The sequence below is a fragment of the Pseudomonas sp. JL2 genome (genome assembly GCF_031570495.1).
GTDB classification, from domain to species: domain Bacteria; phylum Pseudomonadota; class Gammaproteobacteria; order Pseudomonadales; family Pseudomonadaceae; genus Aquipseudomonas; species Aquipseudomonas rhizophila.
Genome location: NZ_JAKUDH010000009.1, coordinates 113460 through 170021, shown reverse-complemented (window position 1 = coordinate 170021; position 56562 = coordinate 113460). Strand labels below are relative to the sequence as shown.

55 protein-coding genes and 2 pseudogenes (2 of these 57 running past the window's edge) are annotated in these 56562 nt (G+C 59.9%); 32 read left to right on the top strand and 25 right to left on the bottom strand.

The annotated features are described in order from the left end of the window. Together MKS85_RS14400 and MKS85_RS14395 are read right to left on the bottom strand one after the other, a co-directional pair. Window positions 1-935, bottom strand: partial view of an ATP-binding protein gene (locus MKS85_RS14400; RefSeq protein ID WP_310662993.1) — the 5' portion only. Its footprint begins 364 nt before the window's first position; only the first 935 of its 1299 coding nucleotides appear in the window; it begins with the start codon at window positions 933-935; its stop codon lies beyond the left edge, outside the window. A 4-nt stretch (window positions 936-939) separates the two neighbouring features. Continuing rightward, window positions 940-1640: pseudogene (locus tag MKS85_RS14395) on the bottom strand (response regulator). A 390-nt stretch (window positions 1641-2030) separates the two neighbouring features. Here MKS85_RS14395 and MKS85_RS14390 point away from each other — a divergent pair. Then, window positions 2031-2492, top strand: a complete 462-nt coding sequence (locus MKS85_RS14390) for a hypothetical protein (RefSeq protein WP_310662992.1) — start codon at window positions 2031-2033, stop codon at window positions 2490-2492. A gap of 85 nt (window positions 2493-2577) precedes the next feature. Here MKS85_RS14390 and MKS85_RS14385 read toward each other — a convergent pair whose 3' ends face one another. From MKS85_RS14385 to MKS85_RS14365, 5 genes are all read right to left on the bottom strand, one after another. After that, entirely contained in the window at window positions 2578-4794 is a 2217-nt protein-coding gene (locus MKS85_RS14385; protein ID WP_310662991.1) for an autotransporter outer membrane beta-barrel domain-containing protein, read from the bottom strand. Between the two features lie 370 nt (window positions 4795-5164). Beyond that, on the bottom strand, window positions 5165-7180 hold the full coding sequence (locus MKS85_RS14380) for a hypothetical protein (protein ID WP_310662990.1): 2016 nt from the start codon (window positions 7178-7180) through the stop codon (window positions 5165-5167). A 118-nt stretch (window positions 7181-7298) separates the two neighbouring features. After that, entirely contained in the window at window positions 7299-8114 is an 816-nt protein-coding gene (locus MKS85_RS14375) for a hypothetical protein (protein WP_310662989.1), read from the bottom strand. A 208-nt stretch (window positions 8115-8322) separates the two neighbouring features. Continuing rightward, on the bottom strand, window positions 8323-9510 hold the full coding sequence (locus tag MKS85_RS14370) for an aminotransferase class I/II-fold pyridoxal phosphate-dependent enzyme (protein WP_310662988.1): 1188 nt from the start codon (window positions 9508-9510) through the stop codon (window positions 8323-8325). Window positions 9511-9655: 145 nt separating this feature from the next. Beyond that, window positions 9656-10792, bottom strand: coding sequence for a glycerate kinase (locus MKS85_RS14365; protein ID WP_310662987.1), 1137 nt, complete (start codon window positions 10790-10792; stop codon window positions 9656-9658). Between the two features lie 338 nt (window positions 10793-11130). Here MKS85_RS14365 and MKS85_RS14360 point away from each other — a divergent pair, with 338 nt between their 5' ends. Next, on the top strand, window positions 11131-12144 hold the full coding sequence (locus MKS85_RS14360; protein ID WP_076385320.1) for an aldo/keto reductase: 1014 nt from the start codon (window positions 11131-11133) through the stop codon (window positions 12142-12144). Between the two features lie 182 nt (window positions 12145-12326). Beyond that, on the top strand, window positions 12327-13211 hold the full coding sequence (rarD, locus tag MKS85_RS14355; protein ID WP_139050620.1) for an EamA family transporter RarD: 885 nt from the start codon (window positions 12327-12329) through the stop codon (window positions 13209-13211). Window positions 13212-13384: 173 nt separating this feature from the next. On the opposite strand, the gene hppD is transcribed toward rarD, so the two are convergent. Further along, a complete protein-coding gene (gene hppD / locus MKS85_RS14350) occupies window positions 13385-14461 on the bottom strand; it encodes a 4-hydroxyphenylpyruvate dioxygenase (protein WP_047227629.1) in 1077 nt (358 codons plus the stop codon). A 249-nt stretch (window positions 14462-14710) separates the two neighbouring features. Then, window positions 14711-15655 (bottom strand): DMT family transporter, encoded by a 945-nt coding sequence (locus tag MKS85_RS14345; protein WP_310662986.1) that lies wholly within the window; start codon window positions 15653-15655, stop codon window positions 14711-14713. Between the two features lie 188 nt (window positions 15656-15843). Here MKS85_RS14345 and MKS85_RS14340 point away from each other — a divergent pair, with 188 nt between their 5' ends. The 3 genes from MKS85_RS14340 to MKS85_RS14330 all read left to right on the top strand — a co-directional run bounded on the left by MKS85_RS14340 (window position 15844) and on the right by MKS85_RS14330 (window position 18901). Next, window positions 15844-16710 carry a LysR family transcriptional regulator gene (locus tag MKS85_RS14340; protein ID WP_076385324.1) on the top strand — a complete coding sequence of 289 codons (867 nt, stop codon included), beginning with the start codon at window positions 15844-15846 and terminating at the stop codon, window positions 16708-16710. 58 nt (window positions 16711-16768) lie between these two features. Further along, a complete protein-coding gene (locus MKS85_RS14335; protein WP_310662985.1) occupies window positions 16769-18349 on the top strand; it encodes an EAL domain-containing protein in 1581 nt (526 codons plus the stop codon). A gap of 186 nt (window positions 18350-18535) precedes the next feature. Further along, window positions 18536-18901, top strand: coding sequence for a histone-like nucleoid-structuring protein, MvaT/MvaU family (locus MKS85_RS14330; protein WP_188252367.1), 366 nt, complete (start codon window positions 18536-18538; stop codon window positions 18899-18901). A gap of 91 nt (window positions 18902-18992) precedes the next feature. Here MKS85_RS14330 and MKS85_RS14325 read toward each other — a convergent pair whose 3' ends face one another. Beyond that, a complete protein-coding gene (locus MKS85_RS14325; protein WP_047227633.1) occupies window positions 18993-19529 on the bottom strand; it encodes a DUF4946 domain-containing protein in 537 nt (178 codons plus the stop codon). A 191-nt stretch (window positions 19530-19720) separates the two neighbouring features. Here MKS85_RS14325 and gloA point away from each other — a divergent pair, with 191 nt between their 5' ends. Then, complete coding sequence (gene gloA / locus MKS85_RS14320; RefSeq protein ID WP_047227634.1) at window positions 19721-20242, top strand: lactoylglutathione lyase; 522 nt, start codon at window positions 19721-19723, stop codon at window positions 20240-20242. Between the two features lie 209 nt (window positions 20243-20451). Here gloA and ahpF read toward each other — a convergent pair whose 3' ends face one another. The 4 genes from ahpF to galU form a co-directional block, all read right to left on the bottom strand. Beyond that, entirely contained in the window at window positions 20452-22014 is a 1563-nt protein-coding gene (gene ahpF, locus MKS85_RS14315) for an alkyl hydroperoxide reductase subunit F (RefSeq protein ID WP_076385334.1), read from the bottom strand. A 124-nt stretch (window positions 22015-22138) separates the two neighbouring features. After that, window positions 22139-22702 carry an alkyl hydroperoxide reductase subunit C gene (ahpC, locus tag MKS85_RS14310; RefSeq protein WP_047227636.1) on the bottom strand — a complete coding sequence of 188 codons (564 nt, stop codon included), beginning with the start codon at window positions 22700-22702 and terminating at the stop codon, window positions 22139-22141. 177 nt (window positions 22703-22879) lie between these two features. Beyond that, window positions 22880-24238 carry a glutathione-disulfide reductase gene (gene gorA, locus MKS85_RS14305; protein WP_139050580.1) on the bottom strand — a complete coding sequence of 453 codons (1359 nt, stop codon included), beginning with the start codon at window positions 24236-24238 and terminating at the stop codon, window positions 22880-22882. A gap of 305 nt (window positions 24239-24543) precedes the next feature. Further along, window positions 24544-25383, bottom strand: a complete 840-nt coding sequence (gene galU / locus MKS85_RS14300) for a UTP--glucose-1-phosphate uridylyltransferase GalU (RefSeq protein WP_047227638.1) — start codon at window positions 25381-25383, stop codon at window positions 24544-24546. 233 nt (window positions 25384-25616) lie between these two features. Here galU and MKS85_RS14295 point away from each other — a divergent pair, with 233 nt between their 5' ends. Beyond that, window positions 25617-25832: a hypothetical protein gene (locus tag MKS85_RS14295; protein ID WP_047227639.1), complete on the top strand. Its 216-nt coding sequence runs from the start codon at window positions 25617-25619 to the stop codon at window positions 25830-25832. Window positions 25833-25948: 116 nt separating this feature from the next. After that, window positions 25949-26230 (top strand): hypothetical protein, encoded by a 282-nt coding sequence (locus MKS85_RS14290; protein WP_047227640.1) that lies wholly within the window; start codon window positions 25949-25951, stop codon window positions 26228-26230. Window positions 26231-26246: 16 nt separating this feature from the next. Here the strand turns inward: MKS85_RS14290 and MKS85_RS14285 are convergent, their stop codons facing one another. Next, window positions 26247-26477, bottom strand: coding sequence for a hypothetical protein (locus MKS85_RS14285; RefSeq protein ID WP_047227641.1), 231 nt, complete (start codon window positions 26475-26477; stop codon window positions 26247-26249). Between the two features lie 109 nt (window positions 26478-26586). Continuing rightward, window positions 26587-26937 carry a hypothetical protein gene (locus tag MKS85_RS14280; protein ID WP_139050581.1) on the bottom strand — a complete coding sequence of 117 codons (351 nt, stop codon included), beginning with the start codon at window positions 26935-26937 and terminating at the stop codon, window positions 26587-26589. A 199-nt stretch (window positions 26938-27136) separates the two neighbouring features. Between MKS85_RS14280 and MKS85_RS14275 the strand changes: the two genes are divergently transcribed. Continuing rightward, window positions 27137-27439, top strand: a complete 303-nt coding sequence (locus tag MKS85_RS14275) for a DUF1883 domain-containing protein (RefSeq protein ID WP_003182962.1) — start codon at window positions 27137-27139, stop codon at window positions 27437-27439. A 27-nt stretch (window positions 27440-27466) separates the two neighbouring features. Further along, a complete protein-coding gene (locus tag MKS85_RS14270) occupies window positions 27467-27637 on the top strand; it encodes a hypothetical protein (protein WP_171061392.1) in 171 nt (56 codons plus the stop codon). Window positions 27638-27838: 201 nt separating this feature from the next. Here the strand turns inward: MKS85_RS14270 and MKS85_RS14265 are convergent, their stop codons facing one another. Both MKS85_RS14265 and MKS85_RS14260 read right to left on the bottom strand, forming a co-directional pair. Beyond that, window positions 27839-29092: a hypothetical protein gene (locus MKS85_RS14265; RefSeq protein WP_139050582.1), complete on the bottom strand. Its 1254-nt coding sequence runs from the start codon at window positions 29090-29092 to the stop codon at window positions 27839-27841. Window positions 29093-29234: 142 nt separating this feature from the next. Next, the gene (locus tag MKS85_RS14260) at window positions 29235-30677 is read right to left on the bottom strand and encodes a hypothetical protein (RefSeq protein ID WP_139050583.1); all 1443 of its coding nucleotides are present in this window, start codon (window positions 30675-30677) and stop codon (window positions 29235-29237) included. Between the two features lie 236 nt (window positions 30678-30913). On the opposite strand from MKS85_RS14260, the gene MKS85_RS14255 reads away from it, so the two are divergent. From MKS85_RS14255 to ada, 3 genes are all read left to right on the top strand, one after another. After that, window positions 30914-31642, top strand: a complete 729-nt coding sequence (locus MKS85_RS14255; RefSeq protein WP_139050584.1) for a 2OG-Fe(II) oxygenase — start codon at window positions 30914-30916, stop codon at window positions 31640-31642. Next, complete coding sequence (gene alkB, locus MKS85_RS14250) at window positions 31629-32309, top strand: DNA oxidative demethylase AlkB (protein WP_409078012.1); 681 nt, start codon at window positions 31629-31631, stop codon at window positions 32307-32309. Before MKS85_RS14255 ends, alkB begins: the two co-directional genes overlap by 14 nt. Before the next feature lie 88 nt (window positions 32310-32397). Next, window positions 32398-33471, top strand: a complete 1074-nt coding sequence (gene ada / locus MKS85_RS14245; RefSeq protein ID WP_047227644.1) for a bifunctional DNA-binding transcriptional regulator/O6-methylguanine-DNA methyltransferase Ada — start codon at window positions 32398-32400, stop codon at window positions 33469-33471. Here the strand turns inward: ada and MKS85_RS14240 are convergent. Next, window positions 33435-33923: a GyrI-like domain-containing protein gene (locus MKS85_RS14240; protein ID WP_047227645.1), complete on the bottom strand. Its 489-nt coding sequence runs from the start codon at window positions 33921-33923 to the stop codon at window positions 33435-33437. The two genes, ada and MKS85_RS14240, sit on opposite strands and share 37 nt — an antisense overlap. Window positions 33924-34071: 148 nt before the next feature. Here MKS85_RS14240 and MKS85_RS14235 point away from each other — a divergent pair, with 148 nt between their 5' ends. The 7 genes from MKS85_RS14235 (at window position 34072) to MKS85_RS14205 (ending at window position 40158) form a co-directional block, all read left to right on the top strand. Continuing rightward, complete coding sequence (locus MKS85_RS14235) at window positions 34072-35139, top strand: nitronate monooxygenase (RefSeq protein WP_310662984.1); 1068 nt, start codon at window positions 34072-34074, stop codon at window positions 35137-35139. A 227-nt stretch (window positions 35140-35366) separates the two neighbouring features. Then, window positions 35367-36119: a molybdate ABC transporter substrate-binding protein gene (gene modA / locus MKS85_RS14230; RefSeq protein WP_160892853.1), complete on the top strand. Its 753-nt coding sequence runs from the start codon at window positions 35367-35369 to the stop codon at window positions 36117-36119. Then, window positions 36120-36800, top strand: a complete 681-nt coding sequence (modB, locus tag MKS85_RS14225) for a molybdate ABC transporter permease subunit (RefSeq protein WP_047227648.1) — start codon at window positions 36120-36122, stop codon at window positions 36798-36800. Between the two features lie 3 nt (window positions 36801-36803). Continuing rightward, complete coding sequence (modC, locus tag MKS85_RS14220; protein WP_173407082.1) at window positions 36804-37883, top strand: molybdenum ABC transporter ATP-binding protein; 1080 nt, start codon at window positions 36804-36806, stop codon at window positions 37881-37883. 232 nt (window positions 37884-38115) lie between these two features. Then, window positions 38116-39153 carry a DNA topoisomerase IB gene (locus MKS85_RS14215; RefSeq protein WP_139050587.1) on the top strand — a complete coding sequence of 346 codons (1038 nt, stop codon included), beginning with the start codon at window positions 38116-38118 and terminating at the stop codon, window positions 39151-39153. Window positions 39154-39286: 133 nt separating this feature from the next. Then, window positions 39287-39853, top strand: coding sequence for an ATP-dependent Clp protease proteolytic subunit (locus tag MKS85_RS14210; protein WP_310662983.1), 567 nt, complete (start codon window positions 39287-39289; stop codon window positions 39851-39853). A gap of 125 nt (window positions 39854-39978) precedes the next feature. Then, window positions 39979-40158 carry a general stress protein gene (locus MKS85_RS14205; protein ID WP_047227652.1) on the top strand — a complete coding sequence of 60 codons (180 nt, stop codon included), beginning with the start codon at window positions 39979-39981 and terminating at the stop codon, window positions 40156-40158. 70 nt (window positions 40159-40228) lie between these two features. Here the strand turns inward: MKS85_RS14205 and MKS85_RS14200 are convergent, their stop codons facing one another. Beyond that, the gene (locus tag MKS85_RS14200) at window positions 40229-40762 is read right to left on the bottom strand and encodes a DUF3087 family protein (RefSeq protein ID WP_160892857.1); all 534 of its coding nucleotides are present in this window, start codon (window positions 40760-40762) and stop codon (window positions 40229-40231) included. A gap of 217 nt (window positions 40763-40979) precedes the next feature. Between MKS85_RS14200 and ppnN the strand changes: the two genes are divergently transcribed. Beyond that, window positions 40980-42353: a nucleotide 5'-monophosphate nucleosidase PpnN gene (ppnN, locus tag MKS85_RS14195; protein ID WP_047227654.1), complete on the top strand. Its 1374-nt coding sequence runs from the start codon at window positions 40980-40982 to the stop codon at window positions 42351-42353. Between the two features lie 133 nt (window positions 42354-42486). Here ppnN and MKS85_RS14190 read toward each other — a convergent pair whose 3' ends face one another. Beyond that, on the bottom strand, window positions 42487-43155 hold the full coding sequence (locus MKS85_RS14190; RefSeq protein WP_310662982.1) for an HAD-IA family hydrolase: 669 nt from the start codon (window positions 43153-43155) through the stop codon (window positions 42487-42489). Window positions 43156-43339: 184 nt separating this feature from the next. Next, a complete protein-coding gene (locus MKS85_RS14185) occupies window positions 43340-44686 on the bottom strand; it encodes an MATE family efflux transporter (protein ID WP_047227656.1) in 1347 nt (448 codons plus the stop codon). Window positions 44687-44987: 301 nt separating this feature from the next. On the opposite strand from MKS85_RS14185, the gene MKS85_RS14180 reads away from it, so the two are divergent. The 9 genes from MKS85_RS14180 to MKS85_RS14140 are packed head-to-tail and all read left to right on the top strand — an operon-like array spanning window position 44988 to window position 53693. Next, the gene (locus tag MKS85_RS14180; RefSeq protein ID WP_310662981.1) at window positions 44988-46202 is read left to right on the top strand and encodes a methyl-accepting chemotaxis protein; all 1215 of its coding nucleotides are present in this window, start codon (window positions 44988-44990) and stop codon (window positions 46200-46202) included. 11 nt (window positions 46203-46213) lie between these two features. Beyond that, entirely contained in the window at window positions 46214-46582 is a 369-nt protein-coding gene (locus tag MKS85_RS14175) for a response regulator (RefSeq protein WP_047227658.1), read from the top strand. 15 nt (window positions 46583-46597) lie between these two features. Beyond that, the gene (locus MKS85_RS14170) at window positions 46598-46882 is read left to right on the top strand and encodes a lipid asymmetry maintenance protein MlaB (protein WP_047227659.1); all 285 of its coding nucleotides are present in this window, start codon (window positions 46598-46600) and stop codon (window positions 46880-46882) included. A gap of 39 nt (window positions 46883-46921) precedes the next feature. Beyond that, the gene (locus tag MKS85_RS14165; protein WP_076386701.1) at window positions 46922-49021 is read left to right on the top strand and encodes a chemotaxis protein CheA; all 2100 of its coding nucleotides are present in this window, start codon (window positions 46922-46924) and stop codon (window positions 49019-49021) included. 33 nt (window positions 49022-49054) lie between these two features. Next, window positions 49055-50713, top strand: a complete 1659-nt coding sequence (locus MKS85_RS14160) for a methyl-accepting chemotaxis protein (protein WP_310662980.1) — start codon at window positions 49055-49057, stop codon at window positions 50711-50713. A gap of 40 nt (window positions 50714-50753) precedes the next feature. Continuing rightward, on the top strand, window positions 50754-51290 hold the full coding sequence (locus tag MKS85_RS14155; RefSeq protein ID WP_310662979.1) for a chemotaxis protein CheW: 537 nt from the start codon (window positions 50754-50756) through the stop codon (window positions 51288-51290). Next, window positions 51287-52123: a CheR family methyltransferase gene (locus MKS85_RS14150; protein ID WP_310662978.1), complete on the top strand. Its 837-nt coding sequence runs from the start codon at window positions 51287-51289 to the stop codon at window positions 52121-52123. The genes MKS85_RS14155 and MKS85_RS14150 overlap by 4 nt, the downstream gene beginning before the upstream one ends. Continuing rightward, complete coding sequence (cheD, locus tag MKS85_RS14145) at window positions 52120-52617, top strand: chemoreceptor glutamine deamidase CheD (protein ID WP_047227663.1); 498 nt, start codon at window positions 52120-52122, stop codon at window positions 52615-52617. The genes MKS85_RS14150 and cheD overlap by 4 nt, the downstream gene beginning before the upstream one ends. 2 nt (window positions 52618-52619) lie before the next feature. Next, a complete protein-coding gene (locus tag MKS85_RS14140) occupies window positions 52620-53693 on the top strand; it encodes a chemotaxis response regulator protein-glutamate methylesterase (protein WP_160892863.1) in 1074 nt (357 codons plus the stop codon). 515 nt (window positions 53694-54208) lie between these two features. Here MKS85_RS14140 and MKS85_RS14135 read toward each other — a convergent pair. Then, the gene (locus MKS85_RS14135) at window positions 54209-54697 is read right to left on the bottom strand and encodes an RES family NAD+ phosphorylase (protein ID WP_139050596.1); all 489 of its coding nucleotides are present in this window, start codon (window positions 54695-54697) and stop codon (window positions 54209-54211) included. Further along, window positions 54694-55203 carry an antitoxin Xre/MbcA/ParS toxin-binding domain-containing protein gene (locus MKS85_RS14130; RefSeq protein WP_310662977.1) on the bottom strand — a complete coding sequence of 170 codons (510 nt, stop codon included), beginning with the start codon at window positions 55201-55203 and terminating at the stop codon, window positions 54694-54696. Before MKS85_RS14130 ends, MKS85_RS14135 begins: the two co-directional genes overlap by 4 nt. Window positions 55204-55558: 355 nt before the next feature. Here MKS85_RS14130 and MKS85_RS14125 point away from each other — a divergent pair. Beyond that, window positions 55559-55702, top strand: a pseudogene (locus tag MKS85_RS14125) (HIT family protein); the annotation flags it as partial. Window positions 55703-55763: 61 nt separating this feature from the next. Here MKS85_RS14125 and MKS85_RS14120 read toward each other — a convergent pair. After that, on the bottom strand, window positions 55764-56562 hold the 3' portion of the coding sequence (locus tag MKS85_RS14120) for a LysR family transcriptional regulator (protein WP_188252378.1). It continues 125 nt past the right edge of the window; the window shows 799 of its 924 coding nt (coding positions 126-924); the start codon falls outside the window, past its right edge; its stop codon occupies window positions 55764-55766.

Sequence of the window (56562 nt, the reverse complement as noted above, 5' to 3'; positions counted from 1 at the left end):
ACATCGATCACCACATCCGGCGCCGCCAGGTCCTCGTCGACACTGCCCAGGATACTGTCGATGAACTCGTCCAGCGCCACCTCCACGCGTTCGGGCAGAAGCTCGGGGTTCTGCAGACGGCTGTAAGACAGCAACTCCAGCACCAACTCATCCAGCTCGCGGATGTGCGCCACCAACCCTTGCAGCCGTTCGCGACTGGCCGGCGGCAGGTCATCGGACAGCGCCAGGGCCAGGCCGAAATCGAGGCGGGTCAATGGCGTGCGCAATTCATGGGACACCGCATTGAGCAGATCGCGCTGCTGGTTGAGCAAGCGCTCGATGTCGCCGGCCATTGTGTCGAACACGTGGGCCAGGCTGCCGATGTTCGAGCTGGAGCCAATCTGCGTACGTTCGCTCAAATGGCCTTTGCCGAAGCGTTCAGCCGTGCGCTTGAGCCGTTCCAGATCGCGCCAATGGGGCCGCAACCAAAGCAGCAGGCACGCCAGCATCGTGGCACCGATCAACACGTTGATGCTCCAGTACAGCCAACTGACCTCGGTCGGGTCCGGGGGCACAATCATCTTGACCGCCGTGCGCTCATCCAGCGGCGCGGCCGCCAAGGTTCGCCAGGCCCATTCGCCCAGGCGCACCACGTTCTCGCCGCGCTTTAGACGCGCCTGCTCGTCGGCGCTGAACCCCTCATCATCAATGGCCGCCAGTTCGATGCGCAGCGGCTCGAACTCCTTGTCCATCTGTGCCGCCAGTGCCGGCCACTGTTCGCTGGGCACGTTATGGAACTGCCTGACCATCAAGGTTTGCAGGCCACGGGAGTAATCGAGGTTGTAGTTCAGGAAGCGCTCATGAAACAGCCGGACCACCAACTCCGGCATCAGATAGATCGCGGCGCTGTAGGACACGATGGTGACCAGGTAAAGGCGAATCAGCAGCTTCCACATCGACTCAGCATTCCCACTCGGAACGGCTGAACAGATAACCCTTGCCCCACACGGTCTTGATCTTGCGGGCTTCGCCGGCGTTGTCGTCGAACTTGCGCCGCAGCTTGGAGATCGCCACGTCCACCGAGCGGTCGGTGCCGTTGAACTCGATGCCGCGCAGACGCTGCAGGATCTGGTCGCGGCTCAGCACCTCGCCGCAATGCCGGCCAGTACCACCAGCAGGTTGTATTCGCCGCTGGACAGCTCCACCGTTTGCCCGCGCCAGGTCACAGCGCGTTCGGACAGGTCGATGCACAGGTTGCCCATGAGAATGCGATCGTTGACCGTCTGCGGCTCGGTAAGGCTGCTGCGGCGCAACAAGGTCCGAACGCGTGCCAGCAGGACCCGAGGTTCACAGGGTTTGCTGACGTAGTCATCGGCGCCCATTTCCAGGCCCAACACCTGATCATGGCTGTCGTCCCGGGCGGTGAGCATCAGAATCGGCAAGGTCGCCGAATCGGCCCGCAACAAGCGGCAGACCTGCAAGCCGTCCAGCCCCGGCAGCATCAGATCGAGGATCACCAGGTCCGGCGGATCGACCCGCGCCCGTTCCCGCACATGATCGCCACGGCTGAGCACACTGACCCTGTAGCCGTTGCGTTCCAGGTAACTGGCGATCAGTTCGCAGAGGGCGGTGTCGTCTTCCACCAGGAGGATGTTGGGCATGGGTGTTTCCAGAAAAGTGCTGTGGCGCCTGGTTGGGCCTCATCGCGAGCAAGCTCGCTCCCACAAGGGTCTTCGGTACAACACAAAACCACTGTGGGAGCGAGCTTGCTCGCGATGGCGATGTCACAGGCGCAGAGAATCTCAAGCTGCCAAGGATATACGCCCTCACCCACCTACGAGCAAACCCCTTACACAATTTCACACAGCCGCTACAAAGCTTTACCGGTGCAGCCCGTCATCCCTGCACTTTCATAAGCCAGCGTCGCTGTAAACTGTCAAACCTGACAGTTTACAGCGGGCCAGTATCGCGCTCAGATGGCAGGACCCATAGTCAGATAATGCTCTGCACTGTCGGTACAGCCTTGCGATATTCCAATGGAGACCATGACCATGAGCACAGCACAAAAACTGTCAGTCAATACGGTTCGACAATCCCTCTTCAGCAATGAATTCGCAGCATCCATTGATCAACGTCCCCCGGTACCGTTCAGAGCGTCCTTTTCCCGCGTGAGCTACCCCCTGTTTGGTGACTGCCTGACCATAACGGCGACGCTTCGAGATGCAGTCGACAACCACATCAAGACCATCAGGATCATTTTCATCGAAGATCCTGTCGATAACACTCCACAACGTGCCAAGGACGTGAGGGTCTTCTACGGTGATACCGCGGAGAGCCCGCCGTCAGAGTATTCGACATCTGAACCTTTGACGTCCCTGAATTTTGATTCGCAAAACCTTTCCATCAGCGGCACCATAGATGCACGTGTAGACGACGGATTGGTAAATCCGAAAGCCCATGACCTGATGATGAATTTCAGGCTGGTTGCAGAGCCTGGGTCCCGACGCACTTGAGCCCGATAAGCGCCGCAATAAAAAAGCTCCGGACTTTCGATCCGGAGCTTTTTTATTGAACGACCAAGCGCGAATCGGCGCATTGTCAGAAGTTGAAACTAAGACCCGCGCTGACGTTGTAATCCTGCTTGACGGTCTTGCTTTGGCTTGAGCCGGCCTCGGCGAAAACCTGAAGTCCGTGGGGCAGTGCCCAATTGATTCCACCCGCCAGCTCCAGGCTGGTGGCGGAGCTATCGTTGTTGAACGAACTGTCGTTGACGCCCACCTGGTTGCGCTTGATAAGCTCCTGGCCAACGGCAACGCGCACCCGCGGCTGCAACTTGTGGCCGTTGCCCAGATCGATCTCGCTGCCCAGGTAAGCACCACCCTTGACGACCAGCGACCGGGTCAGCTCGCTATCGACTTCAAGGCCATTGTCCAGCTTGTAATGTTCACCGGATACCACCGCAGCGGCGACCTGAGCAAAAGGTCCCCAGAAGAACCCGCTGCCCAATTGGTCTTGCAGACCCACCTCCAGCGAACCGCTCAAACCGTAGGCGTCATAAGACCCCTTGGTTTTCACGCCATCACTCATGCGCACGTCCAGGCTGTTGTCGAATCGATTGATCTTGGTGACCGCGTCAACATAGAAGCCCGATTGAGGATCGAATTTCGTCAAATAGGCCCCGACGGAATAGCTGTCCACCGAACCCGAACTGCCATGCTTGAGATCCAGGTTCGAGCGGCTGTACCCCACCATGCCGCCGACCAGCCAATCGCTGTCGCCCAGCGCTGCATCGGCACCGATCACCAGCCCCTGCTGGGTCTGGCTGTAGCCACCGGCGTAGGCATTCTGCACGCTGTAGCGGTTATTGTAGGTACGGGTCCAGAGGCCGGGCTTGGCACCGGTCAACCGGCGATCCCCCATACGCGAATTCAGCAACGTGCTTTCCGCATAAATAATGGTGGGCGCGGTATTGGCGATCGCCAGCACCGAACGGGTACTGGTGCTCGGCCCGTCGTCAGGGCGCAGATACCAGCCATTGCCTTCCTGGACCAGTTGGTAAGTCAGGGCGCCGACATCGACAGCCCCATTGTTCAGCGCCAACTGTCCGTTACCTGCACCGAATTCAGCAATGTGTATCAAATCACCGGCCGCCCTGTTCCCAGTGGCACTGACTGACACGACATGCTCACCCGACGCGCTTTCGGCATTGAGAAAATCCGTTTCACCGGTGACAAAATCGGTGTACATGTTGAAAGAACCGTTACCTGAGAGCTCGCGGACATTCAGCGTGTAGAACGTTGGCCCCGGCGCAAAATCCACCCGGCCACCGTCCAGCGACAGATTGTTCACGTTATTGCTGCCGGTCAGGGTCCAGGTCGCTTGCCCTCTGATTGCAAGGTCGGCTGTACCCTCCACGCCGCCGGTAAATTGGGAGCTGTTATCGAGCACCACGTCAGTGGTGTGCCCGGCATCGCCTTTGATGGTGCCGATGAAGGCACTCTGATTATCGAGACTGACTCGCGCTACGTTTTGCAGATCACCGGTCAGCGAGGCCTGGTTGTTCAGTGAAGCGTTCACATTGCTGCCGGCCTCGACCACCACATTGCCCTGCAACAGGCTATTGTCGACGCTGAAGTCGACGTTCGTACCGTCCGTCACTTCCAGGATCGTGCCGTTGCCACCGATAAGCGTCGAACCGTTCGATACTTCAACCACGAACGCTCCCAACGGGATGGCACCCACATTCGCCAAAATCGCCGAGCCCGTCTTGCCTTCGACGCTGGAGTTGTTCAGCACCAGTTTGCTGATCTGTTCGTCGGTACCGTCCAACTCGAACGTCACGCCATTCAGCCCGCCGATGATTTTGGACTGGTTATTGAGCGCCACCTGCCCTCCTGCGATCCGTACACCGAAGCTGGAACTGTCGGTGCCTTCAATGGTGCTGTTATTCAAGTTCAGGGTGCTATAGGAGGTGGCCACCGCGCCCCCCAAAACGCCGCTCACGGTGCTGTTCAACAAAGCCACGTTGGAGCCTGTCGACGTGTCGATATCGCGTACCGCCGCAAGCCCGTAATCGAGCCCGGATATCGTGCTGCCGCTGACGTTGGCGTCACTGTTGGTCAGCGAAACCGTAATGGCCCCGCTTGCCCCCGTTACCGTGGCACCGGTCAGGTTCAAGGTCGCCCCATCCGTTGCACTGATCTGCTGGGTCGTACCGGTGTTGACGTTCAAGGTGCCGGCCTGGACGTCGATGTCCAACGTATCGGCGCCATTGACGTTGAGGGTGGCATCCGCTGCGATGCGCCAGCTCTCCACGGTCGGCGAGGGCGAGATCGTTTCCGTCTCCCCGGGGTTCAGGTCTCGCCCTTGTGCATAAGGGATGACAAAAGCGAGCGCCAGGACCGATGGATATCTCCATCTGCCACAATGAACTTTCGATAGAGAAAACTGAGCTGATTGCATATGAACTACCCTAAAAACGATATTTGGAACTGGTTGGCTCGCTGATCTTTACCCGATCACATTCGAGAAGAGGCGCCAGACTACTGAGGAAGCCCAAAATTCAATGTAGGATTATTCTGAAAACAACTCAGACAATTCCGTTGCAAAAGCAAGATAAGTCGCATCCCTTCACTGCAATTCAACAGAGCACTGCTGCGAAGGGAGCATCAAGCAAGATCTTTACTCAACCCTCGCAATATTCATTATATGGATTGACAAGATTGACCACTATCTCAAACTTGTCAGAGGGATAATCAACTCCATTAATCTCCACCTCGTACCAAATCCTCCAATAACCAAGATAGGGTCCTGTTCCTCCCGAAACAGGAGGAGGTTCAGGAATATTGCGGATATAGGGATCATAAGGTTGGATGGTCATGGTAAACCCGGCCGTTGGCTCTGGGTCGACAATCGTGTGAGGTATAGTCGAAGTAAAAGCGGTGCCTTGTGCTACCTGAGTGTAACCCGCATCCCTGTATCCTTGCGCACGCAGGGTAACTTTCCGTCCCACTTGAAGGTGCACAGGGTCTCCCTCGATGTTGACTACCGCGCTCCACGTGGTCTGGTCCAGATCATCGCACAGTAGCAAGCCTGGGTTGTCCGTGGTTATTGAAGGAGGGTCCAAGTCAACGACCATTGCATTGTTGATCACCGTTTGGATGAGTGACGGATTTTCATTGACTCCGCCGATGTCCGAAACGAAATATTGAAGGTTATGAGGACCGATTCCGGCGTCGTTGATAACGTCCCAAGACAGAATAATCGTTGCCTCTGTATCGTTATCCTCCGGGAAAGCGCGATCATTCAGTTCCACACCTGCGTACTCAGCCCTAATCATCTGCCCCTTTTTTACGGGCTTATTAGTATCTGTCCACAAGTCAATGGTGATTGTCTGGTTGTCACCATAATCTGCAATCTCAATGATGTTATCCACTGCCGTGCTTGTAACATTAGGTGCATCCAATTTATCATTGGGTTGACCCGGATCAGTGGGGTCAATCGGACCGGCGACATAGAGATTCGAAGAAATATCTACAGATGAGACAGACAGAGTCTCTGTCCCGCGCAACAAAGTAGCTTCAACGCTGACGGGAACGTTGCCTTCGGTTGTAAGCCCGCCCGAATAATAATCATTGAAAATAGTAGCAAAAGGCACAGGAAAAACCAGTTTGGTAAGGCTACCGAAAGCCTTAGTATCTACCAGTGTATTATTCCACGTAAGTTTAATCTCATCTCTATCCTCTATGTGCTCAACCCTTTCCACCTCGACTGTAACGCCACCGGGCTCTGCACAATCTTTCAAATCGATAAGGCGATCGGTCTGAGCCAAAGGAACAATGGGGTCTTCGAGCACTGGCGCTGGTGCAAAAACAATTTTCAAGGGTTGAGCATCTGCCAAAGCGCTCTTGTTCCCAACAGCATCAAAATGCTGATAAAAAAGAAAGTTGGTGCCAGGAGGCAGACTACGCAAAGTCGCCCCTGGCACTTGAAATACACCAGTTTGCGGTAACGTATAAGGGGGAGGATTAACAGGCTCACCCCCATGAGCTTCCGAAAATTCCGTGCTGATATATAAGTAACATATATCCCCCGCTTCCCAACCCTGAGTGCCAACCGTAACTTCCATGACACCGTTGGGGAGGTTGCCGACGTAGGTGTCATCGATGATGTAGGACGGTGGAATGACTGGATTGACGCGTACCACCGGTGGCCGACTCTTTGGTCCGTCAGGGTCCGCTTGGTAGTGGGCCCGTCGGTCAATTACAATTTCTTTCGGATCTGAAGTCCAGAAATTCCCCAAGGGATGCCTCACCCGGTATCGAACCCACCATTCAGAAGGCGTGCCGGCCGGATTGTAATCAGTCAAATTTTCTGTCGGAATACCCGCTATATATTCTGGAGGACGTGCACCGATATCAGTGCCGGCGTCAAACTCATCTACCGTCACCCAAGACGTAGAGATTTCCGTTTGTGCGATTTGAACGGTGACACGATCATCGGGGTGTTGGGTTGCCCAGAGCTTAAGCGTAACCGGCAATTTCTGGCCAGGCAGCAGTTTATCAACATACACGCGCCTGTCGGTGTCACTGACAATAACGCCAGGAAACTCTGGAGGAAGTCCCGCCAGAGGTCCTGATGCTGCACGAGCACTGCGCACACGTTGCCGGTCGATTTCCGCTATTTCCTGTTTCACGTTCATTTCATGCTCTCCACAATAATATCCAGATCCAAACTCACACTATCGAAATCCCCCTACCGCAAAGACTGTTTTAACGGCTAAAAAGCAGCCGATCATTGATCTGAGTGACGAGTGTTCATCAAGGCCCACAAGGTCCAGTCTCGCCGGGCAGATACCGATCGACTTTCACCCGCTTCAACTCGGATTCGCCGATAAACACCCCAGCACTACGGATCTTGTACTGAGCCATCCCACAGCCATAGATCAGGGGTTCAAGATGATTGACCCAAGGAATGGGCGGCAATACAAACCCGTCCGGATTCTCTGCTTCCGCCTTGGTGAGTTCATGGGTAAAGACACCTTCAGTGCCATCAATATAACTTTCAGGCGTGGGATTCAAAGTGCGGTAGGCACGCCAGGTGAGTACACATTCATCCCCTTCCAGGAACCCCTGATACGGAATTCTTATAAAGACCCCATCCCAAATGGGGGGCGTTGTGCCGCAGTTCAAATAACCATTTGTTGTATACAAAAAATCGACATCTTCCAATCTGGGCAGGGGAATGACACTGTGATCGATAAATAACTCTGTCTCTAACGAGGTAAACCAATTGCCGATAGGCTGTATCGATCTAGCTCGGTAATAGAGATAAGCCACACCGTCTCCGGCCCATAAATGGACGGGTAATGGAATCACGAACTCAGTTTCCATGATCGGACCTGGCTTATCTTGATCATAGACAGCGGTCGTCGTACCGTCTCGCCGCCAATAAACCACCAACCTATCAACCTTGCCGATTTGATCGGCATAATTAGGCCATAATGGAACCCGAGCCTGCCCGCCATTCATTAGAATCGAGGCCGGAACTTGTCCACTGGGAGGGACATCATCTACCGGCGGCCCCTCGGGCGCCAGGGTGCCTGGCCCTGCCTCCCCATTACCGGATGTCGACATGACGTCCTCCTACTTAATTGGCTCTTGTAGCGGGCGTGCCGTGTTGAATTAAGTAGATACTCGTTATCCGACCTTGCCTACTGTCAGAACTTACAGGTCAATCGACCGTTTATCGGGTTTTAGTGTTTGAATCAAATAAGACAAGGCGCCCCCTACAGACGGAGTGGTATCAGTCTTTATCTGCACCCGCGCAACGATAAGCCCGTAGTCAGGTATGGCGGACGCACATTAACTGCGCGGCACACAAGGCAATCCGCTGACAGGCCTGCGTCAGTTTCTGCTGATCAACCACCAACCCGATGCGTATGTGCCCCGCGGCACTGGGCCCGAACGCCTCGCCCGCCAGCACCGACACGCCATGGCCGTCGAGCAGGCGCTCGGCGAATGCCTGGGCGCCCAGGCCGGTGCCACGCACATCGACCATCACGAACATGCCGCCATCGGGCCGCACGGGTTTCAGGCCCGGACAGCCCTCAAGCGCGGCGCACACCAGGTCCCGACGCTGGCGATACTCCTGGTGCATCTGCGCCACTTCTGGCAAGTCCTGCTCCAGCGCCACCTGGGCCGCCCGCTGGACGAAATCCGGCAGGCCGAACAACATGCACAACGACAGGTTGGCCAGATGTTCAGCCAGAGGTTCGGGACCGAGCACCCAGCCGATGCGCCAACCGGTCATGGCGTGGGATTTGGACAGGCTGTTGATCGTCGCGGTGCGCTCGGCCATGCCCGGCAGGCTGGCCGGGCTGATGTGTTCGCCTTCGTACAGCAGGTCGCTGTAGACCTCATCGCTGATCAGCCACAGATCATGTTCGATGCACAACTGCGCCAATGCTTGCCAGGTGGACAGCGGCAGGCTGGCGCCGGACGGGTTGTTCGGGCTGTTGAGCAGCATCGCCCGGGTACGGGGGGTAATCAGCCGGGCGACGTCGGTCGGGTCAACCCGAAAAGCGTTTTCCGGGCGCACCGCCACCGGCAGCACTTTCGCCCCGCAGGCGCCAAACACGGCTTCGTAGGTGACATACATCGGTTCGGCGATGATCACTTCATCACCGGGGTTGAGCAGACATTGCGCGACCGCATAGACCCCACACTGCGCCCCCGGCAACACGGTGACATGCTCGGCGCCTACCGGCTGGCCACAACGCTGGCGATGGCGCCGGGCAATGCTGGCGCGCAGGGTGTGCACGCCGCGCACGTCCGAATAATGCGTGTCTCCGGCGCGCAGGCTGGTCACAGCGGCGTCGGTGATGGCGCGAGGGGTGTCGAAATCCGGGTCGCCCACCGATAACAGCAATACATCCATGCCCTGCTCGCGCATGGCCAACGCTCGGTCGTGGATCTGCCACGCGGCGGCGCCGTCGCCGGTGATGCGGCGGGTCAAATCTGAAAAGCGCATGTACCACTCCTGTTTTGCGCGAAGTCCAGCCTCAACCCTATCTCAAATTCAACGCCGTGGGAGCAAAGCTTGCTCGCGATATGGGCGACTCGATTCCTGGGAGACCGCAGCGCCTGTATCGCGGGCAAGCCTTGCTCCCACAGGTCTATCGGGCGGCCACTCGCCAAAGCCGGGCGATGTCCCGGGCTCGTTCAGTCAGCAGCCGTGGCGCGTCGCCACAGGCCTCTTGCAGGGTCATCGGCCCGCTGACCAGGGCAAAGGCTGCTTCGATGCCGTGCTCATACAGCGCCTGATAACCCTCCCCCAGCGTGCCGGCGATGACCACCACGGGTACGCCATGCTGGCGGGCGATGCGCGCCACGCCAAAGGGGGTCTTGCCACGCAAGGTCTGGGCGTCGAAACGGCCTTCGCCGGTGATCACCAGGTCAGCGCCGTTGATCGCCTCGGCCAGCCCGGTCAACTGGGCGACGACGTCCACGCCGGTGCGAAAGTGCGCGCCCAGAAACGCCTTGGCGGCAAACCCCAGCCCTCCGGCGGCGCCGCTGCCCGGTTCGTCGCGTACATCCTTGTTCAACGCCTGGGCACAGTGTTCAGCGAAATGCCCCAACGCCTGGTCCAGTTGCTGTACCTGCTCAGGGGATGCCCCTTTCTGCGGGCCGAAAATCGCTGAAGCGCCGTGAGGTCCGCACAACGGGTTATCGACATCAGCGGCAATCTCGAAACTGACCTGGGCCAAGCGCGGGTCCATCTTGCTCAAATCGATGCGGGCCAGTTCAGCCAAAGCCAGGCCGCCCGGTGGAAGCGGTCGGTTGTGTTCATCCAGCAGCACCACGCCCAGGGCCTGCATCGCGCCGGCACCGCCGTCGTTGGTGGCGCTGCCGCCGATGGCCAGGATCACGCGCCCGGCGCCTTCGTCCAGGGCGGCGCGAATCAGCTCGCCGGTGCCGTAGGTGCTGCTGGAACAGGCGTCACGTTGCCCAGGAGGTACCAGCTGCAAGCCGCTGGCCTCGGCCATCTCAATGATCGCGGTGCGGCTGTCGGGCAACCAGCCCCAACGCGCTTCGACCCTGCCCCCCAACGGACCTCTCACCCAACTGCACCGCCACTGCCCGTTGCAGGCCGCCAGCACCGACTCCACCGTGCCCTCCCCGCCGTCGGCCATCGGGCACTTGATCAACTGCGCATCCGGCCAGACCTGGGCCAGGCCTTGGGCGACAGCATCGGCCACGCCCTGGGCGCTCAGGCTGTCCTTGAACGAGTCGGGGGCGATGACTATTTTCATACTTATTCTCCGGTTCCAGTGCACGGCACGGCAGTTGAGCGCAATTGTTCAAGTTCACGCAATCGGGTTGCCATCGACACCGTTGTCGAGGCTGATGGCATCATCGCGAGCAGGCTCGCTCCCACAGGGATCCGGGCTAGCTGAAACCTGTGGCCCAGGCAGATCAGTGTGGGAGCGAGCCTGCTCGCGATAGCGGTCTGCCTGTCAAATCTCTATCGAGTGCGTGGGTTGTTGTCGGGAGTGTAAGGGGTCGAGCGTGGCCTGCGATCTTTTCGTTTGCCACGCCCGGTTGTTCTGGGGTTTGATTGGGCCTTTCCCATCGATAAAAGGACCTTGTCATGAGCTACCGCACGCTAGGCCATTCCGGGTTGCAAGTCTCGACATTGACTCTGGGCACCATGATGTTCGGCGAACAGACCAGCACCGAGGATTCACTGCGGATCATCGACAAGGCCTGGGACCAGGGCATCAATTTCATCGACACCGCAGACGTCTACACCAACGGTCGTTCCGAAGAGATCGTCGGCGAGGCGATTGCCAGTCACCGTCATGAATGGGTGCTGGCCACCAAGGTCGGCTTCGGCCCGCCGGATGGTGTCCCCAACCGCAGCGGCCTGAGTCGCAAGCATATTTTCAATGGCATCGAGGCCAGCCTGACGCGCCTGGGCACCGATTACCTGGACATCTATTACCTGCACCGCGAAGACCACAACACCCCGCTTGAGGTCACGGTGTCGGCCATCGGTGACTTGATTCGTCAGGGCAAGATCCGCTACTGGGGCCTGTCGAACTACCGTGGCTGGCGCATCGCCGAGGTGATTCGAATCGCCGACCGCCTGGGCATCGACCGGCCGGTAATCAGCCAACCGCTGTACAACATCGTCAATCGCCAGGCCGAAACCGAGCAGATCACCGCCGCGCAGAACTATGGCCTCGGCGTGGTGCCTTTCAGCCCCCTCGCCCGCGGGGTGCTCAGTGGCAAGTACGCACCGGACGTGGCACCGGACGCCAACAGTCGCGCCGGTCGCCAGGACAAACGCATCCTGGAAACCGAATGGCGGGTCGAGTCCCTGCGCATCGCCCAACAGATCCAGCAATACACCCAGGAACGCGGCGTGGGCATTGTCGAGTTCGCCATTGCCTGGGTGCTGAACAACCGCGCCGTCACCTCGGCCATCGTCGGACCGCGCACCGAGGAACAATGGGATGGCTACACCAAGGCGCAGTCGGTGACGATCACGGCCGAAGATGAAGCCTTCATCGATTCGCTGGTGACACCGGGGCATGCCTCGACGCCAGGCTTCAATGACGTGGGCCACTTCGTACCGGGGCGGGTGGCGCGTACGTCATAACTTCGTCGACTCCGACGAACACTGTGGGAGCATGGCTTGCCCGCGATGGCCGCGCTGCGGTTCAAGGGCTGAACCGCGTTATCGTTCATCGCGGGCAAGCCTTGCTCCCACAGGCCATGCACCACAGATAAATTTTCCAGTCACAAGTCCGGGTGTCGATGATCACCCTCATGAGAACCACTGTGTCCAAAGGCATCGTTCTATCGGTCTCAGCCTCCGTGCTGTTCGCCGTCATGTATTACTACACCTCCCTGCTCTCGCCGCTGACCGGCGTGGAAATCTTCGGTTGGCGCATGCTGCTGACGATGCCCTGCATGACGGTGTTCATGCTGGTGGCAAAGGAGTGGAATCTGGTAACGGCGCTCGGTCGGCGCCTGATCGCCGCGCCGCGCCTGTTGCTCGGTGCCATGGCGTCTTCGGCGTTGATGGGCGCGCAGTTGTGGCTGTTCATGTGGGCCCCCCTCAACGGCTACAGCCTGGACGTGTCACTGGGGTATTTTTTGTTGCCGCTGTCGATGGTTCTGACCGGGCGCCTCGTCTATGGCGAGCGCCTGTCCTACCTGCAGAAAATCGCCGTGTTCTTCGCCACCCTCGGCGTGGTCAACGAGTTGTACCAGGTGGGTGGGTTTTCCTGGGCGACACTGCTGGTGGTGGTGGGTTATCCGATCTACTTCATCCTGCGCAAACGCCTGGGGACTGACAACCTGGGCGGGTTGTGGCTGGACATGACCCTGATGCTGCCGTTGGCGCTCTGGTTCGTACAAAGCGGGGAGCAAGGTTTCGCTGTTTTCGACCAGTACCCTTGGCTGTCGCTGCTGATCCCGTTGCTCGGGGTGATCAGTGCTTCGGCGCTGGTGGCCTACATCGTTGCCAGCCGGTTGCTGCCGTTCAGCCTGTTCGGGCTGTTGAGCTATGTCGAACCAGTGTTGCTGCTGGGCGTTGCCTTGCTGCTGGGAGAAAGCATCCAGGCCAGTGAATGGCTGACCTACATTCCCATCTGGCTGGCCGTGGCAGTGCTGGTGTTCGAAGGATTCAAGCATCTGATGCGCCAGCGACGCCGGACCTGAAACTTACACGGCCCTTGTGGGGGCGAGCCTGCTCGCGATATCAACTGCACATTCAACATTGATGTATCTGACAGGTCGCGATCGCGAGCAGGCTCGCTCCCACATTGAGATCTGCTGGCCAATAAAAACCCGTACGGCAGTTACGCCGCACGGGTTGTCTGTTGCCTCAGCTCTTACTCAGTAGCCAACACACCACGCCGCACCTGGTCACGCTCGATGGACTCGAACAACGCCTTGAAGTTGCCTTCGCCGAAGCCATCGTCGCCCTTGCGCTGGATGAACTCGAAGAACACCGGCCCCATCAGGGTTTCCGAGAAAATCTGCAACAGCAGACGCTTGTCGCCCTGTTCGGAAGCGCCGTCCAGCAAAATGCCCCGCGCTTGCAGTTCATCCACCGGCTCGCCGTGGTTCGGCAGGCGGCCTTCGAGCATTTCGTAGTAGGTGTCCGGCGGCGCGGTCATGAAGCGCATGCCGATGCTTTTGAGCTGGTCCCAGGTCTTGATCAGGTCATCGGTCAGGAAGGCCACGTGCTGGATGCCTTCACCGTTGAACTGCATCAGAAACTCTTCGATCTGCCCGGCGCCCTTGGACGATTCCTCGTTCAGCGGGATGCGGATCATGCCATCCGGGGCGGTCATGGCCTTGGAGGTCAGGCCGGTGTATTCGCCCTTGATGTCGAAGTAACGGATCTCGCGGAAGTTGAACAGCTTCTCGTAGAAGCCGGCCCAATAGGCCATGCGCCCGCGATACACGTTGTGGGTCAGGTGGTCGATGATTTTCAGGCCCGCGCCCACCGGGTTGCGGTCAACGCCTTCGAGGAACACGAAGTCGATGTCGTAGATCGAACTGCCTTCACCAAAACGGTCGATCAGGTACAGCGGCGCGCCGCCGATGCCTTTGATTGCCGGCAGGTTCAGCTCCATCGGACCGGTTTCGATGTGAATCGGCTGGGCGCCGAGTTCCAGGGCGCGCTTGTAGGCCTGTTGCGAATCCTTGACCCGGAATGCCATGCCGCACACCGACGGCCCATGTTCGGCGGCGAAGTACGAGGCCACGCTGTGGGGCTCGTTGTTGAGGATCAGGTTGATCGCGCCCTGGCGATACAGGTGCACGTCCTTGGAGCGGTGGCTGGCCACTTTGGTGAAGCCCATGATCTCGAAGATCGGCTCCAGGGTGTTGGGTGTCGGGGATGCGAATTCGATGAATTCAAAGCCCATCAGGCCCATCGGGTTTTCGTATAGATCTGCCATGTTGGCGCCTCATCATGCTTATCAATTAACGGAGCGTTAGTTGCCGGCCATGCTGAGGGCACGCGGTGGCGCGCAGGAAATGCCGCGAACGGTGCGGGCGAGGAAATCGCCGTAGATCAGTTGAAACCCGAATATCTTCATTGTCGACCCAAGGCTCTTGCGGGCGAGGCTTCTGCTGCCAGAAGACGTTTATTCTTATATGCGTAACTCGATTCTACACAGCGTAACCACGTTTGTCCGCCTTCGGTATCAAATCGTCTTTTGCGGCGACCGCGCAAGGGGTTTGTTGCACAGGAAAATCCCCGTCAGGATCAGCCCCGCACCTACACCCATCAAGACGGTGAGCCGCTCGTCCAACAGCAGCGCCCCGAACAGCACGGCGGTCAACGGGTTAAGTGCGATGAACACGCCGGAACGGGTCGCGCCAATCCGACGGATGCCGTCGTACCAGGCAATATAGGCCAACGCCGATCCCAGCACGCCCAAGTACAGCAAGCTCAACCATTGCCGAATGTCCAGCCCGCGCAAAGCTTCAACGCCAACTTCGCCTGCGGCCGCGCAGGCTAGCCACAACATCAAGGTGCCCAGCAGAATCGACCAGGTCACGGTTTGCAAAGGCCCGAGGCTTTCATTCAGCTTTTTGGAAAACAAGGAATAGACGCCCCAGCCCAGCACGCAGCCAAAAATCAGCAGATCGCCCAGCCAGCCCTGCCCTGCACTCTGCAGCAAGGACGGATCGCGGCTGACGATCACCAGCCCCGCCCCGCCGATACACAGCACAATGCCCGCAACTTTCGCCCGGCTCAGCCGTTCCTTGAACAGCCACCAGGACGCCAGCCCTATCACCGCCGGATTCAAGGCCACGATCAACGAGGCCCGCGACGCATTGATGTACTGCAAGCCATAGAAGAAACACAGGTTGTAGAAAAAGATCCCGAAGAACCCCAGCGCCGCCAATTGCAGCCCTTGTTTCAGGCTGGGCCTGGCCAGCGGGATCCCGGCCAGGCCGAGAAACAGCAACAGCGCGAGACTGGCCAACAGAAACCGCAGGCTGGCAGCGAGCAGCGGTGCCAGGGCATCGGAAAGGATCCTCCCGGCAACGAAGGTGCCGCCCCAGATCATGGTGACCATGGCCAGTTTCAGGTACACCGGCAGGTCCGAAGGGGCTGGAACGGATTGTTCGAGGGTTTTCATGGTTTCACCACATTGAAATAAAACGACTACCCGTGGCGAGGGAGCTTGCTCCCGCTGGGCTGCGTAGCGGCCCCTTTTGTGAGCGCTGCGCACTCAAGCGGGAGCAAGCTCCCTCGCCACAGGAAAGTGCGCTTGAGATACTCTATTGTTCGCCTCATGCTTGATCATCGTAAAATGAGCATTCCCTCATGACCCTCACCCAACTCGAAATCTTCTCCCAGGTCGCCGAGCTACGCGGTTTCACCGCCGCGGCGACGCGGTTGGGCATCAGCCAGTCAGCGGTGTCCCACGCCATCAAATCGCTGGAGCAGGAGTTGGGCGTGGAGCTGTTCAGACGTCATCAGACCCTCATCGAACCCAGCGACATTGGCCGGCAGTTGCTGCTGCGCGCCCGGGCCATGCTCGGGCTGGCCAATACCCTGCGCCAGGAAGCCGCCGATGCGCGGGGCATGCGCCGAGGCACCCTGCGCATCGGCTCGTTCGGTCCGACTTCGTCGATGAAGTTGTTGCCCGCCATCCTGCAACGTTACCGGGCTCTGCATCCGGGGATCGAAGTGCACATCGACGAAGGGCCGGACCGGCAAGTCATCCAGTGGCTGGATGAACGGCGGATCGACGTCGGTTTCGTGGTGCTGCCCGAAGACCGTTTCGACACGTTCGCGCTGATGCAAGACCAGATGGTCGCCGTGCTGCCCACCGCCCATCCCCTCGCTGCCCAAGCCAGCCTGAGCCTCAAGGACCTGTGCAACGACCCGTTCGTGCTCACCGAGGCCGGTTCTTCTGAACTGGTTTCGCGCCTGTTCAACGCAGCCCGGCTCACACCGAACGTGCGCTATCGTTGTTCGCAGCTGCTCAGTACCCTGGATGTCGTCAGCCGCGGCGAGGCCGTGACCCTGGTGTCCGAAGGTTCGCTGCCGGGCGGCGACAACCCACGGTTCGTCACGCGGCCATTGTCGCCGCAGGTTCCGCGTCAGATAGGCCTGGCGGTACTGGACAGCCGACAGGCCTCGCCCGCCACCCTGGCGTTTATCGAGCTGGCGAGGCAGTCAGTCTGATCACCCGCAACCGGATACACTATCGAAGCTGTTCCTCAAGCCCTCACAGGTTATGCAGATGCCATTGACCGCCACTCGTTTGCGCAAGCGGCCCCGTCGCAACCTGATCACGCTGCTCTGCGGCGTGCTGCCGATACTGTCAGGGCTGGGCATTCTGTACCTGCAGGCCGAACGGACACTGGAGCAACAGAGCCGACAGACCAGCGAAGAGTTGATCGGGCAGATCGAACTGATGCTCGACAACACCGCCCTGGCGGCGCGCGAACTGCTGCCTCTGGCCGGCCAGCCCTGCGAAGCGGTGAAACTGGCCTTGCGCGAACAGGTGACGCGTCGCCCATTCGTCCGTTCGACCAACCTGGTGTGGGACAACATCCTCTATTGCAGTTCGCTGTTTGGCGCCTTCGAGGAAACGGTTGATCCGAACGCCTACCATCAGGGTACGTTGTGGCTCATGAACGGCAACCCCATCACCCCCGACACCGCGCTGCTGATCTACCGGCTCAATGAAGGGCAACAAGGGGCATTGGCAACGCTGGACGGTTATCACCTGGCCAATGTCTTGCGTCTGATCGGCGGCGAAACCCGGTTGTTGCTGCAAGTCGGGCCAAACTGGCTGACCGCGGACGGGAAGGTCCGACCAGCGCCCCTGCCCGCGCTGCCGGTCGCCCGCAGCAACCTGACCTCATCGCGCTATGCCTTCAATGTTGAAGCCGGCTTCGATGAGGGGGAAATCTGGCGCTACATGGCCCGTGAGTATCCGCCGCTGTTCAGCCTGCTGATCTTCTTCGGTGTCATCGCCGGAACGCTCGGCCATTGGCTGCAAAAACGCGCCTCATCCCCCAGCCATGAGCTGCAACGCGCGCTTGAGGCCGGGGAGTTCGTGCCGTATCTGCAACCGGTCGTGCAGGGCGACAGCAAACGTTGGGCCGGGGTCGAAGTGCTGATGCGCTGGAACCATCCCAAGGAAGGCCTGGTGCGGCCGGACCTGTTCATTCCCTTTGCTGAACACAGCGGCTTGATCGTGCCGATGACCCGGACATTGATGCAGCAAACGATGCGCTTGCTATCGCCCTTGGTCCCGCAACTGGAAAGTCCTTTTCACGTCGGCATCAACATCACCGCTCGCCACTGTCAGAGTCTGGAACTGGTACAAGATTGCCGCGAGTTCCTGGAGGCCTTCCCACCGGGGGTCATTACCTTGGTGCTGGAACTGACCGAGCGCGAGCTGATCGAACCGACACCCACCACTCACCAGCTGTTCCAGCACCTGCGTGAACTGGGGGTGAAGATCGCAATCGACGACTTCGGCACCGGTCATTCCAGCCTGGGCTACTTGCGCCAGTTCAACGTGGACTTCCTGAAAATCGACCAGAGCTTTGTTGCCATGATCGGCGTCGATGCCCTGTCGCGGCACATCCTTGACAGCATCATCGAACTGTCGGGCAAGCTGGACTTGGGTATCGTTGCCGAGGGGGTCGAAACCGTTGAACAAAGCAACTATCTGGCCGCTCACGGGGTGAACTTTTTGCAGGGTTATCTATTTGGTCGCCCGATGAGTGGCGCGGATTTCATTGCGGCGGTGTCCGTCATTGAAAGCCCTGGTGCTACGTCCCTCCACGGACAACCACAGTCGGACTGATAAAATTCGCATTCCTTGTTACATAACGAAAAAGTTACGATTTACACCCGTGGGTTTCACTACTACAATTTTTTTACCTGTGGCTAATAGCAGGAGCGTCATTATCACCGAGTCGCTTCAAGGCACTTGGCTTATAGCTTTGTTTGCGGTTGGTATCAGCCAAATATTCTGATTGGAGTAACGATATTGTCCAGACTCGCTGAATTTCGTAGAGCAGAACAGGACCTTCAAGAGCGGCTCAAGCAGCTGGAAAAGCTGAAGAATGATGCCGGGCTCAAGAAAGAAATCGAATTCGAAGAGAAGCTCCAGGGACTGATGAAAACCTACGGCAAGAGCCTGCGCGACGTCATCGCGATTCTCGACCCGAACCCGGCCAAGGGGGGCCTGCCATCGACCAAGCCTGTCAAAACCCGCCGTGCGCGAGTGGTCAAGGTGTACCAGAACCCGCACACAGGTGAACTGATCGAAACCAAAGGCGGCAACCATCGAGGCCTGAAAGCCTGGAAAGAACAGTACGGTGCAAAAACCGTTGACGCCTGGTTGCGCAGCTGAGAAAGCTGGCCGAATGAAAAAAACCCTGAGCCTGCTCAGGGTTTTTTATGGGGCAGGATTTCTGGATTAAGTAGTTCTAATACCGAGGGCTTTATAGTTTCAGGCTATTTCGTACCGACTGTATTTCATCCTGGTTTTCTACAAACTCCTGAGCCTGCCCCGCATAGGACAGCACATTAGCCCTGCCCTCCTTTAGTGCAGCGACGAGTGTCTGAGATAACACGTGCCGACCGTTTTGCGTGATCGTGCAAGTGGTCTCGAGTGCGGCAACGTCGCCCAACATCGAAGAATGAATCTTATTACAGACACTTTGATAACCGCTCTGATAAAAGTCCTTTTGAATTGATTTGCGCATTTCCAGTAACACGCCTTGCAAGTTGACTTGATGACCCGGCTCGATGGGCGTCGTGGTCAGTTCCATGACCATCACCGCCGTGCCCGCTGAATCACTCTTTGTCGCCCGTTGCCGGGTCGTTCCCGGCGCTGCCGACGAGGTGCCAGCATCAGAGGGCAATGGTTCGATGACCCAGCCTGGGGGCCAGGCGACCTGCGGTTCGGCGGCCTGGACAGCGACATTTGCCATCGCGGCCAGCAGCAGGACAAACAGCGAAAGGAACGGTCGAATCATTGCATTGCACTCAAGGACGATTCGTAAAGTCTGAAGCCCGCCGCCCAGGCAAGCAATAGCCAGAGGCGTTTGGCGATGCCGCGCCCCTTGCGTATCATGGGTGCACCTGCAAGGAAGCCGTTTAGCGCAAGCCCAGGACCGTCGCAGCAAAGTTGCGATGCCGTTTGCCCCACTTATTTTCCGGAGGGCCCATGAGCCTGCACGAACTCAACACTTTCCCTGGCGTCACCGCCCAACCCGATACCGCCACGGCCAAATTCGTCTTCAACCACACCATGCTGCGGGTCAAGGACATCACCAAGTCCCTGGATTTCTACACTCGGGTGTTGGGTTTTTCCCTGGTGGAAAAACGCGATTTCCCGGAAGCCGAATTCAGCCTGTACTTCCTCGCCTTGGTGGACAAGAGCCAGATTCCGGCCGACGCTGCACAGCGCACCGAATGGATGAAATCCATCCCCGGCATCCTGGAGCTGACCCACAACCACGGCACCGAAAGCGACCCGGCGTTCGCCTACCACAACGGCAACACTGACCCACGCGGGTTCGGCCACATCTGCATCTCGGTCCCGGACATCGTCGCCGCTTGCGAGCGCTTCGAAGCGCTGGGCTGCGACTTCCAGAAGCGCCTGAACGACGGTCGCATGAAAAGCCTGGCGTTCATCAAAGACCCGGATGGCTACTGGGTTGAAATCATCCAGCCCGCGCCGCTGTAAGCGCCACCGTAGGGTGTGTGGGCAATAAAAATCCCACAGCCCCCTGTGGGAGCGAGCCTGCTCGCGATAGCGCAGCGCATTCAACATTGATGTACCAGACAGTCTGCTATCGCGAGCAGGCTCGCTCCCACAAGGTAATGCGTGATCCAAAAAACAAAACCCCATGAGCACTGGGCCCATGGGGTTTTGTTTTTTTCGCTATCGGCTGTTTATGCCGGCGCGGAGGTACGGATCAGGTGGTCAAAGGCGCTCAACGAAGCCTTGGCCCCCTCGCCTACGGCGATCACGATCTGCTTGTACGGAACAGTTGTCACGTCACCGGCGGCGAACACACCCGGGATCGAGGTTTCACCGCGGGCATCGACAATGATCTCGCCCCGTGGCGACAGCTCGACGGTGCCTTTGAGCCAATCGGTGTTAGGCAACAGACCGATCTGCACGAAGATCCCCTCCAGCGCCACGTCCCGTACTTCACCGCTTGGGCGGTCTTTGTAGCGCAAGCCGTTGACCTTCTGACCATCGCCCGTCACTTCGGTGGTCTGGGCGTTGGTGATCACGGTCACGTTCGGCAGGCTGTGCAGTTTGCGCTGCAATACCGCGTCGGCACGCAATTGCACGTCGAACTCCAACAAAGTGACGTGGGCCACGATACCGGCCAGATCAATGGCCGCTTCCACGCCGGAGTTACCGCCGCCGATCACTGCCACGCGTTTGCCTTTGAACAGCGGGCCGTCGCAGTGCGGGCAGTACGCCACGCCCTTGTTGCGGTATTGCTGCTCGCCCGGCACGTTCATTTCGCGCCAGCGCGCACCGGTCGCCAGAATCACGGTCTTGGCCTTGAGGCTCGCACCACTGGCGAATTTGATTTCGTGCAGCGCGCCATCCTTGCCTGGCACCAATGCATCGGCGCGTTGCAGGTTCATGATGTCCACGTCGTACTGCTTGACGTGCTCTTCCAGGGCGACGGCCAATTTCGGCCCTTCGGTTTCCTGCACCGAGATGAAGTTCTCGATGGCCATGGTGTCGAGCACCTGACCGCCGAAGCGCTCAGCCGCGACACCGGTGCGGATGCCCTTGCGGGCCGCATAGATGGCCGCCGACGCGCCGGCTGGGCCACCGCCCACCACCAGCACATCAAAAGCCTGCTTGGCGCTGATCTTCTCAGCCTGGCGCTCGATACCACTGGTGTCGATCTTGGCGAGGATTTCTTCCAGGCCCATGCGGCCCTGGCCAAAGTTCACGCCATTGAGATAAACACTCGGCACGGCCATGATCTGGCGTTCGTCGACCTCGGCCTGGAACAGCGCGCCGTCGATGGCGACGTGGCGGATATTCGGGTTCAGCACCGCCATCAGGTTCAGCGCCTGGACCACGTCCGGGCAGTTCTGGCAGGACAGCGAGAAATAAGTCTCGAAGTTGAACTCGCCTTCAAGGGAGCGAATCTGTTCGATGACTTCGACACTGGCCTTGGAAGGATGACCGCCGACTTGCAGCAAGGCCAACACCAGCGAAGTGAATTCGTGGCCCATGGGGATACCGGCAAAACGCAAGCTGATATCGGCTCCTGGGCGATTCAACGAAAACGAAGGCTTACGCGCATCGGTGCCGTTGTCGAGCAAGGTAATCTGGTCACACAGACTGGCAACGTCTTTGAGTAACGCGAGCATTTCCTGGGATTTCGCACCGTCGTCGAGGGAGGCGACGATCTCGATCGGCTGGGTGACCCGTTCCAGGTATGACTTCAACTGAGCTTTAAGATTGGCGTCCAACATACGGGCGATTTCCATTTTTTGAATTTCAGAAAAAACAACGCCCGAGCGAATCTCGCCCGGGCGTTTTTTGGGGCGAAGCGGCTTGCTTGATTAAGAGCGGATCGCCCTCGGATGACTCACAGACTTAGATCTTGCCGACCAGGTCCAGGGACGGAGCCAGAGTGGCCTCGCCTTCTTTCCACTTGGCTGGGCAGACTTCGCCCGGGTGAGCAGCAACGTACTGAGCAGCCTTGACCTTGCGCAGCAGCTCGGAAGCGTCACGGCCTACACCACCGTCGTTGATTTCAACGATCTTGATCTGACCTTCAGGGTTGATCACGAAAGTACCGCGGTCAGCCAGGCCAACTTCTTCGATCAGCACGTCGAAGTTGCGGGAGATGACGTGGGTCGGGTCACCGATCATGGTGTACTGGATCTTGCCAATGGCTGGCGAGGTGTTGTGCCAGGCAGCGTGAGCAAAGTGAGTGTCGGTGGAGACGCTGTAGATTTCGACACCCAGCTTCTTGAATTCAGCGTAGTTGTCGGCCAGGTCTTCCAGCTCGGTTGGGCAAACGAAGGTGAAGTCGGCCGGGTAGAAGAACACCACGGACCACTTGCCTTTCAGATCGGCATCCGAAACCTGGACGAATTCGCCGTTTTTGAAAGCGGTAGCGTTGAACGGTTTAACTTGGCTGTTGATGATAGGCATCGATGACTCTCCGTCAGGGGTTGAAAAGTTGATGGGGTGAATCTTAACCACTCATCCCCCGGCAGGCTCATTGGCAAACCTGATGTGAATGATTGGTTTTGGCTATCAGCCGCTTAATAGATAGAAGAAAACCTAATATGGCGAGCGGGCTCGCTCGCCATAGGTGAGTCCCAAGGATCAGGACGCTACGGGAGTTCGCATCGTGACGAATTCCTCGGCGGCAGTCGGGTGTACGCCGATGGTCTCGTCGAAATCACGCTTGGTGGCGCCAGCCTTGAGCGCGATGGCAAGCCCCTGGACGATTTCCCCGGCATCCGGCCCGACCATGTGGCAGCCCAGCACTTTGTCCGTGCGGGCATCCACCACCAGCTTCATCAGCGTGCGCTCCTGGCAGTCGGTGAGGGTCAGTTTCATCGGGCGGAAGCGGCTTTCGAACACCTGGACTTCCTTCCCCTCCTCCCTGGCTTGCTCTTCAGTCAGGCCGACCGTGCCAATATTCGGCAAGCTGAACACAGCCGTGGGGATCATCCGGTAATCCACCAGGCGATATTGCTCGGGCTTGAACAGTCGCCGCGCCACCGCCATGCCCTCAGCCAGGGCGACGGGGGTGAGTTGTACGCGACCGATGACATCGCCGATGGCCAGGATCGACGGCTCGGCGGTCTCGTACTTTTCGTTGACTTTGACGAAGCCCTTCTCGTCCAGCGTGACGCCGGTGTGTTCAAGGCCGAGATTGTCGAGCATCGGCCGCCGGCCGGTGGCGTAGAACACGCAATCGGTGGCCAGTATGCGGCCATCCTTGAGCTCTACCTCCAGGCTGCCATCGTCCAGTTTTTCGATGCGTTTGATGTCCGCGTTGAATTGCAGATCCATGCCTCGACGGCTCAGTTCTTCGGCCAGATGCTTGCGTACGGCGCCATCAAAGCCGCGCAGGAACAGCTCACCGCGATACAGCAACGACGTCTGCGCGCCCATGCCATGGAAGATTCCGGCGAACTCCACGGCAATGTAGCCACCGCCCACCACGATGACGCGCTTGGGCAGTTCCTTGAGGAAAAACGCCTCGTTGGAGCTGATCGCGTGCTCACGGCCCGGAATGTCCGGTATCACCGGCCAGCCGCCCGTGGCGATCATGATGTGTTCGGCGGTGTAGCGCTGGCCGTTGATCTCGACCTCATGGGGCCCGGTGAGCCTGGCGTGGCCCTCGTGCAACACCACGCCGCTGTTGACCAGCAGGTTGCGGTATATCCCGTTGAGGCGATTGATTTCCCGATCCTTGTTGGCAATCAGCGTGGCCCAGTCGAAACTCGCTTCTCCCGTCGTCCAGCCATAGGCCGACGCTTGCTCGAGGTCCTCGGCATAATGCGCACCGTAGACCAGCAGTTTCTTCGGCACACACCCCACGTTCACGCAGGTACCGCCCAGGTAGCGGCTCTCCGCCACGGCCACCTTGGCCCCGAAACCGGCCGCGAACCGCGCAGCCCGCACACCGCCGGAACCGGCGCCAATCACATACAAGTCAAAATCGTAGGCCATTTTCTATCTCCTTCGGCAGGCCATCAGCATACCTGCTGTTTTCACGCGAGGCAGCGTTGCGATGGTTATGGGGGCGGGAAATGAAAAATCCAGGCGAGATGGGTAACACCGATCACTTGAGCCAGAACCTGTGGGAGCGAGCCTGCTCGCGATAGCGGTGGGTCAGTTTGTGGTGATGCTGGATGTGCCGGCGTCATCGCGAGCAGGCTCGCTCCCACAGGGGTTTTGTTGGAGTGAGAGCATTTTCCAGACAAAAAAAACGCCCCGAACCAGTCGGGGCGTTTTTCAAGGTGCGGCGCAGGCGATCAGTACGCCTTACCCGTCTTGTAGAAGTTCTCGAAGCAGAAGTTGGTCGCGTCGATGTAGCCTTCGGCGCCACCGCAGTCGAAACGCTTGCCTTTGAATTTGTAGGCCATGACGCAGCCGTTCTGGGCCTGCTTCATCAGGGCGTCGGTGATCTGGATTTCACCGCCCTTGCCTGGCTCGGTCTGTTCGATCAGGTCGAAGATGTCCGGGGTCAGGATGTAGCGACCGATGATCGCCAGGTTCGACGGTGCATCTTCAGGCTTTGGTTTTTCAACCATGCTGTGGACGCGGTAGATGTCGTCGCGGATCATTTCGCCGGCGATTACGCCGTACTTGTTGGTTTCCTGCGGATCGACTTCCTGGATAGCCACGATGGAGCAGCGGAACTGTTTGTACAGCTTGACCATCTGGGTCAACACGCCGTCGCCTTCGAGGTTGACGCACAGGTCGTCCGCCAGGACCACGGCGAAAGGTTCGTCACCAATCAGTGGGCGACCGGTCAGGATCGCGTGGCCCAGGCCTTTCATTTCGGTCTGGCGGGTGTAGGAGAACGAACATTCGTCCAGCAGTTTGCGGATGCCGACCAGGTACTTCTCTTTGTCGGTGCCCTTGATCTGGTTTTCCAGCTCGTAGCTGATGTCGAAATGGTCTTCCAGGGCGCGCTTGCCGCGGCCAGTGACGATGGAGATTTCCGTCAAGCCCGCAGCAAGGGCCTCTTCGACGCCGTACTGGATCAGTGGCTTGTTCACCACCGGCAGCATTTCTTTGGGCATGGCTTTAGTCGCTGGCAGGAAGCGAGTACCGTAACCGGCTGCTGGGAACAAGCATTTCTTGATCATATAAGTCCTTGAAAAGGCGGTGTGTACGAGTTTCGGCGCAGTCTAATCAGGCCATAGGCACCTTACAATGCCCAAGCTGGCCAACCGATGCCATCATAGAGAAATAAAAAATGGCGGATAGTTCAATCATCTTTCATTGCGATGGCCAGGCGGTCTCACTGTACGCTCATGGGCGCTGTTTGCGAGCATTTGACGTATCATGGCGCTCTTGATCCCGCCAATGAGGCAGTTAGATGTCGGCAACAAAAAACGCAAACGGTTATTCGGTCAGCCAGGACAAAGACGGTCAGTGGTGGATCATCAACTACCACGGTGAACAGGTCGCCGGCCCCTTGCCCAGCAAAGCGATGGCGGTGGAAGTGGCCGCCGTGTTTCAGGACGAGCGCGCTGCCCCGGCAACCAAAGAGCGTGAAACGGCTCCAGCGCGCAGCCCCCGTCGTAAAAAGTAACGAGACAAGCCTCAAGTAAATGTCGCCTGGACATGGAACGGGGCTTTGTTTATCTGTACCGAAATGGCCATTCGCTATAACCTCGCGCCAGCCCCTTCCTTCTCGATGACGATTCCATGAAAAAATTTCTGGCGCTGTTTGCAGTCCTGGCCCTGGCGGGCTGTGCCACAGCCGAAAAAACCTACCTGAACACCGGCGAACAAGGCCTGACCATCGATTGCTCGGGCGAAGCGAACTCCTGGGCCACCTGTTATGAAAAGGCTGACGCCTCCTGTGCCGGCACCGGCTACCGCATCGTGGGTACCGATGGCACGCCGCAAGCCAAGGAAAGCGACAAGACCCTGGGTGTGGATGTCGGCAACTTCACCAGCCGCAGCGTCCTGGTGGTGTGTAAATAAACCCGTGGTCTGACGCTCAGATGTGGATCTCGGCGAACTTGATCCCCAGGCCGCGGATGATCTCGATCAGGTCATCGAGGCGGCTGAAGGATTCAACTTCGTCCTGGTCGTCCACCAGAAAAAAGCTGCGTCCTGCGCTTTTCTTGAAAAAGACGATCCACTCCCCCGGGGTCGCCGGGTTCTGAATCACATGGGTGGCGCAGATAAGACCTTCTGCATGGCGCTCACGCACCTGCTCGCGCTTCATCGACTGACTCCATAAATGACAATGCCGCCAACGTCGACCGTGGCGGCATTTATTGTCGAGGGCAGCAGTTTATCCGATGCCCGGCCTGCTCGTCAGGCCGAGCCCGGGCTCAACCGGAAATGCAGGCGTTGGCCGCATCCTGCACATCACCCGGACGCACGGGCACGTTGGACAGGCTTTCGTGCAGCTTGATGCTGCTGCCACTGGAGCGCTCGTCAATGTCGAACACCGCCGCCGGCAGCGTCGACAACTTGCCGGGGACGATCAAGCGCACGCCATTCTTGTGAGGTTCCATTTGCAGCGGACCACGGGTGCTGGCCAGCTTGTCAGCGACGCACTTGGCATATTCCTGAGGTTTCTTTCCGGAGATGACATTCATGGTGGGCGGCGTCTGGTTGATGTCCGATACCGATGCACATCCACTCATGGCCAATGCCAACACCCACACGCTGCGCTTCATATGATTCCTCCGATAAAGATCCTCCGACAATGCAAACGCTGCTTTTCTCCAGCGTCCTGCGTCTTTTTTTGCGCATCCTGCGATAAATGAACAAAGCGTGGGGCGCAGGCCGGATATTAGCATCCGGTGCTGATAAACTGCGCAGCATTGACCTTGCTATCGTTTTGATTTGGTAGAAAAAGCCCTTCTGGAGGCGCCCATGAAATTCATACACCAGCGCGAACACCTCAACGAAGACGATATCGTCGTCATCGAATGCTCTCAAATGTGCAACATCCGCTTGATGAACGACGCCAACTTCCGCAGCTTCAAGAACGGCGGCCGGCACACTTATCACGGCGGCGCGTTCGACACGTTCCCGGCCAGGATCACCGCACCGAGCACCGGTTTCTGGAACATCACCATCGACACCGTCAACCGCCGTGCCATCAGCGTCACGCGCAAGCCGACCCTGACCCACAAAATCAAAATCATCCGGCGTTCCAGCTCGAAACTGAGCTGAGCATCGCCCTTCAAGACAGGCAAAACCGTGGCCCAGACAACCAAATACGTCATCAATTACAAGCTCAACGGCGAACGCCGCTTCGAATTCGCGCAACTGGAGACCGGCACAGTGGACGAAGCCATGGCAGCGCTGCAGGCGATGCATGGCCAGACCGATGATGTGATCAGCGATGTCAAAGTCAGCAAAGCGCTTTAACAAGCTGCGCTCCCCCGGTGTATGTGGCGAGGGGATTTATCGAAACGTCGCACCGCCCCGCTCGGCTGCGCAGCAGGTCTGGGGCCGCTTCGCGGCCCAACGGGGATAAATCCCCTCGCCACAGAACGTCCTTATGACGCTTGCTCCCCCCGGCAGCGCATCAGACGTAAAACCGCAAGCGCCCTCACCCCATTTGCGACCTTAGCGAGCAGTACCGGTAAGCTTCACGAGGGTATCGACGGTGATCCCACCCTCTGGGATCTCATTGCCTTTGGAGTCCTCTATCCGGGTGATGACCGGTTCAACATCGGGAGCGCCCTGGCCAATGACGGTCGCAAATGCGGTTCTTGAAGAACCCACCAACGGAATACCCCTGAACACCCTGTACGACGCTTGCACCGAACTCCCGGCAATGACCTTGTCGTTAGGGACCTCCAGAATGCACACCTGCTTCTGCCCGAAACCATCCGTTTCAACGGTGCCCGACACCGGCACCGTGATATTCGGTTGGCCCGCTACCCTCACCACGTATGTCCCCTCGATCGAGTCTCCGGGCAGAATACGCGGGTCGGCGGTCAAGACCACGAACAGCAAAGGATTGGTACCCAGTTTGTCGAGATCGATGATGCTCGGGTCATCACCGGTATCGGTGAGAACTTCCCGCAGGATCGGCATCGGCAGCCTGCTGCCGGCCTGGTCCACGTCCACGAGCTGTTCGGCCGAATACGGTGAATTGAGATCGGGGGTGTTGCCCAGCTGGTCGGTAACCGTGAAGGAGAATACAAATTCGGGATGGTCAGCGCCCAGGTCGGCGCTGGTGACATCGAAACAAATCGTGGTCGGTGTCGGCGAGCCATGGTCCGGCGGCTCGGGCGCCTCGGTTTCCAGTACCCTGCGAGTCAGCTCCTTGCCGTTGCAATTGAGGCGAATGGTGTCGTAGGCCCGGCAATACGGGTAACTCACGCACACCGTCGCCCTGGTGAAGCCCGGGCCTACACCATTCTTGATTTCGTCCGGTAGCAACAACACCAGCTCGGAATGCCCAGGCTCGCCCGGCGACCGATCCACGTTACCGGGGCGGATCAGGTTGTACAACAGCTCCAGTGGAGGCGTGGAGGTTTCAGGGGCTCCGCCACGACTTGCCACGGTGTAAGTCAGTCGATTGACCGCGTTATGCAACAGAAACCCGGGTGGGAGATGCAACTCGACCGAGTCATGGGGGCCCTGCGTGTATCCGCTGTCCAGATCCTCGATGCCGTTCAAGTTGAGCGAAATCCTCTCGCCGCCCACTTGACCGACCAAAGCATCAACCACCACTTTGCAACCGCGGGGTGCTTCATCATAAATACGTTTGGGAATGCCGAAATCGCCGCCTACGACGGGATCCGTGGCATCGGGCAGCAAAGGGTCGTCCAGTACTCTGGGTTGGACGGCGGGTGTTGATGAATCGGTCATGATCGGATTCCCCTTGTTCTGAAGCACTGGACTGTGGGGTTATCAGACCTCCGAAATATGGGTGCTGGCTACTGTCAGAACTAACAGGTATGCATAGATTTAAGACGAACGGATGAACCGCCTGATCGACACGAAACAAACGCTATTTCGCTCTAATGCCAAAGCCATCCGCCCGACTATTACCCAACACATATTCAAGTGCCATTTCCGCGCCTGTCTCGGTTTGGATACCGTACATATAGGCAATGCCCCACGTAGTCGATGACCATGTCCAATTGGGACTGACGCCGGGGAGACCGTTGTAGTCCAGCCTCATTCGATGCCATTCATCGCGTGTCGGAATCCGTCCCCCTTGAGCGCTCGCCGCAGCGCTACACTGCTTATAGGTGCCATTAATGCCCGTCCCGAAGGCCACGAACACATTGGATACAGCAACCGGATAGGACGCGTGCTCACCGTTCTTATCCACGGCGTAAATGATGGCTGCACCGTTGCCAAAGGAAGTGACTTTTCCGGTATTCACATCAACATGGGCAATATTAGGAGCGCTTGAGCTGTATTGATAAGGAGGCACGCCGCCGGTGGGCTGGCGATAACCATATGCGCCCTCGTAAGGATTGGGCGGCACGGCTCCCGTACTGCTCAAGAAGGTCCAGGTGGACAGGACCATCTGTGTCGGATCTATCGTTATGGGTCTCACTACGGTGAAGCCTTTTACCGCCGACTCCTGACCGCTACCGTAGAGGGCCTTGGCCTTCAGGCTATAGGCCTTGGCGTCCAGCCCGGTAAGCGTGGTGTCCCAAGTTGTAGTGTTGGCGGGAATATCAACAGCATCGCCAATAGCGCTATTACCGTCCATCAACTGAATCTGCTGGCCTTTGCTGCCCGTACCGGTAACGGTCACGCTGGTCTCGGTCGTTGTCCCGTCAACCACAGTCCCCTTGGAGTCGGTGATATCGATGAGGGTTGGCGCAACCACCTCCACCGTCTTGATCGCATAAGTCCGGAGCGGGAAGACAGCGGCGCCATCTTCCACGGTGGAACCGTTGAACTGGACCTTGAGCTCCACCGTCAACCCAGTGTTATCCCCCAGTAATTCCAGATCCGCGCGCGCCAGCGTTCTGGAAAGTCCAACAGTCAGCTCCGGATCACCAACGGGCCACGCTGTGTAAAGGGTGATGACATGATCATCACCATTGGTCTTTTTGCCGCGGCAGCTCAACCAGACTTTCTGCCCAAGCGCGATACCCGGCCAGGCGATAGCCTTGACCGTTGCATCACCGGAAAAAGTGCCCAGATCAAGCGTCATGCCACTGCCATTGTTCTCGGCTTGCTGGATATACGGTTTATGCTGATCGGTCAGGGTAATGACATTAAAGGTTCGCGCCGCTGACACAGGCTCGCTGCCGTATTTGGCTTGGGCAGTAAAACTGTGAGCACCGGGCGCCACGCTAATGGGAGTAGTGGTCCAGGTGCCATTGGTGGCGGTGAACGTACCCTTGGAGTCGCCATTATCGGATATTTCAACAGTGGAGTCCGCGGCGATGCTGCCGTCGTTGGGAGCTTCAGATGGGGGACGAGTCATGGCGAACTCCGGTCAAGATTAACGATAACGTTATTGGGCACCGTGAAAAGGGAATTGGCTACTGTCAGAAGTTACAGGTGGCAATGAAAAAAGAGGTCACTGGTCGGATGCAAGCCTGTGCTTGGCTTCCGCGCAAGATCGCCAGCCCCTTCGACAGACATTGACCGCAAGCCCCGGAGTGGCGACCGCCCGGGCGCTTGCCAGACTGCTCCTTCCTCTCTGCCAAGGTTGCGATCATGCCCCCTACCCCGCACACACTCTCGCTGGCCCAGCGCGTAAACACCCTCGACTGGCCCTCCCTGGAACAAAACCTCGACCAGGACGGCAGCGCAATCATCCGCAACCTGCTTACGGCCGAGCAATGCAGGATGCTCAGTGGCCTATACGCCGAACCCAACCTTTTCCGTTCGAAGGTGATCATGGCCCGCCACGGATTCGGGCGCGGGGAGTATCAGTATTTTCGCTATCCGCTGCCCGATGTCGTCGAGCAATTGCGACAGTCGTTGTACCCGGCGCTGGTGCCGCTGGCCAATCGCTGGAACGAATGCATGGGCCTTGAGGTGCGCTACCCCTACGAGCATCCGGCTTTCATTGAACGCTGTCACACCGCCGGGCAACGGCGTCCTACGCCGTTGTTGCTGCAATACGGCCCGCAGGACTACAACTGCCTGCATCAGGACCTGTACGGCGAGCACGTATTCCCGTTGCAGGTGGCGATTCTGCTGTCGGAACCGGGCCAGGACTTTACCGGCGGCGAGTTCGTTCTCACGGAGCAGCGTCCGCGCATGCAGTCACGTGCGCAGGTTATCGATCTGAAACAGGGCGATGCGCTGGTATTTGCCGTGCATCAACGGCCGGTCAAAGGCGTTCGCGGTTATTATCGGGTGAACATGCGCCATGGCGTCAGCCGCGTGCACAGCGGTAGCCGGCATACACTTGGAATCATTTTTCATGATGCGCAGTGACGACACCCCTATCACGCTGGACCTGTTCGCCGACGAGACGCCGACGACACCCGGCCTGACCGAACAGATCGGCGAGCAAGCGTTTGTGTTGCGCGGTTTCGCCCTGCCCTGGCTCGAACGTTTGCTGCCGGCCCTGGAAGCGGTGTTGCTGGCCGCGCCGTTCCGGCAGATGGTCACGCCTGGCGGTTTTACCATGTCAGTGGCCTTGAGCAGTTGCGGCGCGCTGGGCTGGACCACCGACCGCACTGGCTATCGCTACACGGCCCATGACCCACAGACCGGCGACCCCTGGCCCGACATGCCAGCGGTGTTCCGCGAACTGGCCCAGGCCGCCGCCCGACAGGCCCACTTCGAGCACTTCGAGCCCGACGCCTGCCTGATCAACCGTTACGTGCCCGGCGCGCGAATGTCGCTGCATCAGGACAAGAACGAACGCTGCCTCAGCGCCCCCATCGTCTCCATGTCCCTGGGCTTGCCGGCAGTCTTCCAGTTCGGCGGGTTCGAGCGCAGCGACAAAAGTCTGCGCGTTCCACTGTTCCACGGCGACATCGTGGTCTGGGGCGGCGTGGACCGGTTGCGTTATCACGGCGTGCTGCCGCTCAAGCAAGGCCAGCATCCGAAGCTGGGCGCCCAGCGGATCAACCTGACGTTCCGCACCGCCGGGTAACCGTGCAGAATTCAACCGCAAGACCCGGAGTGTTGCCATCTCACAGGCTCGCTACCTTAGCCAAAACGGGCCAATGGACATAACGACCATGAACAGCACTTCGAACACCCTCACCGCTGAACAGGATCCTCGCTGGGCCGCCGTGCTCGCCCGGGATCCGCGCGCCGACGGGCAATTCGTCTATGGCGTGAAAACCACCGGCATCTATTGCCATCCCAGCAGCCTGTCGCGCCTGCCCAATCCGCGGAACGTGGAATTTTTCGACACGCCGGAACAGGCCCAGGCGGCGGGGTATCGTCCCAGCAAGCGAGTGGCCAGGGACCAGACCCAGCTCGCCGCCCAACAAGCGGCCCGGGTCGCGGCCGCCTGCCGACAGATCGAGGCTGCCGAAGAACTGCCTGGGCTCAATGAACTGGCGCAAAGCGCAGGCTTGAGTCCCTTCCACTTCCACCGGGTGTTCAAGGCCGTCACCGGCCTGACACCCAAGGGTTATGCCGCCGCCCACCGCTCGCGCAAGGTGCGCGAACGCCTGAGCGATGGTGGATCGATCACCCAAGCGCTGTACGACGCCGGCTTCAATTCCAACAGCCGCTTTTATGAAGCCGCCGACAAAGTGCTGGGCATGAAACCCGCCGATTATCGCGCCGCCGGGCAGAACACCGACATTCGTTTCGCCGTCGGCCAATGTTCCCTCGGGGCGATTCTGGTGGCACAAAGCGAACGCGGTGTGTGCGCGATCCTGCTGGGGGACGATCCGGACGCGCTGGTGCGGGACCTGCAAGACAAGTTTCGCCGCGCCAACCTGATCGGTGCCGACCGCGAATTCGAGCAATTGATCGCCCAGGTGGTGGGCTTTATCGAGGCACCGGCCCTGGGCCTGGACCTGCCGCTGGACCTGCAAGGCACGGCTTTCCAGGAACGGGTCTGGCAGGCCCTGCGGGATATTCCGCCGGGCAGCACCGCCAGCTATGCCGAGATCGCCCAGCGCATCGGCATGCCTAAAGCCGTGCGCGCCGTGGCCCAGGCCTGCGGGGCCAACAGCCTGGCGGTGGCGATCCCTTGCCACCGGGTGGTGCGCAGCGACGGCAACCTGTCAGGCTATCGCTGGGGCGTGGAGCGCAAGCGTCAGTTGCTGGCGCTGGAGCGCTCGTCCGCGGACTGAACGCCGATGTAGATCGCCACCGAGTCGGGGCCGCTGTAGACCTCGAAATCGGTGGTGAAGCGGCGCAACGTCTGCGGGTTGTCCGCGAAATATGCCCAGATCAGGCCCCAGGTCTGGATCACGCAATCGGGCATCGGTCCCTTGGCCGAAAACACCAGGTAATCCCCACCTTCGATGTCCACGGCGGGGTAGCCTGCGCTGGTCGCATCCACCTGCACCCCGGCCGTCACATCAAAGTAGCCGGTGGCGTCGGATTCATAGTTGGAATAGACCCCGTAGACAAACGATTCCGACTGCCTGGCGGGGATCTTGTCGAACAACCCTTCGTTGAAGAATTGCTGCCACATCGGGCCGATCCGTGCCGTGTCGGACTGCTGTTCGTCAGCGTTGCGCGTGTGTACCTGCAGGCCGGCCACGGTAAAGGGTTCGACTGCCTTGAGTTTGACGTCCATGGGTCAGGCTCCTTGAGAAATGAAGCGCGCATGGTAACCCGCTGGCCGTCGGGATCAAGTTGCCGCATCCGATTGAAAAACTCGACTGGCCCTGGCCGGGCCACACCTGCTAAAAACGCTATTTTCCTCTGCCGTCGGAGACCCGTACATGAGCCAGTGGCCAGACACTCGCATTCTTGACCTGCTTGGCATCGAGCTACCCATCATCCAGGGGCCGATGGCCGGAGTGACGGGGCCGGCCATGGTGATCGCTGCCTGCAATGCCGGCGGGCTGGGTTCGATGCCGGCGGCGATGCTGGATGTCGAGCAGTTGCGCCAGGCGCTGACGACGATCAGCGAACAGACCGACAAGCCGTTCAACGTGAATTTTTTCTGTCACCAGCCACCCGTGCTCGACGAGCCGCGCGCCGAGGCCTGGAAGCAGCACCTCAAGCCCTACTACGAAGAACTGGGCGCTGACTTCGACGCGCCGACGCCGGTGTCCAACCGCACGCCGTTCGATGATGCAGCCTGCCGGGTGCTGGAGCAGATGCGTCCTGAAGTGGTCAGCTTCCACTTCGGCCTGCCGGAGAAGTCCCTGCTGGATCGGGTGAAAGCCACCGGTGCTAAAGTCCTGTCGTCGGCCACCACCGTCGAGGAAGCCATCTGGCTGGAACAGCACGGTTGTGACGCAATCATCGCCATGGGCTATGAAGCCGGCGGCCATCGCGGGATGTTCCTCAGCGACGACCTCAACACCCAGGTCGGCCTGTTTGCCTTGCTGCCCCAGGTGGTGGATGCGGTGAGCGTGCCGGTGATCGCTGCGGGCGGTATTGGCGATGCGCGGGGTATCGTCGCAGCGTTTGCTCTGGGCGCATCGGCGGTGCAACTGGGCAGCGCCTATCTGTTCACCCCCGAGGCGAAGATCAGCGCGGCCCATCACCGGGCGCTGCGCACGGCCAAGGAAAGCCAAACCGCAGTCACCAACCTGTTCACCGGCCGCCCGGCCCGGGGCATCGTCAACCGGGTGATGCGCGAGATCGGGCCGATGAGTCCGATAGCGCCGGCATTCCCCCTGGCTGGCGGTGCGTTGCTGCCGTTGCGCGCCAAGGATGAAGCAGACTTCAGCAACCTGTGGGCCGGCCAGGCGTTCCCCATGGGTCGGGAGCTGTCGACCGCGGAGCTGACCCGGCGCTTGGCCGAAGAGGCACTGGTCCGATTCAACAACCGCGGTTGATCCTGAAGGAGCTCATCGTCTGTTGGAATGCCATCGCGAGCAGGCTCGCTCCCACAGGGGATCGGTGGCGAACACAACATCTGGGCACACCACTGGACCTGTGGGAGCGAGCCTGCTCGCGATGGCGGCCGCCCTCTCACACCAACGTCCGCAAAATGCCGCGTTCCGTTTATCGTCCATTCGCTATATATTTCCGTATATAGCGAAACCGACCTTTCGGAGCCTTTATGTACCTCACCCGCTTCGCGCCGTTGCTGCTGACTACACTCTTTTGCGTTGGCGCCGTCCAGGCCGATGAGGTGCAGGTGGCCGTGGCGTCCAATTTCACCGCACCGGTCCAGGCCATCGCCGCCGGCTTCGAGAAAGACACCGGCCACAAGCTGGTGGCGGCCTATGGCGCGACCGGGCAGTTCTACACCCAGATCAAGAACGGCGCACCGTTCGAAGTCTTCCTCGCCGCCGACGACACCACCCCGGCCAGGCTCGAAAGCGAAGGCGACACCGTGAAGGGTTCGCGCTTCACCTATGCGGTCGGCACGCTGGCGCTGTGGTCGGCCAAGGACGGTTATGTCGACAGCCAGGGCCAGGTGCTCAAGGACAACGGCTTCCAGCACCTGTCCATCGCCAACCCGAAAACCGCGCCCTACGGTTTGGCCGCCACCCAGGTGCTGGACAAACTGGGGTTGTCCGGGCAAGTCAAAGGCAAGCTCGTCGAAGGCCAGAACATCACCCAGGCTTATCAGTTCGTTTCTACCGGCAACGCAGAACTCGGCTTCGTGGCCTTGTCCCAGGTGTACAAGGACGGCAAGGTGGCCAGCGGTTCGGCATGGATCGTCCCCGCCGAGCTGCATGACCCGATCAAACAGGACGCGGTGATCCTCAACAAAGGGCGAAACAACGCCGCCGCCTCGGCGTTCATGGATTACCTCAGAGGCCCGAAAGCCACCGCCATCATCCAAGCCTACGGTTATCAACGCTAAATGCCACTGACCAGTGCCGACTACGCCGCCATTTGGCTGACCCTGAAACTGGCCTCGCTGACCACAGTGATCCTGCTGCTGATCGGCACGCCCATCGCCCTGTGGCTGTCACGTACCCAGTCCTGGCTACGCGGGCCGGTGGGCGCGGTGGTGGCCCTGCCATTGGTGCTGCCACCCACGGTGATCGGCTTTTACCTGTTGCTCGCCCTGGGCCCCAACGGCTGGATCGGTCAATTCACCCAGGCCGTCGGGCTGGGCACCCTCACCTTCAGTTTCACCGGGCTGGTGATCGGCTCGGTGATCTACTCCATGCCGTTTGTGGTGCAGCCATTGCAGAACGCATTCTCCGCTATCGGCAGTCGTCCCCTGGAAGTGGCGGCCACTTTGCGGGCCGGTCCCTGGGATACGTTTTTCAGTGTCATCCTGCCCTTGGCCCGCCCCGGTTTCATCACTGCGGCAATCCTCGGCTTTGCCCACACCGTCGGCGAATTCGGCGTGGTGCTGATGATCGGCGGCAATATCCCCGAAAAGACCCGCGTGGTGTCGGTGCAGATCTACGACCATGTCGAAGCCCTGGAGTACGCCCAGGCTCATTGGCTGGCGGCGGCAATGCTGGTGTTTTCATTTCTTGTGCTGCTGGCGTTGTATTCCAGCCGCCGAACCCGGGCCGGCTGGAGCTGATCGATGATTCAAGCGCGTTTTCAGCTCGACCATGGAGACTTCTCCCTGGACCTGGATGTGCAACTGCCGGGCCGTGGCGTGACCGCGCTGTACGGCCAGTCCGGTTCCGGCAAGACCACCTGCCTGCGCTGCATCGCCGGGCTGGAACGGCCGACCCGGGGTTTCATCGAGGTCAACGGCGAAGTCTGGCAGGACAGCGAGCGCGGCGTGTTCGTGCCGCCCCATCGACGGGCGCTGGGGTACGTGTTCCAAGAAGCGAGCCTGTTCGCGCATCTGTCCGTGCAGGCCAATCTGGCGTTCGGCCTCAAGCGCATCGCGCCGGCGCAACGGCGGGTGGACATGGACCAGGCTACCGAACTGCTGGGCATCGGTCACTTGCTCGATCGACAGCCACACAACCTGTCCGGCGGTGAACGCCAGCGGGTCGGCATCGCCCGAGCCCTGTTGACCAGCCCGCGACTGCTGCTGATGGACGAGCCCCTGGCCGCCCTGGATACCCGGCGCAAGAACGAAATCCTGCCTTACCTGCAACGCCTGCACGATGAGCTGGACATCCCAGTGCTGTACGTCAGCCACTCGCAGGACGAAGTGGCGCGCCTGGCCGACCACATCGTGCTGCTGGAGGCCGGTCGCGTGCTGGCCAGCGGGCCGATCGGCGAAACACTGGCGCGACTCGACCTGCCACTGGCGTTGGGCGATGACGCGGGCGTGGTGGTCCAGGGCAAGGTCAGCGGGTATGACGCGGCCTATCAATTGCTGTCGTTGACACTGCCCGACAGCCTCTTGAACGTGCGTGTCGCCCACACGCCTCTGGCCATCGGACAGCCGCTACGCTTCAAGGTCCAGGCCCGTGACGTCAGCCTCAGCCTGGCGAACGATGCCCAGACCAGCATCCTCAACCGTTTGCCCGTTACCGTGGTCAGCGAACTGGCCGCCGACAACGCCGCCCATGTGTTGATTCGGCTGGAGGCTGCTGGCACGCCGCTGTTGGCGCGCATCACCCGTTACTCCCGCGATCAGCTGAAGCTTCATCCGGGGCAGTTGCTGTGGGCGCAGATCAAGGCGGTGGCGGTGTTGGCGTAGGGTATCGCCCCAGACAAATCCCTTGTGGAAGCGAGCCTGCTCGCGATCGCGGTGGTTCAGTCAACATGGGTGTGAACTGATCTGACGCTATCGCGAGCAGGCTCGCTCCCACAGGTCCGGCGGTCCAACCCTGATTCGTGGGTGTTGCGGGCCACCTCAGAAACTTGGCACGACCGTCACAGGCTGCGGTCAATCGATCACAGGCCCCGGATTTGCTGCCAAGGATTCTTTCATGCCCGACACCCTGCCGCCGGATGCGCTGCCGGCCGATCTGCATTATGTCGATGACACCGCCCCTGGTATCTCCCGCAAAAAGTTGCGGGGCAAGTTCTGCTATTTCGATCCTCAGGGCCAGCGGATCACCGATGCGGCCGAAATCCAGCGCATCAACGCCTTGGCCGTACCGCCGGCCTACACCGATGTATGGATCTGCACCGACCCGCGCGGCCATCTCCAGGCCACCGGTCGGGACGCTCGTGGGCGTAAGCAGTACCGCTATCACCCACGCTGGCGGGAAGTGCGCGATGCCGACAAATACTCCCGAATGCTGGAGTTCGGCCGTACCCTGCCGCGCTTGCGCAAACGCCTGGAGCAGATCCTGGCCACGCCCGGATTCAGCCGCGACAAGGTCATGGCCACGGTTATCACGTTGCTGGACGTCACCCTGATCCGGGTCGGCAACACCCAGTATGCCCGGGACAACCGCTCCTACGGCCTGACCACCCTGCGCAGCAAGCATGTGGAGGTCAACGGCAGCGCGATTGCCTTCCAATTCCGTGGCAAGAGCGGCGTCGAACACCAGATCACCGTGAAAGACCGGCGTCTGGCGCGGATCATCAAGCGTTGCCAGGAGATTCCCGGGCAGAACCTGTTTCAGTACCTGGACGACAATGGCGACCGCCACTCCGTCAGCTCGTCCGATATCAACGCCTACCTCAAGAGCCTCACCGGCGCGGACTTCACCGCCAAGGACTACCGCACCTGGGCCGGCAGCGCGGCGGCTCTGGCGGGGCTGCGACTGCTGTGCTGGGAAACCGAGAGCGAGGCAAAAAAACACCTCGCCGAGATGGTCAGGCAGGTTGCCCGGCAACTGGGCAATACCCCCTCCGTCTGTCGTAAATGCTACATCCATCCCGCCGTGGTGGAGGGTTTCCTGCTGGGTTCGCTGAGTGAGCTGCCCAACCCCCGGGTCCGCAAAGGCCTCAGCGAGGAGGAAGCTGCGCTGGCGATGTTCCTGCAACGCATGGCCCAAACTGCCGAAGCGTGCTGAACCCGGCGAACCACACCTGCGCGAACGCCAACATCCGGCCTCAGACGAGGAACATCCGCGCACCTGCGAACTCCCAACTGTACGGCGCCACCGCTGCGCAGACCGTTCAACGGGAAGTCGACAGGAGTTTGAAATGTCCGAACACATTGTCCATTTTCATTGCCAGATCGATCAGGGAACGACCGAGCGCTTCCGGGACAACTGCCTGGAAGCCATTGAAAAAGGCGCCGACTCACTGATGCTCAACCTCTCGACGATCGGTGGCAGTACCAACTTCGGCTTTACCCTCTACACCTTCATCAAATCCCTTCCGGTGCCGGTGCGTGCCGTGAATGCCGGCAATATCGAGTCCATGGGCATCATCATGTACCTGGCCGCCAGCGACCGCACCACCACGCCTCACTCGCGTTTTCTGATTCACCCGATGAACTGGTATTTCGGCCAGAAGTCGGTGGATCACTCGCGTTTGCGGGAATACCTGTCCAGCCTGGACAACGACGTGGCGCGGTACGTGGAAATCTACGTCAAGGAAACCGCCGGCGCCGCAACTCAGTTGGACATTTTCAAATGTCTTTGCGCCGAAGAAAGGGTCATCCCGGCCGAAAACTCTTTGGCCTTCGGCATCGCGCACCGGGTCGAGCAAGTGGTTTTCCCGGTGGATGCCAAGCATTGGAAAATCAGTGGTGGCGAGGACCAGTGACCCCGTGCGGTCAGTGCGTGCCGTTCGTCATCTGACGAAGCGTTTTCATTAAACTTTTGCCGGCCATTTCCTTTCACAAATTATGCGAGGCACGTTGCTCGCGTAACCAAATGAGGATGCTCGAAATGGCCAGTAGTGGAAACAAAAACCAAGGCAACTTCGCAAATGATCGGGAAAAAGCATCGGAAGCCGGCAAGAAAGGCGGCCATGCGTCGGGCGGTAACGTTGCAAGTGATCGTCAGAAAGGCACTGAGGCGGGCCGCAAAGGAACTGACCGCAACCAAGGCGCGGGCAGAAAATCGTAACCTGGAAAATCGCTGGGGCGCACGCCTGCTGCGCTCCGGCGCTTAATCTGTCATTGCCCTGAGGCGTCGATCAGCGTCCGCTATAAGCCTTTTTCACCATGTCGATCCAGATCGGGTCCAGCCGAGCTTGCTCGCTGTCGAGATTGAGCGCCTGCATCCTTGTCAGATGCTCATCAGCCTCGCGGGCGAGTGAGCCCTGGGCACTGGAGTTGGCGTCCAGTTGATGCATCTGCGTCAATCCCAGATGATAAAACCGTAGCAGCTTCATCGCAGCCACGTCCTGGGCCTGCACACCGGCCTTCACCTGGTGCATCACATTGGTGATGCTCATCAGGCTGCGCTTGAGCTGCCAGCCGTACACCGCCGCGGCCATCCACGGCTGCGACCAGAAATACAGACGCATCAAGGCGACCATCACCAACACCGCGGCAATCACCCCGCCGAGATTGAAGCGAAAATTATCCCCCCCGGGTGTGCCGAACAGCATCACCGAAAGGCTGGACAACAGCATCGCCAGTGCCAGGAACGTCACGGCGACGATGAGGGTACTGCGTCGGGTCTGGCGTCGGTAGACTTCGGCGTCCCACGGCTTGAGCTCGAACATCGCGGTGCAATTTCCTTGTGCGGGGTAAAAAAAGTCCCGCATTATCGCCTGCCCGGTGGATTTAGCTATGCTGGAGCTCATTTTGTGTTGCAACCGACCCGAAGGATCCGGATCAAAGTCCATGGCGATACCGCAAGGATCGTGCGATCTTTCTGCGTGGACGTTTTTTTCAAGATGCCGTCGTTGTGTGTACGGCATCGTATTCAAGGAAAGCTGAATGAATCAAAGACATGTAATCAACGCCTCGGTCAGCCCGAAGGGCAGCCTGGAGACTTTGTCCCAGCGCGAAGTCCAGCAACTGAGTGAAGCCGGTTCCGGCAGTATCTATACCCTCTTCCGCCAGTGCGCCCTGGCCATTCTCAACACCGGCGCCCATGTCGATAACGCCAAGACCATTCTGGAAGCCTACAAAGACTTCGAGATCCGTATTCACCAGCAAGACCGCGGCGTACGCCTGGAACTGCTGAACGCCCCGGCCGACGCCTTCGTCGATGGCGAAATGATCGCCAGCACCCGCGAGATGCTGTTCAGCGCCCTGCGCGACATCGTCTACACCGAGAACGAACTGGACAGCCAGCGCATCGATCTCAGCTCCTCCCAGGGCATCAGCGACTACGTCTTCCACCTGCTGCGCAACGCCCGCACATTGCGCCCTGGGGTGGAGCCAAAAATCGTCGTGTGCTGGGGCGGCCACTCGATCAACACCGAAGAATACAAATACACCAAGAAAGTCGGCCACGAACTGGGCCTGCGCAGCCTGGACATCTGCACCGGCTGCGGCCCGGGCGTGATGAAAGGCCCGATGAAAGGCGCCACCATCGCCCACGCCAAACAGCGTATCCACGGCGGCCGTTACCTGGGCCTCACGGAGCCTGGCATCATCGCCGCCGAAGCGCCGAACCCGATCGTCAATGAGCTGGTGATCCTGCCGGACATCGAGAAGCGCCTGGAAGCTTTTGTGCGCGTGGGCCACGGCATCATCATCTTCCCGGGCGGCGCCGGTACGGCGGAAGAGTTCCTCTACTTGCTGGGTATCCTGATGCACCCGGCCAACCAGGACCTGCCCTTCCCGGTCGTTCTGACCGGGCCCAAGAGCGCCGCGCCGTACCTTGATCAACTGCATGCCTTTGTCGGTGCGACCCTGGGCGAGGCTGCGCAGAAGCACTACCAGATCATCATCGACGACCCGGCCGAAGTGGCGCGGCAGATGACCCAAGGGCTCAAGGCGGTCAAACAGTTCCGCCGCGAACGCAACGACGCCTTCCACTTCAACTGGTTGCTGAAAATCGACGAAGGCTTCCAGCGTCCGTTCGACCCGACCCACGCCAACATGGCCAGCCTGGGCCTGAGGCGCGACCTGCCCGCCCACGAACTGGCCGCCAACTTGCGCCGAGCGTTCTCGGGGATCGTGGCCGGTAACGTCAAGGACAAGGGTATCCGTCTGATCGAAGAACACGGTCCTTACGAGATCCACGGCGATGCCGCCATCATGGAACCCCTCGACCGGCTGCTCCAGGCCTTCGTCGCCCAGCACCGCATGAAACTGCCGGGCGGCGCGGCGTATGAACCGTGCTATCGCGTGGTGACCTGACCGGTTCAACGATCACCACAGATCCAACTGTGGGAGCGAGCCTGCTCGCGATGGCGGCGGATCAGATTGCATCAATGCTGAATGTGCCGTCGCTATCGCGAGCAGGCTCGCTCCCACAGGGGGTCTGCTGCGATCACAGCGTCGGGTTCAGTCGCATCCGTCCGGCCTCATCCACCTCAAGGCCAAGCCCACGGTAATCCTTGATCAGCGGATGGGGGGTGACCACCGGATGCGTATGCGTCGCCGTCACCACCCACACATCCGCTCCCGCCGCCTCGCCGGCCTTGATTCCCGCTTCGGCATCCTCGAACACCAGGCAGTCCTGGGCGGCGACTTGCAGGCGCTCCGCTGCCAGTCGATAACAGGCCGGATTGGGTTTGCCGTCGCTCACATCCTCGGCGGTGACCATCACCGCCGGACGTGGAATGCCGGCCGCTTCCATGCGCCGCAAGGCCAGCGCCATGGGCGCCGAGGTGACGATGGCCCATTGCAGGGGCGGCAGGCTGTTGAGAAATGCCGCAGCACCCGGCACCGGCACCACACCTTCCACGTCTTCGATTTCCTCGCGGGTAATCTGCTCGGCCTCGGCCAGGGCATCCACCCCTGGCAGGCGCTGGCGGGCAATGGTGTCGATGGCGCGCACGCCGTGGATGGTCGGCAGAAAGCTCGCCACCTCCACACCGTGACGAAGGGCCCAGCGCGTCCAGATCCGCTCGGCCGCGGCGATGGAATTGAGCAGCGTGCCGTCCATGTCGAAGAGGAAGGCGCGGTAGGAAACACTGGAGGGCGGGCGGGCAGACATCGAGATCCTCGGTGATGGCGGTAGGAGAATGCCGGCCACTGTAACATCGCCAGGCACCGAATCCCTGTGGGAGCGAGCCTGCTCGCGATGGCGGTGGGTCAGCGCGCATCGATGCCGAATGTGCCGACGCTATCGCGAGCAGGCTCGCTCCCACAGGTTTTTTGTTGTGTCAGAAAGCGCAGAGCTACACCAACCGCTCAATCCGCTGATGCTGCCAGACCATCTTGTAGTACAGGGTCTGCAACACCAGCATGCTCAAGTAAGCCACCGGAAACGCCATCCATACCCCTTGCAGGCCGAACTGCGCGTCCAGCAGGTAGGCCACTGGCAGCTGAACGCCGACGATGCAGAAGATCGAAATCGCCACCGGCATCAGCACCGTGCCGCTGGCGCGCATGATGCCGCCGACCACCGCCTGGAAGCCGAAGACCAGCAGGCTCCAGAGCATGATGTGCAGCAGGTGTTCGGCCTGGATTCGCGCCGCCGGGTCGGTGATGAACAGTCCCAGCAGCCAGTGAGACAACAGATACCCCAAGACCACCAGCCCACCGGTGAGCCAGACGTTGATCAACAGCCCGGTGCGCAGGATCGGCCCCAGACGCTCCAGACGCCCGGCACCGATGGCCTGGGCGCCGAGGATCGAGGCGGTGATGGCAATCGACAACGCCGGGAACTGCACGTAATTGACGATCTGCGTCACCGCGCCATAGGCCGCCGTGGCCTGGGACCCGTGGCCATTGACCAGCGCCAGGATCACCAGCTCCGACAGTGAGATCACCACCATCTGCAACCCCGTGGGCAGGCCGATGCGCAGCACCTTGCCGAGGATGTCCATGTCCAGGCGCATCGCCGCGAACAACGCCCGGTCCGGCGCCAGGGCGTGCTCGCGACGGTTCAGGCGCCACGCGAGCATGACCATGGCCGACGCCGTACCCACCAGCCCCGCCAGCGCCGCGCTCTCGATGCCCATCTGCGGCAGCCCCAGCCAGCCGCGAATCAGCGCCGGCGTCAGCAGCAGCCCGACGCTGGTGGACACCAGCAAGGCCAGCATGGGCGACAGCGTATCGCTCACCCCGCGCAGCAACTGGGTAAACACCACGAACACCAGCAGTATCGGCAGGATCCACATCATCACCCGGGCATAGGACACCGCGTCCTCCAGCACATCGGCCGGCGTCCCCAGCCCCTGCAGCGCCTGGCGCGCGAACACGGTGCCGAGCACCGCCGCCACCAGCCCGATGATCGCCGCCAGCAATAACGTGGTACCGGCAATCGCCTTCACCGTGCCGGTTTCCCCGGCGCCGTAAGCCTGCCCGATCAACACCCCTGCTCCCGCGCCCAGGCCAATCACCAGCGCGATAAAGAAAAACAGGATGGGAAACATGCCTGATACCGCCGCCAATGCCTGGGTGCCGAGCATCTGGCCGATGTAGATGCTATTGAGCGTGCCGGACATCGATTGCAGGAAATTGGACAGGACCATGGGGGCCAGGAACAGGAGGTAGATTTTCCAGAGAGGCTGGGTGGGCATGAGGGCTCGTGATGGCAGGTTCAAAATCCGATGCGGGGTAATTTAGCTTATTCCCGGATGGTGGTGAGGGAATCTGTGGGAGCAAGGCGCAAGGGGTTGTGGGCGACTCATCTGTTCGTCAGGGCGCCTCGACATTTCAGCGACTGCGTCTAATCTCAGATAGCACAGTGCCACTCACTGGGCAGGTCAACGCCCTCGGCCATGCAGGAATCGGACGACCGGTCTTAAAGTCCGGGGTGGGGTCGCAGATAACCAGTTATTCGTAAATAACCTGTTAGCAACACTGTTCAAGGACCGAACCATGACGTCGTATTCACACGGTCATTCCCATTCCCAAACTCCGCCGCGCATCCTTTGGTCCAGCTTGTTTGTGGCCCTGATCGCGAGCGTCGGCCTGTTGGTTCTCAACGGCCCAAGTACACAAAACCTGGGGTTGTGTGCCGTGCTCCTGGCCATTGGCGCCGGGGTCGGCGTGTGGGCTGCCCGCGCCCAGCACCAGCAGATCGACAGAGCCGTCGCCGCCATTGCCCATCACACGCTACACGCCGCCGACCACTTGAACCATAAGGCCAGCGCGCAACTCAACGAAGTCATCCTCGGTGCCATGCCGATCTGGGCCAAGCAGGTGGAAAGCTCCCGGCAGCAGACCGAAACCGCGATCGTCTCGCTGACCAATCGCTTCACCGGCATCTCTTCACGCCTGGAAGATACCGTGCAAGCTTCGCAACTGGCCGCCGGTGAGCTGGCCGGCAACAGCAGTGGCGGCGCCGTGCAGGTGCTGGCCCAAAGCGAAGGTGAGCTGGTCCAGGTCATCGACTCCCTGAAAGCCACCCAGGCCAGCCGCGATGAAACTCTGGCCCAGGTGCGTAACCTCACCGCCTACACCGGCGAGCTGCGAACCATGGCCGCCGATGTCGCGGCCATTGCCGCGCAAACCAACTTGCTGGCCCTCAACGCCGCCATCGAAGCCGCCCGTGCGGGCGAAGCCGGGCGCGGTTTTGCGGTGGTGGCCGACGCCGTGCGCAGCCTGTCGAGCAAGTCCAGCGAGACTGGCCAGCAGATGTCGGCCAAGGTCGACATCATCAATAGCGCCATCACTCAATTGGTCCAGGCCGCCTCCAGCGGCGCGGATCAGGACAGCCAGTCGGTCACCGTCTCCGAGGACAGCATCCAGCGCGTGCTGGAACGCTTCAAGAGCGTCACCGGGCGGTTGGCCGAATCGGCCGACCTGTTGCAACAGGAAAGCTTCGGTATTCGCGACGAGCTCACCGAAGTGCTGGTCAACCTGCAGTTCCAGGATCGGGTCAGCCAGATTCTCAGCCACGTGCGCGACAACATCGAGGACCTGCATGTGCATATGCAGCAGGCCAGTCAGTCGCCCGACCAGGCCGTTTCCATCGATGCCCGCCAATGGCTGGCGCGCATGGAAACCACTTACGCCACCGAAGAACAACGCCGCAACCACCACGGCGAATCGGGCGCGCAACAGAATTCACAGGAAATAACCTTCTTCTAGGAGAGCCGTTCATGGCTAAAAGTGTATTGGTTGTCGACGACTCCGCGAGCGTCCGGCAGGTCGTCGGCATCGCGTTGAAAAGTGCCGGCTACGACGTGATCGAGGCCAGCGATGGCAAGGATGCACTGGGCAAGCTCAATGGCCAGAAGGTGCACCTGATCATCAGTGACGTGAACATGCCGAACATGGACGGCATCACCTTCGTCAAGGAGGTCAAGAAGCTGGCCAGCTACAAGTTCACGCCGATCATCATGCTCACCACCGAATCCCAGGAGTCGAAAAAACTCGAGGGCCAGGCGGCAGGTGCCAAGGCCTGGGTGGTCAAGCCGTTCCAGCCGGCGCAGATGCTGGCGGCGGTGTCCAAGCTGATTCTTCCTTGATTCGCGGAGAGTGAAATGCCGTTGCTGTACGAAACACAGGATGACACCGCGCAGGTGCAGATCGACGGCGAGCTGACGATCTACACCGCCGCCGACCTCGCCGCGCAGTTGCTGCCGCGCCTGGGAGCGACGCCGCGCATGGCGCTGGATCTGTCGCAGATTACAGAAATGGACGGCGCCGGCCTGCAACTGCTGATGATGGTCCAGCGCGAGGCTCCCAAGGCCGGTACCCGCCTGGAGATAACGGGCCACAGCAAGGCCGTCACGGAAACACTCGCCCTGTGCAACCTGGTTGTATAGAGACCTCGCAACACGTCGGACACGACAAAGGATATGAGCGTGAGCATCAATCTCGATCAGGCACAACAAACGTTCATCGTCGAGGCACGGGAACAGTTGCAGGCGATGGAAGAGTCCCTGCTGCAACTGGAAAGCGACCCGGGCGACGATGATGCCATCGGCGCGATCTTCCGGGCGGCCCATACGATCAAGGGCTCGGCCGGGCTGTTCGGCCTGGAACCCATCGTCAGTTTCACCCACATCGTCGAAGACGTGCTCGATCGGTTGCGCAATGGCAGCGTCGAAGTGGACGCCGGCCTGATCGCCGTGCTGCTCAAGTCCAGTGATCACATGCTGGAGCTGATCAATGTGGTGGCCAACCAGGGCGCGAAACTGGCGCCCCCGGCCCTGGCCCGGGAAATGGAGCTGTGCCAGATCCTTCAGGAATATCAGGCGCCCTCGCCTGCCGAAGCCCCGAAGCCCGCCGAAGCAAGCGACACACAAGCGCCCGCCGAAACGCGCCTCTGGCATATTGCCCTGCGTTTTGGCCCGGAGGTGTTCCGCAACGGCATGGACCCGCTGTCATTTCTGCGTTACCTGCAAACCCTCGGTGAGATCATCCACATCACCACGCTGACCGACGCAATGCCCTCGGCCGAAACCTGGGATGCCGAGTCCTGCTACCTGGGGTTCGACATTGAGTTCAGTTCGGCTGCCGGCCACGGGGCGATCAACGAAGTCTTCGATTTCGTGCGCGAAGATTGCCAGATCCAGATCGTCGCCATTGATGACCCCGTGCCGCAGATGAACACCGGGCTGGTTGCCACCACTCAAGAGCAGGCTGACCCCAACACGGCAATGGTCACCACCGGCGAACTGATGCCGGACCAGCGTTCGGCTGCGCGCATGCCCGCTCAGGTCTCGCCCGACAAGCAACCGGCAACCAGCGACGGCAAGGCCAAGGACGGCGCCTATGTGCGGGTCAACGCCGACAAGCTCGACGAGTTGATCAACCTGGTGGGCGAGCTGGTCATCGCCAGCGCCGGCGCCAGCCTGCTGGCCCGCCACTGCAACGACGACTCGTTGCAGGAATCGACTTCAACGGTGTCCGGGCTGGTGGAAGAGATTCTCGACGGCGCCTTGCGTCTGCGCATGATCCCCATTGGTGAAACCTTCAACCGGTTCCGCCGGGTGGTGCGCGATGTCAGCCAGGAACTGGGCAAGGACATCGACCTGATTATCAGCGGTGCGGAGACCGAGCTGGATAAAACCGTGGTGGAAAAAATCGGTGACCCGCTCATGCACCTGTTGCGCAACGCCATGGACCACGGCATCGAAACCGCCGAGGCGCGGCTGGCGGCCGGTAAACCGGCCAAAGGTCATCTGCACCTCAATGCCTATCACGACTCAGGCAGCATCGTGCTGGAAATCGCCGACGACGGCGCCGGCCTGAACCGTGACCGGATCCTGGAAAAAGCCCAGGAACGCGGCCTGGTTGCCCTTGGCGCCAGCCCCACCGACCAGGAAATCTACAACCTGATCTTCGAGCCGGGTTTCTCCACCGCCCAAGCCGTCACCAACCTTTCCGGGCGTGGCGTGGGCATGGATGTGGTCAAGCGCAACATTACCCTGCTGCGCGGCACTGTCGACCTGGACAGCCAACCGGGCCAGGGCACCGTGGTGCGCATCCGCCTGCCGCTGACGCTGGCGATCATCAATGGCTTTCTGGTGGGCATCGGCCAGTCCACGTATGTCATCCCCCTGGACATGGTTCAGGAATGCATCGAGCTGAGCGAGGACGACGGGGTTTGCAGCCGCGAACAAGGTTACCTCGACCTGCGCGGCGAAGTGCTGCCGCTGGTGTACCTGCGTGATCACTTCAACCACGAAGGCCCGGCCTCGCGCCGGCAGAACGTGGTGGTGGTGCGCTACGCCGAACTCAAGGCCGGGCTGGTGGTGGATGACCTGCTCGGTGAATTCCAGACCGTGATCAAACCCCTGGGCAAGTTGTTCGGCGCGCTGCGCGGCATCAGCGGCTCGACGATCCTGGGCAGCGGCGCCGTGGCATTGATTCTCGACGTGCCGGCGCTGCTCACGCAGATCGCCCAAATAGACAACCGCTACACCTCGACTCAATCACAACAAGCCACTGCTCGCTGACGCTTTAGCAATTCCATGGAGAGGTACTTCCCAATGAAATGGTTCTACGATCTTAGAATCGCCACCAAACTGATCACCTCGTTTCTGGTGGTGCTCGCGTTGACCGCCGTCATGGGGGTGTTCTCGATTATCCAACTCAACGAGGTCAACGGCACAACCATCGATATCCGCGAAAACTGGATGACTTCGATGCGCGCCGCCTCGGGCATGCGTTTCTACGCGGCGAACTATCGCCTCAAGGAAAATCGCCACATTACCGCCGACTCCGAGCAGGAGCGCACGGCCATCGAGCAAGAAGCGGACGAAGCCAAACAGGGTTTCGAAACGCGCCTGGCGACCTATGAAAAACTGATCTCCAATGCCGAAGATCGCCAGCTGTTCGACACCGCCCGCAGTGACTGGGCCGCGTACCTGGCCGTCAGCAAGGACCTGTTCGCACTGTCCCGACAAAATCTGCTCAACGAAGCCCAGACGTTGCTCAAAGGCGAATCCAAACGTCATTTCGATCTGGTGACCGCCGACCTGCAGAAACTGGTCGAGCTCAATGCCGCCGGGGCCGACGTGGCCAGCGCCCATGGTACGGAACTGTATGAGGATGCGCGCCTGTCGATCATTGCCGTGCTGGTTGCCGCCCTGCTGGTGGGCCTGGGCCTGGCGCTGTTCATTTCCCGGATCATTTCCCGCCCCCTGAAACAGGCGGCCTTGGTTGCCGAGCAACTGGCCGAAGGCAACCTGAACGCGAAAATCGAAAGCGGCTCCAAGGACGAAACCGGCATGGTGCTCAACGCCATGCAAAACATGGTGGGCAAGCTGTCCCATATCATCGGTGAAGTGCGCAACGCCGCCGACAACCTGGCCAGCGCCTCCGAAGAAGTCAGCGCCACCGCGCAATCGATGAGCCAGGCCACCAGCGAGCAGGCGGCCAGCGTCGAAGAAACCAGCGCCTCCATTGAACAGATGAGCGCCAGCATCAACCAGAACACCGAGAACGCCAAGGTCACCGACGGTATGGCCAGCAAAGCCGCCAAGGAAGCCACCGACGGCGGTGAATCGGTGCAGCAGACCGTGGTGGCGATGAAGAAAATCGCCCAACGCATCAGCATCATCGATGACATCGCCTACCAGACCAACCTGCTGGCGCTCAACGCTGCAATCGAAGCGGCCCGCGCCGGTGAGCACGGCAAAGGCTTCGCGGTCGTCGCCGCCGAGGTGCGCAAACTGGCTGAACGCAGCCAGGTGGCGGCCCAGGAGATCGGCGAGCTGTCGTCCAGCAGCGTCGACATGGCCGAGAAGGCCGGGCATCTGCTCAACGAAATGGTCCCGTCCATCAACAAGACCTCGGACCTGGTGCAGGAAATCAGCGCCGCGTCCGAAGAACAGGCCGCCGGCGTGGCGCAGATCAACACAGCCATGACCCAGCTCAATCAGGTGACCCAGCAGAATGCTTCCAGCAGCGAAGAATTGGCCGCCACCGCAGAAGAAATGAGCAGCCAGGCCGAACAGCTGCAACAGGCCATGAGCTTCTTCACCCTGGACGCGCCGGCCAAATCGGCCAGCCAGCCACTGAAGGTGGACAACACGCCCGGCCCGTCCAGTCGCAAGACAGCCCGTGCGCCCGCGGCGGTGATGCCCAAGGCATTTGCCTACAACATGGCCAGCGCGCCAGACGAATCCGAATTCACCCGGTTCTGACGGTCCGGCCCTACGGGCTTCGCTTAAAAGGAGAAAAGGCATGGGCGCCATCGCGACCACACGTCAAGCCGCCATCGCGGTTGAGGAAGAAGCGCAATACCTGACGTTTATGCTCGGCACGGAGATGTTTGCCATCGGCATCCTGTGCATCAAGGAAATCATCGAGTACGGCAACCTGACGGTGGTGCCGATGATGCCGGCCTTCGTACGCGGGGTGATCAACCTGCGCGGCGCGGTCGTGCCGGTGGTGGACCTGTCGGCCCGGTTCGGCCGACAGAACTCGGCGATCACCCGGCGTTCGTGCGTGGTGATCATCGAGGCCAACACCGAGGACGGCCCCGCCCAGGACATCGGCCTGCTGGTGGACACGGTGTCGGCGGTGCTGGAGATCCCAGCTTCGCAGATCGAACCGCCACCGAGTTTCGGGGCGAAGATCCGCGCCGATTTCATCAGCGGCATGGCCAAGGTCGACGGCAAGTTCGTGATCGTACTGGAGGTGGACCGAGTGCTGTCCATCGATGAAATGTCGCAGCTGGCCCAGGCCAGCCCTGCCGCGCTGGATGCTGAAAACCAATGAACGCAGACACCTGCAAGGAACGCACTGTGAACTCATTGGCGCTCAATGACCGTGAGTTCAGCCAGTTTCAAGCCTGGCTGTATCAAGCCGCGGGCATCAACCTGTCACCGGCCAAGAAGGCCCTGGTGGCCGGGCGGTTGTTCAAGCGCCTCAAGCACTATGAGCTGGGCAGTTATGGCGAGTATTTCAAGCTGATCATGAGCGGCCAGCGCACCGAGGAATTGCAGGTGGCGCTGGACCTGCTCACCACCAACGAAACCTACTTTTTCCGCGAGCCCAAGCACTTCGATTTCCTGCGCGAACATGTGCTGCCCCATGCAACGCCGGGTAAAACCTTTCGCCTGTGGAGCGCCGCCAGTTCCTCGGGTGAAGAGCCCTACAGCCTGGCCATGACCCTGGCCGAAGGACTAGGCACCACACCTTGGGAAATCATCGGTTCAGACATCAGCAGCCAGGTACTGGCCAAGGCCCGTTCCGGACATTACCCCATGGAACGCGCCCGTACCCTGCCCCAACCGTTGCTGGTGAAATATTGCCTGAAGGGCACCGGCAGCCAGCAAGGCACATTCCTCATCGACCGGGCGTTGCGCAGCCGGGTCAACTTCATCCAGGTCAACCTCAACGACACCTTGCCGGAGCTGGGCGAGTTCGATGTCATTTTCCTGCGCAACGTCATGATCTATTTCGACCAACCCACCAAAAGCAAAGTGGTCTCCCGATTACTCCCGCGGCTCAAGTCCGGCGGGTATTTCATCGTGAGCCACTCCGAAAGCCTCAACGGCGTATCCGATGCGTTGAAACTGGTGGCACCTTCGATTTATCGCAAGCCATGAGCGCCGCGCTCAAGCAAATGCCCGAGGTGTATCTGGCGCCCGGCGAGTTTCGTTTCGCCACCAGCCCGACTCGCCTGCGCACCATTCTCGGCTCTTGCGTGGCCGTCACCCTGTGGCATCCGGAGCGCAAGATCGGCGGCATGTGCCATTACATGTTGCCCAGCCGGGCGCGCTGCTCCACGGCGCTGAACGGCATGTACGCCGACGAAGCCATCGAACTGTTCGTCCGTCAGGCAAAGGCCCATCGCACCGAACCCGAGGATTACCAACTCAAGCTGTTCGGCGGCGGCGAAATGTTCCCGGAGCTGCAACGCCAGGTGCCGTTCGGCGACGTGGCGCGGATGAACGTCAACGCAGCGCTGGAAATGGCCGCGCTGTACCGCCTGGACCTGATCGCCCAGGACATGGGCAGCACGGGCTACCGAAGCATCATCTTTGACCTGTGCAGCGGCGACGTGTGGGTCAGGCATCAACCGATAAGGACCCGGCATTAACCATGTCAAAAAAGATAAATGTACTGCTGGTGGATGACTCTGCCGTGGTTCGCCAGGTACTGCTGGCGATCCTCAGCGACACGCCGGACATTCATGTGATGGGCGCGGCGTCCGATCCGATTTTCGCCATGGACAAACTGGCCCGGGAGTGGCCCGACGTGATCGTGCTGGATGTGGAGATGCCGCGCATGGACGGCATCACCTTCCTGAAGAAAATCATGAGCGAGCGTCCCACACCGGTGGTGATCTGCTCGTCCCTGACGCCCAGGGGCGCCGAAACCACCTTGCAAGCCATGGCCGCCGGCGCGGTGGAAATCATCACCAAGCCCACCAGCGGCTTGAAGAATTTCCTGCTGGAGTCGGCACCGGAGCTGATATCGGCTATTCGCGCCGCCGCCCAGGTCAACGTCAAAAACCTGGGCAAACGCCCTGCCCCGGCGCCGCTGACCCCAGCCACCAAACTCACTGCCGATGCCATGCTGCCAGCCGCCAACGGCCATGCCATGGCCCAGACCACCGAACGCATCGTCGCCCTCGGCACGTCCACCGGCGGCACCCAGGCCCTGGAAGCGGTGCTGACCGCCTTGCCACGGGTGTGCCCTGGGATCGTCATCGTCCAGCACATGCCGGAAAAATTCACCGCCTCGTTTGCCGCCCGACTCAACAGCCTGTGCCAGATCGAAGTGCGCGAAGCCCGCAACAACGACCGCATCCACCCAGGCCTGGCCCTCATCGCCCCAGGCGGCAAACACATGATGGTGACCCGCAGCGGCGCGTTCTATCACGTACAAGTGGTGGATGGCCCCCTGGTCAACCGCCACCGCCCATCGGTGGACGTGCTGTTTCGCTCAGTAGCCAAATTCGCCGGCCGCAACGCCACCGGCATCATCATGACCGGCATGGGCGACGACGGCGCCCGCGGCCTGAAAGAAATGCTCGACGCCGGCAGCAGCACCGTGGCCCAGGACGAAGCCAGCTGCGTGGTCTTCGGCATGCCCAAGGAAGCCATCAAACTCAACGCCGCGCAGCGGGTGATGGGGTTGCAGGAGATTGCGCAGGTGATTTTGCATCGGTAGGCGCTAAGGACTGCTCCCCCGATCCACACAGAACTCATTGTGGGAGCAAGGCTTGCCCGCGATGCAGGCGATACAATCTTTCAGCAACCGAGGCGCCTACTTCGCGAGCAAGCTTTGCTCCCACAACGGGGATAAATCCCCTCGCCACAAAAAGCGACCGGGTTTGCTTCAGTATTCCGCTGAAGCATTCCTTTGCTACAGGGCCACCTTGTCTGCGGGCTTGTGTCTACACCGGCGAAATCGTCGCCAGCACGCCAATCAAAAGGGTCAGTGCCAAAAAACCACCCAAAAAAATCGCCATCTTCGTCATGAGCCCACCCGATAGAAAAGTTTGCAGTACACGGGCCGTCTGCCAGGCAAACCGCAACGCTATTCTGGGGTGGGGATTGGGTTCATTACAGAGTCAGGTGTCGCGAGAAAATGCGGATCAGCATACAAGGCACTAAGAGTCGGTGAATGCTGCGCCACTGGGGACGTATTGCAAAGCCAATGAGTTTCGTAGGGAAACCTTTTTGCTACTTAACCAACCGGGTATCCAGTCCGAACCGCTCCTGGGAAACAAGCCTGAACCGATCCGCCGCCAAATCGCAGCTCACCAGCAGATTCCAGGAATGCTGAGTCACCGCCGATGGAATCAGCACGAAGGGATGCTGCGCCAGCAGCTCTTCAGCAAACTGCTGCTGGTTGGGCGAGGGTCGAGCCGGAACAAGCCAGTTCGGGTTCGGCACGTCTTCGGCCTGAACCACTTTGATAAGCGCCGGATCCAGCACTTCAAAACATGTCAGTAGGTAAGGTACCCGGTCTAACGCGTCGAATCCCAGATGGGCCGCGACCTCCAGAATAGCCGTAGACGGGTCAGCCGAAGCATAGATGACCCGCCGCCCGGGGGGATTCCAACGCCCACCGGTTCGTTGCGCGCCAATGCCGCTGTCCCACGTCTGCTTGTAGACCTCGCGGTCAAGACGCCAGGCGTGCCACCGTCCATCCCAGGGCAGAGGATTCATTGATAAACCCCGTGCTCAATCCGGGTCAGGTAATCCTCCAGCACCTGAAAACCCAGTGAACTGTCGATTAGCTCCAATGGCACATAACCGTCCAGGTATTTGCAGGGTTTCTTCAGCCAGTCCTCAGCCAACGACTGGCTACCAAAGACATTGGTAGCGTGCTCCAGGGTCTGGGCATACTGAAAAGCCACCGTACTCTGCTGCTGGTTCAGGCGTATCGGCTTGGTCTCCTTCGCCAGACGCTGGACGGTTCTGACGGACCTTCCAGTGATGCGCTGAACCAGGTCGTGCTCCATGTACAGAGCGGACGTGGAAAGCATGTCCTTGACGTCGCTCAGGTAAAAGCCCTCTTGCGTGTACCGGATGATCAGCAAGCGCTCATCACCTTTGCGGCCATGCAGCAGCACCTCCGTTGGCTTTCTGGCGACGCCTGTTACCCTCGTCCCCGCCCCAGTTTTCGCCGTGGATTTGACGGCGGGTTTGTCTGCTTGTTTGGCTTCGGACATGACGTTGACCTCAGTGCGACATTTGACGCAATCATAGCGCCAAATGTCGTCACAGCGAAAACTCCGTTTGTCAGCCTTTGCGTATAAGGTTTCAGGCATCGATCTGTCCTCACGATATAAAACGAAGCTGAGCGTGCCGGATTCCACACCGAGCGCAGCGACAACGTCAGATCGTAAGTGCGGTGCTTCCCAAGGCCAACCCTAAAAAGTTGTCAGAGACTTCCTCGATTTATCCCAACGTGATCATTGGTCGTAAGACGCTATTCAATGACGGCCCATGCGGCGACAACATCCGACGTCATTGCCTACAACCACTACAGAATCAGCTGGCTTTTGCCCCGTTCGCTGCCCCGATCCCCGCTACCCCATCCACTTCCATTTCATCCCGGTTTACGACTGGGTCGAGGAACTGTTTTGGAAAGATGCGCGGTATAGGCTGCTGGAGACGTTTGGCACTCAAGAGAATGCCCTAACATTGACCGATGGCGCAGAGCTGAGCTCCCCGAGGCATCCAGTCAGTGCAGCGTCCACTTCTCCATAACCCTCTCCTTTGCCAGTAGTCAAACATTCCATTGGTTCTTGCACTCCATCAGGAAATCGATAAAGGCACGCACGCGCAGCGGAACGTGACGACCGTGCGGATACAGCAGAGTAAAGGGTCGGGACCGACCACCGAACACCTGGAGAACCTCGACTAGACTGCCCTCCTCCAGTTCTCGCTCGACGATAAAGCGATAGGTCTGGAACAGGCCTGCGCCGTTCTTGGCCAAGGTCACGCCGCCGAGAACATCGTCGGAGCAACAATAATTACCGGTGGCCAGGATCTCGCGTTCCTTGCCATTCTCGCTAAATAGCCAAGGAATACGCCGGCCACTACTGGGCAATTCGAACTGGATGCACTCGCAGTTCTCGAGGTCTTCCAGGCTCGACGGGATACCATTCCGAGTCAGATACTCCGGTGTTGCCACCACGACCAACCGGGCATCTTCAAGATGGCGCGCAATGAGCGTAGAGTCGGGCTGAGCTCGCACCCGAATTGCCAGATCATAGCCCTCCCCCACGAAATCTATATTTCTGTTGCTCAGGTGGATGTCGATGTTCACTCCCGGGTGACGCTCCCTGAAACGCGGCAACAACGGGAGGATTCGGTGGTGGCCGTAGGTTGTAGGAATGCTGATGCGCAACTCTCCCGTCGGTTCGAGCTGTTTGCCCATCACTTCACGCTCAGCCTCCACCAATTGGGCCAACGCCTCGCGACACTGCTCAAAGTAAGCACGACCGCTTTCCGTCAATCTAATACTGCGCGTCGTTCGCACGAACAGACGTGTCGCAAGACGCTCTTCCATCCGCGATATCGAA

What these genes read in the sequence shown, in the direction of transcription:
- MKS85_RS14390 (WP_310662992.1), top strand. Translation starts at nt 2,031, where the DNA reads ATGAGCACAGCACAAAAACTGTCAGTCAATACGGTTCGACAATCCCTC.
- MKS85_RS14380 (WP_310662990.1), bottom strand. Translation starts at nt 7,180, where the DNA reads ATGAACGTGAAACAGGAAATAGCGGAAATCGACCGGCAACGTGTGCGC.
- MKS85_RS14375 (WP_310662989.1), bottom strand. Translation starts at nt 8,114, where the DNA reads ATGTCGACATCCGGTAATGGGGAGGCAGGGCCAGGCACCCTGGCGCCC.
- MKS85_RS14370 (WP_310662988.1), bottom strand. Translation starts at nt 9,510, where the DNA reads ATGCGCTTTTCAGATTTGACCCGCCGCATCACCGGCGACGGCGCCGCC.
- MKS85_RS14365 (WP_310662987.1), bottom strand. Translation starts at nt 10,792, where the DNA reads ATGAAAATAGTCATCGCCCCCGACTCGTTCAAGGACAGCCTGAGCGCC.
- MKS85_RS14360 (WP_076385320.1), top strand. Translation starts at nt 11,131, where the DNA reads ATGAGCTACCGCACGCTAGGCCATTCCGGGTTGCAAGTCTCGACATTG.
- hppD (WP_047227629.1), bottom strand. Translation starts at nt 14,461, where the DNA reads ATGGCAGATCTATACGAAAACCCGATGGGCCTGATGGGCTTTGAATTC.
- MKS85_RS14345 (WP_310662986.1), bottom strand. Translation starts at nt 15,655, where the DNA reads ATGAAAACCCTCGAACAATCCGTTCCAGCCCCTTCGGACCTGCCGGTG.
- MKS85_RS14340 (WP_076385324.1), top strand. Translation starts at nt 15,844, where the DNA reads ATGACCCTCACCCAACTCGAAATCTTCTCCCAGGTCGCCGAGCTACGC.
- MKS85_RS14335 (WP_310662985.1), top strand. Translation starts at nt 16,769, where the DNA reads ATGCCATTGACCGCCACTCGTTTGCGCAAGCGGCCCCGTCGCAACCTG.
- MKS85_RS14325 (WP_047227633.1), bottom strand. Translation starts at nt 19,529, where the DNA reads ATGATTCGACCGTTCCTTTCGCTGTTTGTCCTGCTGCTGGCCGCGATG.
- gloA (WP_047227634.1), top strand. Translation starts at nt 19,721, where the DNA reads ATGAGCCTGCACGAACTCAACACTTTCCCTGGCGTCACCGCCCAACCC.
- ahpF (WP_076385334.1), bottom strand. Translation starts at nt 22,014, where the DNA reads ATGTTGGACGCCAATCTTAAAGCTCAGTTGAAGTCATACCTGGAACGG.
- ahpC (WP_047227636.1), bottom strand. Translation starts at nt 22,702, where the DNA reads ATGCCTATCATCAACAGCCAAGTTAAACCGTTCAACGCTACCGCTTTC.
- gorA (WP_139050580.1), bottom strand. Translation starts at nt 24,238, where the DNA reads ATGGCCTACGATTTTGACTTGTATGTGATTGGCGCCGGTTCCGGCGGT.
- galU (WP_047227638.1), bottom strand. Translation starts at nt 25,383, where the DNA reads ATGATCAAGAAATGCTTGTTCCCAGCAGCCGGTTACGGTACTCGCTTC.
- MKS85_RS14295 (WP_047227639.1), top strand. Translation starts at nt 25,617, where the DNA reads ATGTCGGCAACAAAAAACGCAAACGGTTATTCGGTCAGCCAGGACAAA.
- MKS85_RS14290 (WP_047227640.1), top strand. Translation starts at nt 25,949, where the DNA reads ATGAAAAAATTTCTGGCGCTGTTTGCAGTCCTGGCCCTGGCGGGCTGT.
- MKS85_RS14285 (WP_047227641.1), bottom strand. Translation starts at nt 26,477, where the DNA reads ATGAAGCGCGAGCAGGTGCGTGAGCGCCATGCAGAAGGTCTTATCTGC.
- MKS85_RS14280 (WP_139050581.1), bottom strand. Translation starts at nt 26,937, where the DNA reads ATGAAGCGCAGCGTGTGGGTGTTGGCATTGGCCATGAGTGGATGTGCA.
- MKS85_RS14275 (WP_003182962.1), top strand. Translation starts at nt 27,137, where the DNA reads ATGAAATTCATACACCAGCGCGAACACCTCAACGAAGACGATATCGTC.
- MKS85_RS14265 (WP_139050582.1), bottom strand. Translation starts at nt 29,092, where the DNA reads ATGACCGATTCATCAACACCCGCCGTCCAACCCAGAGTACTGGACGAC.
- MKS85_RS14260 (WP_139050583.1), bottom strand. Translation starts at nt 30,677, where the DNA reads ATGACTCGTCCCCCATCTGAAGCTCCCAACGACGGCAGCATCGCCGCG.
- MKS85_RS14255 (WP_139050584.1), top strand. Translation starts at nt 30,914, where the DNA reads ATGCCCCCTACCCCGCACACACTCTCGCTGGCCCAGCGCGTAAACACC.
- alkB (WP_409078012.1), top strand. Translation starts at nt 31,629, where the DNA reads ATGATGCGCAGTGACGACACCCCTATCACGCTGGACCTGTTCGCCGAC.
- ada (WP_047227644.1), top strand. Translation starts at nt 32,398, where the DNA reads ATGAACAGCACTTCGAACACCCTCACCGCTGAACAGGATCCTCGCTGG.
- MKS85_RS14240 (WP_047227645.1), bottom strand. Translation starts at nt 33,923, where the DNA reads ATGGACGTCAAACTCAAGGCAGTCGAACCCTTTACCGTGGCCGGCCTG.
- MKS85_RS14235 (WP_310662984.1), top strand. Translation starts at nt 34,072, where the DNA reads ATGAGCCAGTGGCCAGACACTCGCATTCTTGACCTGCTTGGCATCGAG.
- modA (WP_160892853.1), top strand. Translation starts at nt 35,367, where the DNA reads ATGTACCTCACCCGCTTCGCGCCGTTGCTGCTGACTACACTCTTTTGC.
- modB (WP_047227648.1), top strand. Translation starts at nt 36,120, where the DNA reads ATGCCACTGACCAGTGCCGACTACGCCGCCATTTGGCTGACCCTGAAA.
- modC (WP_173407082.1), top strand. Translation starts at nt 36,804, where the DNA reads ATGATTCAAGCGCGTTTTCAGCTCGACCATGGAGACTTCTCCCTGGAC.
- MKS85_RS14215 (WP_139050587.1), top strand. Translation starts at nt 38,116, where the DNA reads ATGCCCGACACCCTGCCGCCGGATGCGCTGCCGGCCGATCTGCATTAT.
- MKS85_RS14210 (WP_310662983.1), top strand. Translation starts at nt 39,287, where the DNA reads ATGTCCGAACACATTGTCCATTTTCATTGCCAGATCGATCAGGGAACG.
- MKS85_RS14205 (WP_047227652.1), top strand. Translation starts at nt 39,979, where the DNA reads ATGGCCAGTAGTGGAAACAAAAACCAAGGCAACTTCGCAAATGATCGG.
- MKS85_RS14200 (WP_160892857.1), bottom strand. Translation starts at nt 40,762, where the DNA reads ATGTTCGAGCTCAAGCCGTGGGACGCCGAAGTCTACCGACGCCAGACC.
- ppnN (WP_047227654.1), top strand. Translation starts at nt 40,980, where the DNA reads ATGAATCAAAGACATGTAATCAACGCCTCGGTCAGCCCGAAGGGCAGC.
- MKS85_RS14190 (WP_310662982.1), bottom strand. Translation starts at nt 43,155, where the DNA reads ATGTCTGCCCGCCCGCCCTCCAGTGTTTCCTACCGCGCCTTCCTCTTC.
- MKS85_RS14185 (WP_047227656.1), bottom strand. Translation starts at nt 44,686, where the DNA reads ATGCCCACCCAGCCTCTCTGGAAAATCTACCTCCTGTTCCTGGCCCCC.
- MKS85_RS14180 (WP_310662981.1), top strand. Translation starts at nt 44,988, where the DNA reads ATGACGTCGTATTCACACGGTCATTCCCATTCCCAAACTCCGCCGCGC.
- MKS85_RS14175 (WP_047227658.1), top strand. Translation starts at nt 46,214, where the DNA reads ATGGCTAAAAGTGTATTGGTTGTCGACGACTCCGCGAGCGTCCGGCAG.
- MKS85_RS14170 (WP_047227659.1), top strand. Translation starts at nt 46,598, where the DNA reads ATGCCGTTGCTGTACGAAACACAGGATGACACCGCGCAGGTGCAGATC.
- MKS85_RS14160 (WP_310662980.1), top strand. Translation starts at nt 49,055, where the DNA reads ATGAAATGGTTCTACGATCTTAGAATCGCCACCAAACTGATCACCTCG.
- MKS85_RS14155 (WP_310662979.1), top strand. Translation starts at nt 50,754, where the DNA reads ATGGGCGCCATCGCGACCACACGTCAAGCCGCCATCGCGGTTGAGGAA.
- MKS85_RS14150 (WP_310662978.1), top strand. Translation starts at nt 51,287, where the DNA reads ATGAACGCAGACACCTGCAAGGAACGCACTGTGAACTCATTGGCGCTC.
- cheD (WP_047227663.1), top strand. Translation starts at nt 52,120, where the DNA reads ATGAGCGCCGCGCTCAAGCAAATGCCCGAGGTGTATCTGGCGCCCGGC.
- MKS85_RS14140 (WP_160892863.1), top strand. Translation starts at nt 52,620, where the DNA reads ATGTCAAAAAAGATAAATGTACTGCTGGTGGATGACTCTGCCGTGGTT.
- MKS85_RS14135 (WP_139050596.1), bottom strand. Translation starts at nt 54,697, where the DNA reads ATGAATCCTCTGCCCTGGGATGGACGGTGGCACGCCTGGCGTCTTGAC.
- MKS85_RS14130 (WP_310662977.1), bottom strand. Translation starts at nt 55,203, where the DNA reads ATGTCCGAAGCCAAACAAGCAGACAAACCCGCCGTCAAATCCACGGCG.